This is a genomic window from Pseudomonas sp. 3B-A001-10F (genome assembly GCF_056313565.1).
Genome location: NZ_JBQYFW010000001.1, coordinates 1 through 54,456, shown reverse-complemented (window position 1 = coordinate 54,456; position 54,456 = coordinate 1). Strand labels below are relative to the sequence as shown.

Here is a 54,456-nt window from a genome sequence, read left to right as displayed (position 1 = left end):
TGAGCATTCCAAACCAACAGCACTCGTGCTTGGATGAAGGTCTCGTCGGCCCTGATCGTCTGCGGCGGGTGCCTTTCGTTATCCGAAAGCATCTTGATCTGGTCGTCGCCAATCCACTGGAGGCGCTTGATGTAGAGGTGACCTTCCCAAGAGAACATGTAGATCCCATCCCCTACGAATTCCCGGATACTGATGTCAACCAGCAGCGGGTCTCGATGCTTGATCGTCGGCGCCATCGACTGGCCCCAGCCGGTCACCATCTTCAGATGGAAATGCTCTTTGAACTCGACCCCCATCTCCCGCAGATGTTGAGGGCTTACCCTCACATCCTGCAGCATCTCTGGATAGTCGTGCGGAATCTGTCCACCACCCATGGCTGCACGGACGTCATAGTGCGCAATCCACACCTCATCACCCACAATTCCCGGCCGGTAGTAATCAATCTCGATGGCGCCCCCGGCATCATCTGCTTCAGCGGCTGCTATCAACCGTTGTCTGGCAGTGTCAGTAAGCCCCTTGCCCTGCTTATCAAGCATCTGGCGGACGATATCAGCGGCCGAAAGCGCCGACGTCGATGGCGCTTCGGCGACACTAGTTAGCCCGCTGATCTCGCGCGCAAGTCGCTTACTGAAGCGCTCGACTGGAACGCCAAGTAAGCGCGATAGAACCGCCGCAAACTTGGCGTTCAGAGGGTTCGTACCGTTCAAGTACATCGCTACTGCAGCGGCCGAGATATCAGCCTCCGCGGCAAGACTCGCCTGGGTCAATCCGAGGGCGTTCTTTTTCGATACGAAAAGCGCCTTCGCGGCGTCGCACTCAGCTTTCAGTTCTGGGGATAGCTCTTTCTTTCTGCTCATCCGTTGAATTTAACCGTTGGTTAATTTTATTGCGGCAACCGCCGGTGTTGCTGGAAAGCTAACCGGCGGTTAATATTGGATCTGGCAAAGTTTGCTGAGGCAACGAAATGAAAAAGACGCCACTGCCGGAACTGGTTGAGCGAATTGGTCAGTCTGCTGTCGCCAAGGGCCTTGGCGTTAGCGCACCAGCCATTTCCAAAGCCTTGAAGGCGGCTAGGGAGATCCTGGTCATCGAGCATGAGGACGGAAAATTGACAGCGGAGGAGGTTCGTCCTTTTCCGTGCCAGTTACCAGTTCAGAGAACACCCACCCGACACTTCCGCCCACCGATCCACTGAGCAAATGATCGCTCCTGCATTAGCAGGGCGCCACGTAAAGAATTTCGAGGTGTTACATGCAGGAATTGATGAAGGCGATCTACGACGTGGTTGACGACCATGGCACCAAGAAAATCGCCGAAGGGGCGGACTTCAAGTCACGGACGCTTCTTTCCCAGAAGGCAAACCCGGACTACGACACCCACCGCATGAACGTGGAAGAACTGCATCGGATCATGAAGTTCACCCAAGACTTCCGTCCGCTCAAAGCATGGGCGGAGGCGTTCGGTTTCGAGCTGGCTCCGAAGAAAAAGCCGGAAGGCATCAATCTCAACGCCGCACTTCTTCGACTGCATGCCGACCTTGCTGATGTTACTCGCCTTGCGTTCGACGCACAGGCTGATGAGCGCGTCTGCTCGGTCGAGAAAACGAGCCTGCTCAAGGAGGCGGAGGAAGTGATCGTCAGCCTGGAAGTGTTCAAGCAGTCCGTGAAGGCAGCCTGAATAGCAGACACAAAAAAGCCGACGGAGAAGGTCGGCTGATTCGCAAAACTAGAGAGACCTGATTATGCAGAGCCAGCCAAATTCTAGCAATACCCAGAACAATGTCGCGACACGTTTTCAGAGTTCGCAAAGCGTGTCGCAACACACGTCATCTCGTTTTGCCGAATTGAATATCGGAGCCTCGCTGTGAGCGTTCAAGCAATGTCATGGGCGCTGTCTTTGCCCACGCAAGTTCTCAAGGATGCCAGTGCCCGGCACGTTCTGCTGTGCCTGGCCAACTATGCCGGATCGAATGGTGCTGGCGCGTTCCCGTCGGCTACCACGCTGGCTCAGGACACCGGTCTTTCCGAGCGCACAGTACGTTACAAACTGAATGACTTGGAGACGTCCGGGCTGATCAAGCAGGGCAACCAGGCGATCGCTGCTGTTCACATTGATCGCCATGACCGACGCCCAGTCGTTTACGACCTTCAAATATTTCGGGGTGCAAATGCTGCACCCCGTTCGGAAAGGGGTGCAAATGACGGCACGGGGTGCAATTCACAACAGAACGGGGTGCAATCTACGACAGAACGGGGTGCAGCGACTGCACCCAATACGTCAATTAACCATCAGGTAACCGAACAGCAGCTGCAGCGCGAGTTTTCTGGCGTGGTCGATGATCAGGATCGACAAGCTCTCGATTCTCTCGAAGATCCTCGCCAGCGCTTTTCGATGTTTGTCGACTGGGAGTTCAGCGCTAAACAGTTGGAAGACCAGCTTCGCCTGATGTGCTTGCCGATCTCATCGGCTACCGATGAGTTGATTAACTCGTTCAAAGGTTTCTTCATCGCCAAACCCGATACCCGTGACAACGCCGCCGGCTGGTGCCACCGCCTTGCCAAGTGGATCAAGCGTGATCGCGCTGTGAAGTCCGGCCACATTGAGGAAGAAATGGATGCGACCGGTGACTGGACTGCCAAGGGGGTTCGGGTATGAAATCTGCACGCGATCTTATTGCCGAACGGCGAACCGACCCTATCTACAAGCCGACGTCCGACCCAGTAGTTGCCGAGGTTGATCCATCGACCAAAGCTGTCATCGACGATTTGTTCCTGCGTCTTCGCGGTGCCTGTGGCGCATGGCGCCAGTCTTGGCCGACTGAGGCCGTGATGAACGCCTCGAAGCTTGAATGGCTCGGCGAGTTCATGCGCTCCGGGATCAACCGGATGGAACAAATCGACCACGGCATGCGCGTCCTGAGTGCGAGTAAGTCGGCATTTGTTCCGGCGCCTGGCGTTTTCGTTAGCTGGTGCTTTGCCCCTGAAGGGCTGGGATTGCCGAGCGTCGAAAAGGCGTACGCCCAGGGTCTTCGCAACTGCCATCCCGCTATGCGTGATTCGGCCAAGTGGTTGCACGCTGCGGTCTACCACGCTACTGCGGCCGCTGGTTTTCATGGCCTGCCATTGCTCTCGCGTGAACTTGGTTTGGCGAGCTTCGAGCGTCACTACTTGGCCCAGTGCAGGAAGATCTGGAAGGGTGAACCCCTAGGCTCTATCCCTATTGCTGAACTTGCTGAGCCTAAGCCTGATCGCAACCCCGAAGTGGGTAACACCGCTTTGGCCAACTTGCGCGCGATGCGTGCGGGGAGGGCAGAACGTGTGTGACCGTCGCCTTGCTGTACCCGAAATCGATACCTATCGATTCGCAGTGTTCTGCTGCTCGTTCAAGGTTGATTTGAGTTCGCCACCTGATCACGCGCTGGCGCTGTTTGCCGACGAGGCCATGGCCAAGCGTTATGGCTCGTGGATGTGGCCGGGGACCTATGAAGTCATTGACGTCGTGACGGGGAAGCCTTCATGCGAGTGAGCTCGAAGAAGCTTCGCGCCTCCGCCAACGGCCAAGAATGCACCGTCCGGATGCCGGGAATCTGCAACCACAATCCAGAAACCACCGTTCTTGCGCATCTTCCGTGCGGCCAGAAGGGCATGGGCATGAAGGGCTTCGACACCGTAGCGGTATACGCCTGCGGCGCCTGCCATGACGTCATCGACGGTCGCGCTGCCGGCGACATCGACTGGCAGGATATGCCGCGAGCCATTGCCGAAACCCATGAAGGCCTGATCCGGGCCGGAATTCTCACCGTAAAGGGGGCTGCATGAGCACGGCCGCGGTGAAGATCACCGAAGCCGAACTTAAGCGGCAGGCCACCGGCACCGTTCAGGATGTGCGCGACCTCGAAAACAAAGGACTGTACCTGCGTTTCAACAAGGCTCGCACCGGCGGGTCGTGGTACCTGGTGCTGAAGGGCAAATGGAATCCCATCGGCACGTTCCCCGAGCTGTCCCACAAGCAGGTCGTCGCCGCGCTGCCGTCGGTTCGCCTGCGTCTGGCCGCTGGCGAAGGCGCGAACTTGTCGAAGTGGAACGCCGTCGGCGAACTGCTGGACTGGTTTGCTGACCGCATGTCACGCGACCGCAACCTGTCGACCAAGCGCAAGAACACTGGCGCGTCGATGATCAAGTGCCACCTGAAGCCACGCCTCGGCGAATTGCCGCTGATCGGCATCGACAAGGCGACGCTCGACACCCTGCTGATGTGGCCGCTGCAGGAGACCATTTCAATCGACTACGTGCGCTCGGTGTTCCAGTTGCTGGCCCTGGCATTCCGTCAGGCGGCCAAGCTGGGCCTGATCACGTCCAATCCGATGGCGGCGATCAAGTTCAATGACTTCTCCAAGGCGAAGGTCGGGATCAAGCCGTCTCGCCTGCGCGGCGTTCAACTGGAAGGCCTGCTGCAGCAGTTGGCCGAGGTCATGCCCGTCGCGCCGCTGGATTCGATGCTGGCTCTGATGATGTTGTGCCACGGCACTCGGATCGGCGAAACCCGCATGGCGCGTTGGTCGCACATCAGCCTGGCCGAGCGCGAGTGGTTCATCCCGGCTGAGAACACCAAGACCGGCGTCGAACACCACCTGCCCCTGACCGAGCAGGTTTGCGCGTTGTTGGTCCGGTACCGCGAAGGTCAACACGCCCGAGGCTATGACGGTCAGTGCCTATTTCCAGCACGTAACGGCAAGGCGCTCGGCGAGGCTCAAGGCTGCGCCGTGTTCCGTCGGCTGGGGCAGGGCGAGTGGACCAGTCACGACCTGCGCAAGGTGGCCCGCACCGGCTGGGCAGACCTCGGCATCGACCACCTAATTGGGGAACTGCTGATCAACCACGCGATGAGCCACAACGTGAAGGTGTACATCCAGTCGGACGTGATGAGCCGCAAGCGTAATGCCCTCGAGCAGTGGCACGCGCATCTAGATCAGAAAGGCTTTACAGCGATTCACGGATTGACCGGCTTTAGATTTGAAGATTCTGGTAATCCGCTGCAAGCCGCAGAACATAAGGCCTGCAAGGCCATTAAAGAAACAACCATAGGCGAGGTTTCAAAACATGCAGAAAAGGCCAGTGCCTAGCTTTAAGCGAGAACGGATCAATTTGGAGCCATGCTCGATTTGCAAGGGAAAAGCGGTTGTAAACGGACTGTTTTATGAGCTGGTTTGTACTGATTGCAACGGCTCAGGTTGGGTTGTTTGGGGTAGCAAATTGGTGCTTTCTTCCGACGAGTTGGTTACCCAATTAAGTTTCAAATTGCAGCAGGCTCAGCGTGAAATTTTGTCTTTGAAAAGTCCGGGCCAGTTGGACGGATTACAAAGCGGAAGCTATAAAGCGAACCGCCTGGGGGCGGGTGGCACGAACTACACAGGGGATTGAGAGCATGATGATTCGTAAGCCAGCAGGGCGCCCACTGGGGGACACCGAATATCTGCTTGAGCAATGGGGTTGGTGGCGGATGGATGAGGTCGGGATATCAAAGTGCAAATCACCTACACTCGCATTGATGCGACAGGCGACGCCGCAGGTTTCATTAAGTAAGAACTATTGCATTACTGACGATTGGGCAATTGCTATCGACAACGCCGTCGCGAAGCTCGCGCACCGTGACAAGCAGATGGGCGACATTATATGGCTGTATTTTGGTGCGAAATGGGCCATGGTGCGTGTGGGGAGGCATTACGGTATCAGTGAAGGAAAGGCGAGAGAGCTAATGCGGGGTGGCGTAGCATGGATTGACTGTTCTGTAAGTGCTATGCGCGAAGCTGCTTGAGATTGATCAGCGATGGCTGCCATTTTTCTGGCAGCCATTTTTATTTAGACTGTTTAAAATGGAAGTTTCATACAGGATGACTGTGCCGTGTCATACAATCTCCTTGCGAGATCGTAGTCGTTGTATTCCTGCGTTGTGTGGAAACGGTATTCTTTGTTTTCATTAACATTGAAATAATAAAAAGTAAATTGCCCAACTTCTAATAGCTGGTTGAAGGAGTACTGTAGGACTATCGTAAAATTGTCGTTTTTGGTTCTAACTTCTGCCATCTCGTCATCGTAAGTCCACGATAGAGATCCTCTATCTGTCTCTGCGATGAGGTTGCTGACGAAGTTTACAATTTTAGGCGGGAACATGTTCGGTGCTCCTTGAGAGGCGCGATTGCTCTAGGATGGATTTAATTGCCAGAATGTCATTGTGAATCAATGTTTTGGCGGTTTTCGTCAGCGGGGCCGCTATAGTGCTGTGGGTAGACTTCTGTAGACTGAGTTCAGTTTTATTTATACTTTTGTCGAGTTCTACACCAAATTCGCTTTTATCGTGAAGCTTCGCATAGGACTTGCGAAAATACTGAAAGCACTTTAACGAAAGAGTGTAACTTTCAGATGATAAATGGTTGTTTGTTTCATCTAGGGCGGACAGGCATTCACTTAGATATGCGGAGCTATCAATTACTCGTGCGCGCATTAATATTTTTTCAGCTTGGATCTGTATCCCTTTCGTAATTCGAATCGAATGTAGGACTTCGATGATTGTTATGATTAGTGCAATAAGTGTGGCAATGGTTCCCCAATAAGATAATGTATTGAGGGATGGGGTGTCGGTTGTTATCTTTACTTCGTTGAGTTTTGCGATACCTAATATGCATAACGCTGCAATGACATAGATTATTCGTAAATATTGATCTTTTATGAATTTCATAAGGTCTTGAGCTATGTTGGTTTTTGAGTAGTTGGATTGATTTTTTTGTTGGTTCATGCATTTATTTTAGCAGAGCTGAGCGTGAGCTGAGTATCCATTTTTGGGGCATAGGCTCGCTACCTCATAAAGCAAATACGGTAGGGCGCGTTTACGCCTCACGTCGTTTAGCACAGAAAAGAGCCTAAGCCGCTGCGAAGTAGTGCTTTTCCGCACGGAATAACTCTGCTTTGATAGCAGCGTGGACTGCTGTGAATGCAGCATGACGCCTTTCAAGAACCCGGCCATCGAGCCGGGTTCTTTATTCCTATCCCAAGCCCTGCACATTGCAGGGTTTTTTTGTTTTCGGCCCCACGCCTGTCTCCTTGCCTAAAGCGGATGCCAGCAGCGTGGAGGTCGACCTATTAGAGGACTCAAGATGAACCCCGAGCATCAGTCATTGACCGATGTACCTTTGTGGTTGTTGGTTCTGTTGAGCCTCGCCGGTTTGTCTGGAGAAATGCTGCGGGCATCAGGCAGCGACCTAGGCCTTCGCCAAATCCTTCAGAGAGTAGCGTTACGCTTTCTTGCTTCTGGCCTGCTGGGTATGGCCACTTTGCTGCTCGCAATGGCGCTCTGGAACAATCTTTACCTGGCTGCCGGATTGGGCATCGTCATTGCGGTGATTGGTGCCGATGTAGCCGGTGGTTTGTACACTCAGTTCTTGGCAAAGAAGGCAGGCGTTCAAGTCGAAGAGTAAGTTGCAGACAATCAAATATTCCAAGGAGATCGGACAATGCTGGTTCGCGTGAAAGGCGGGAGGAGGACGCTGTGGGTCAAAAGTGAGCCCCGACCTGACTTGGCGCTGACATCGCCGGGGACCCTAGGGTTATCCGAAGGATACGGGGTCGGAAACCCGCGGGAAAGCGTTAGCCACAGGGCTGGAAAGTTAGTTGACAGCGGTTGACAGGTTGACAAGAAATTCTGTGTTTTCAGCGACAGAGTTCGCATGATCCAAACAGTGTTTTTTAGTGAGGTCCCCCCGGTTCTATTGGGCTGTAGGCGTTTTCATGCCTGTTCAATTTCTTGAACAGCAGCCCCTGTGCAATGGCCAGAAGGCTTGTCAACTAAGCCGGGTTAGTTGACAGGCTTAACAAGCCACGACGATGGAGGCCGCATGGCTTTTGTAACTCGCAAGGAGTACTGCGAGCTGAAGGGGTGGTCTCGGCAGTACGTTGGCAAGCTGGTCAAGAGTCAACGACTGGTTCTGAATGCCACCGGGAAGATTGATGTGGAGGCCAGCGAGAAGCTTCTGGCCATGACGAGCGACCCGAGCAAGGCCGCCGTCGCCGCTCGACATGAGCGCAATCGCCCGAAGCGGAGTGATCAGCCGCCGCTGGAAATAGTCATCGCAGACTTTGTAGATGACCCCTCTGGTCAGGTACCCGACTTTCAAAAGTCACGCGCGCTTCGTGAGCACTACCTGTCGCTTCAGGAAAAAAACAACTTCCTTAAAGCCCAAGGCACCTTGGTAGAGCGCAAAGCGGTCGAAGATGCGGCCTATAACGCCGGTCGCTTACTGCGCGATCTTTTGCTTGGAATGGCTCCACAGCTATCGCCGGAACTGGCCTCGCTGTCTGATCCATGGCAAATCGAAAAGCGTCTGACGGCGGCTTTACGACAAACACTGGAAGATGCGGAGCGGCTGTCTACAGCAGATTTAGAACAAGCCATTACCCCGAGCTAAACCTATGTCCTTAGAAATGTCGAACGGTGCGACGGTGTACCGCGAAGCGTATTTCCGTGGGCAGCGACCAGAGCCAGATGTCTGGATTGATCAGTGGGCCGACGAGTACATGCGCATTCCGCGCGACACGGGTGCGGCCGAGCCTGGTCAATACCACACTTCGCGTACCCCTTATGCGCGTGAGCCGATGCGCTGTCTGTCACCAGCCCACCCGTGCAAGCGGGTGGTGACCATGGTGGCTTCGCAGTTGATGAAAACGCAGATCGCCTTGAACTGGATCGGCGGCCTGATCCATATGGCCCCGTCCAACATCCTGACGTTGTTGCCCAGTCTGGGGTTGGCCAAGCGGGTATCGTCGCGGATTGGTAAAACCATCAAGGCTACGCCGGTGCTGCGTGAGCGCGTGGCGTCCAACCGCTCGCGGGATGCGCGCAACACCATGGACACGAAGGAGTTCGAGGGTGGTTCGCTGTACATCACCACGGCCGGTTCTGCGGCCAACCTGGCGGAGCTTTCCGCACGCTACATCTACGGCGACGAGGTTGATCGCTGGAGTGTGGACGTGGGCGAAGAGGGCGACCCGGTCGAACTGGCCGAGACTCGCGGCAGTACTTTCGGCCGTAACGCCAAATTTTATTTTTCCAGTTCGCCGACGGTCAGGGGGGCGTCACGGATCGCTGATCTGTTTGAGGTCAGCGATCAGCGTTACTACTACGTGCCGTGCCCAACCTGTGACCACATGCAGGTTCTCGAATGGGAGCGTTTGCATTACTCGGCGGATTTTCAGGTTGTGCATTACCAGTGTGCCGGCCCCGACTGCGACGTACTGATCGAGGAGCGCTATAAGGGCGAGATGCTGGCGAAAGGGGAGTGGCGAGCACACACCCAAGGCGATGGCGAAACCATTGGTTTCAACTTGAATGCGTTGTACTCGCCGCCCGGCTGGACCGGTTGGGCCTCGTTGGCCAAGCAATTCGAGAAAGCTAAAAAGGCTCAGGCCAAAGGCGATCTGGAGCCGATGCAGGTGTTTTACAACACCCGTCTGGCCAAGGTCTGGGATAGCGCTCAGGAGCAAACCTCAGCCGGTGTGCTGATGGATCGGGCGCGACTGGAAAGCTACGGGCTTGGCTCAATGCCCGACGGCGTATTGATGCTGACCGCTTCCGTTGACACCCAAGCCAACCGCCTGGAACTGATGGTGATGGGGTGGGGCGCTGGCATGGAGCGCTGGGTGGTCGACTTTCAAGTGATCTCCGGCGACCCCGCGGATGAGCGCACCTGGGTGGCGCTGGATGAGTTACTCAAGGCCCGTTACCGACACCCTTGTGGTGCTGAGCTGATGATCATGGCTACTGCGGTCGACTCCGGTGGTAACCATACGGATGAGGTCTATCAGTTCTGTCGTATGCGCCGCTGGCGCAGCGTGTTCGCCATCAAGGGGGCGAGCAAGCGGGGCCGGCCGGTGATCGCGCAGCGACCTTCGATGGTCGACGTGACATGGAAAGGCCTGACTGAACGGCATGGCGCCGAGCTATGGATTGTCGGTACCGACACGGCGAAGGACTGGATCTACAACCGCTATGCATTCGACACCGGCCCGGGAGCACTGCACTTTGCCAACGACCTGCCGGATGACTTTTTCGCCCAGTGTGTGGCTGAGCGCAAAGTCACCCGTTACGTCAGGGGGCATAAACGCATCGAATGGACCAAGGGCAAGTCCGAGCGCAACGAAGCGCTCGACCTGTTGGTTTACAACCTGGCCATGGCCCATTACCTCGGCATCAATCGCTACCAGGATCACGATTGGGCGCGGATTCGGCAGGCGATCATCCAGTCGGCTTCTGGCGATAGTGGCCAACCCGTTCAGAGCGAGCGGCTCAGCCGGCCAGTCGAAACACCGGCAGCACAACAGGCACCGCAACCAGCCGTGAAATCACGTCCGACAACGGCCCCCCCACAACGCCGCAGCTCCACCAGTGGCTACCTGAAGAGACGCTGATATGTCATTTACGAAAAAGCACCTCGACGCGGTTGAGGCGGCTATTGCTCGCGGTGAAAAAACTGTGCGCTACACCGACCGCACCGTGGAATACCGCACGGTCGATGAGCTGCTCAAGGCACGCGAAGAAATACGCTCGTCGCTGGCCAGCGCCGCCGGGCCACGTTCGCGCGTGGTTCGCCTTTATCACGGGGGCAAGGGACTTTAATGGCCCGACATTTTCCGACGTTGACCCGTAACGGCTTTGTGCTGCCGTCCAACATCAAAGCCAGTTACGAAGGCGCTGGTGAGGGCCGCCGATCCACTGGCTGGGATGCTCCCGACAACGGGATCAACAGCATCAACACCCCGGCACTGCGCAATTTGCGTTCGCGCTCCCGGGCAGCGGTTCGCAATGACCCGTATGCCTTCAACGTCATCGACAAGCGTGTCAGCAACCTGATCGGCACCGGCATCACGCCTCGCCCAACGACCGATGATGATGCTTTGCGAAAATTGCTCCAGGAGCTGTGGGGAGATTGGGTCGATGAGTCGGATGCGGATGACCGTACCGACTTCTACGGCCAGCAGGCGCTGGTGGCGCGCACTGTGGAAACATCGGGCGAGTGCTTCGTCCGGTTGCGTCCTCGCAGTCTGGATGAAGGTTTGGCGGTTCCGCTGCAGCTGCAAATCCTGGCGCCGGAATTCGTGCCGCACGACAAATTCGAGAGCACCAAAAACGGCAACGTCATCCGCGCCGGCATCGAGTTCACGCCCGGCGGCAAGCGGGTAGCGTATTGGATGTACCTGTCGCACCCGCGTGATGCGGCCTCGTTGAACGCCGGCTACAACCAGCTAGTGCGCGTCCCGGCCGCGCAGGTGCTGCACATCTTCGAACCGGTGGAGCCTGGCCAGTTGCGCGGTGTGCCGCGATTGTCGCCGGTACTCAAACGGCTGCGCAGTTTGGACAACTACGACGACGCGGTGCTGTTCCGTCAGGAGGTGGCCAACCTGTTCGCCGGTTTCATCAAGCGCCCGTCGCCTGACTCGGGTCCGGCGCCACGCGATCCGGTCACCGGCGCGTTATTGGATCTGGACCGCGACGGCTTCACGCCCATGGTTGCGCTCGAACCCGGCACCATGCAGGAACTCGGTCCGGGCGAAGAGGTGGAATTTTCCAAACCGCCGGACGCGGGCAACAACTACCCGGACTTCATGCGTCAGCAGTTGATGGCTGCAGCGGCGGGTAGCGGTACGCCTTACGAGATCCTCACCGGCGACATGCGCGGCATCAACGATCGAGCGCTGCGGGTGGTACTCAACGAGTTTCGGCGTCGCCTGGAACAACTGCAGTTCAGCGTGTACGTGCATCAACTCTGCCGCCCGGTACGGGCTGCGTGGATGGACATGGCGGTGCTGTCGGGTGTCTTGGTGCTGGACGATTACGCACAGAAGCGCCGCCAATACCTGCGCACCCGCTGGGTGCCGCAAGGCTGGGCTTACATCCAGCCGGTGCAGGACGTGCAGGCGCGAGCGATGGAGGTTAGAGCCGGTTTTTCGTCGCGCAGCGAGATGGTTTTGCGCACTGGCTACGACGCCGAAACGGTCGATCTGGAAAACGCTGCTGATCTGGCACGCGCCACCTTATTGGGCCTCAACTACAACACCCTTGATGCCGTCGAAGACACCGACGACAAGGAGCAACCATGAGCAAGAGCGCGAAACCGCGTATTTACAACCGCGCCGGCAAACGCGTCGAGGTTAAGGACAAGACCTGGTACGCCGTTCATGCCAGCGGCGAGACCGCCGAGCGAGTGATCGAGGTCTTCGTCTATGGCGAGATCGGCGCGTGGGGTATCACTGCCAATCAGTTCGTGCAGGATCTGCGCGCCATGGACGACGGTGTGTCGCCGGTGGTCGCCGCGTTCAACAGTATCGGCGGTGACCTGTTCGACGGGCTGGCCATGCACAACGCGCTGTCGCGGCTGGGCGAGCGATGCACCGGCCGGATCGATGCACTGGCAGCGAGTGCCGCCAGTGTGGCTGTGTGCGGTGCCCACCGCGTGGTCATCGCTTCCAACGCGATGTTGATGATCCATAACCCATGGACTTACGCCGCCGGTGATGCGGAGGACTTCCGCAAGGTGGCCGACGTTCTCGACCAGACCATGGAAGCGATCATCGCGGCGTACAAGGCCAAAGCGCCCGACATTGATGAGGTGGAACTGCGGCGTTTGGTGGCGTCTGAAACTTGGCTGACCGCCAACGAAGCGGTGGCATTGGGGCTGGCCGATGAAGTGGGCGACGGCGTCAAGGTCAAAGCCTGTCTCGGTCAAGGCGCGGTTCTGCAACGATTCCAGAACGCACCGGCTGATTTGCTGGCCCAGCTCGACGAGCCACCTGAACCGGATCCGGATCTTGATTCTGTCGATCCGCCGCTGGTGCCGCCTGTAGTCGACTCGACCAAGTTGGCATTGATGGTCACTCAGCGCTGCACGGCGGCGGGCATCAGCAACCTGATCGAGCCGCTGCTCAAGTCCACCCAGCTTGAAAGTGAAGAGGTCGTTTTGGCGGGTCTGGCACGCGCCAAGGCGATTAACGACCTCTGCGTGGCCGCGCGACTGCCTGAATTCAGCGCCGAGTATGTCGCGGCAGGTCTGGATGCGCCGGCGGTGCGGGCGCGTCTGTTCGACAAGATTGTCACCAGCGGTAAGGGCTTTGAAATCGACAACAGTCTGCCGCTGGCGGACGACGTGTCACCCAAGGTTCTGGCCAAACAACCTGACCCCAACTCGATTTGGGCTGCTCGCCAAGCGGCCCAAACTGGAACCGCGCAAAGCGCGAAAGGAGCAAGAGCATGACCATCAAACAGGAACCGATGCACGCGGGTGAATTCCTGCTGTCCGAAGGCGCCGGCAATATTTCGCGTGAAGCGATCAACGTCGCGGCCGGTCCAGAGTTGTGGCCCGGACAAATCCTCGGACTGGTGACCGCCTCCGGCGAATTCGCAGCCTACGAACCGACTGCTGAGGACGGCACCGAAAACGCTGTCGCTATTCTCTACGGCCCGCTGGGCGAATCCGATGTGGTGCGTCGCGGTCGCGCCGTGGTGCGGTTGGCCGAAGTCAGCGAAGCGCATTTGACCGGCCTCGATCTGGCCGCCGAGAAAGCACTCGCCGCGCATTTCGTGATCGTCCGCTAAGTCGATCCTTTTTTTGTATGCATCCCGCCGCGTGCGGGATTTTTCGTTTCTGGAGAGTACCCATGGCCGATATCGCCATTTTTGACGACGAAGCGTTCACCGTTACCTCGCTGACCGCTGCACTCAATGATCAGCCCTACCTGCCGGGCCGCATCAGCGCCCTGGGTCTGTTCCGCGAGGAAGGCATTACCACCCTGACCGTGCAGATTGAAAAGGACGGTGACACCCTGGCACTGGTGCCGGCCGGTGAGCGCGGTGGTTCTGGCCTGGTGGTTGCTGCGAGCAAGCGCAACCTGATCCCGTTCAACACCGTGCACCTGCCGGAGCGTTTCACTATCAAGGCGGATGAGATCCAAGGCATCCGCGCCTTCGGCACTCGCACCGAGCTGCAGGCGGTGCAGGACGTGGTCAATGCGCGTCTGGCTAAGGCGCGTCGTCAGTTGGACGCCACGCATGAGTTCCAGCGCATGGGCGCACTCAACGGCCAGATCCTCGACGCTGATGGTTCGACGGTGCTGCTGGACTTGTATGAGCGCTTCGGTGTGCAGCGTCAGAAGATGTCCATGGGGCTGACTAAGGCCGATACCGAGCTGCGGGTCATGTGCGGTGAGGCGCTGGACATGCAGGAGGATGCGCTGGGCAGCGTGACCAGTACCGGTTCGCGCGCTTTCTGCGGCAAGAACTTCTGGAACAAGCTGATTGTTCACAAGTCGGTCAAAGAGACCTACCTCAACAGTCAGCAAGCGGCAGCGCTGCGTGGCGACGCCCGGGAAAGCTTCGAGTTCGGCGGCATCATCTGGGAGCGTTACCGTGGCAAGGTCGCCGGCGTGTCTTTTGTCCATGACGACAAGGCGCTGCTGGTTCCGGAAGGCGTGCCAGATCTGTACATCTCGGTGTTTGCACCGGCCGACTACATGGAAACGGTCAACACTCAAGGCATCCCGTACTACAGCATGATCGAGCCGCTGCCCTTCAACAAAGGTATGGCCGGTGAGGCTCAGTCCAACCCGTTGCACCTGTGCACTCGACCGCGCGCCCAGATCCTGCTGGAACTCTGACCATGGGCTTCCGCGAACTGATCGCCGAGGTTGACGCGGTGGTGTTCGAAACGCTCGGCGACACCGCACGGATCGAGGGTCGCGAAGAGCCAGTGCTCGGCATGTTTGCCGCGCCCTGGCTGCAACCCAAGTTCGGCAAGCTCAATACCGGGTTGCGCGAGCCTCGCTTCGAGATCCGCGTCAGCGATTCGCAAGGTCTGGAACAGGGCATGCTGGTCAGCGTTGACCTGCCTGCCTTGGATGGCGGCGGTGACTACGACCTGATCCAGCTCGAACCGAGCGGTGACGGGCTGGTCGCCCTGATTCTGAGGTTGCGGCCGTGAGCGTCGGCAGCTATTTCAAACCCTCGGCCGGGGGCGGGATGATCTCTATCCAGTCCTCGGCCGCAGATTTTCAGGCGTTCCAGGATTTTGCCAAGGTGGTGCCGAAAGCGGCCGCTGCGGCGCATCGGCGCGCGATCAACAAAACGTTGGGAAGGTTGCGCACGCACATCGCCCGAGCCGTCAGCCGGTCAGAGCGCATTGCCGTAGCGGCGGTGCGTCAGCGGTTGCGCAGCTATCCAGTTTCCGGCGCGGCCGCGAGCGGCAAACTGTGGTTCGGGTTGAACAGCATCGAATCCAGCCGGATCGGCCGGGCGCGGCAGACCGGGAGCGGTGTGTCGGTGGCGGGGCGGCGTTACCAAGGTGCCTTTCTCAAGAAGGTCTACGGCAACAAGCCCGACATCTGGATCCGCACAGCCAGCAAGCATTTCAACGGGGACGACTACCCGGACAGCACGGTGTCCCCCGGTCGCGGGCCAAGTTCGGGGTGGGTCGCCGAAAACGGTAGTCGTTTCCCGCTGGCCAAAGCCAAGGTGTCGCTGGAGCAAGCCCGGCCGCATTTCGACAGCTGGGTCAAAAAGGCAGATGAGATACTGTTGGCGATTCTCAAGCAGGAACTCAACTTTGAGCTGCAGAAACACCTTAAGAGGATCGGCAATGTCTGAAGAACCGTTCAGCCTGGACCAGCTTTATCGGGCGGTAGAACAGCATCTGCGTACCCACTTGCCTGGCGTACAGGCCGTCACAGCCTGGCCAGACATTAAGGATCGCGTGTCGCTGCCAGCGGTGTTTCTGGAGGTGGCCGAGATCGAGCCGGGTACCGATATCGGTACCGGCGAAACCTCGTTGGTCTGCAAGTTCGAGGCTCGGATCATTGTTGACCCGATCAAGGCGCACCATCATCAACAGGCCGTGCAATTGGCGACGCAGTTGGCGGTGTTGCTGCGTTCGCAGACGTGGGGGTTGGCAGTTGAGCCCGCCGAGTTTGTGCAGTCGCTGCAGGACTGGACCCAGCCGCACCTGGATGGATACACGGTGTGGCTGGTGGAGTGGACTCAGCAGGTTTATCTCGGCCTTGAGGAATGGCCGTGGCCGGACGAACCGCCGGGGACGTTGGTGTTTGAAGTCGATCCGGGTGACGGGCAATTCAGGCCGGAGGATCTGCCGTGAGTTACGCAAGCGCCCAGCATGACCGCATGATCGCGGGTGCGGTAAAGGCTTGCTACGTGGTCGCGGTGGATCTGTCCGCTTCGCCGCCGGTATGTCGCGTGTCGGATGGCAGTGAATGGATCAGCGCCTGGGTGCGGTGGCACAGCATCGCCGCCGGCAAGGCCAGGCACTGGCGGGCGCCGTCTTTGGGCGAGCAGGGCGGTTTGATCAGTCCCAGCGGTGACGTGTCACAAGGCACGTTTGTCCCGGGCTTGTATGGCAATGCCGGGCCGCCGCCAGATAATCGCGACCATGTCGAGGTCTGGCGTTTTGATGATGGTGGCTCGCTGGTCTACGACTGGCAGGCCAAGTCTTACACCATCACCCTGCCGAGTGGCACGGTGGCGATCAAGGTCGGCGGCACGGACGTCGTCGTTACGGATAACGCGGTAACGGTGAAGTCGGGAACGATTGATCTTGAAGCGACCGTGAATATCAAAGGGCCTGTCAATATTGACGGCGCGTTATCCGTAACGGGCAACATCGACGGCGCTGGCAACATCATGGCCGCCGGCAACAGCGACAACCACCACAAGCATTAACCCAAACATTCATCCAGCCCGCCAAGTGCGGGCTTTTTCATGCCTGGAGAACCACATGGCCAAGATCGATATGACCTCAACCGATGCGCAAACGTCCTCGCAACCGGCATTGTCATCCTCAACTTACTCATCGCCTGAGTCCTTGAAATTCCGCGACAAGCTCTACACGTCGCGACTGGTAATCGTGCCCGGTACCGACCGTTCCTATCCGGTGGAGAAGGCGACGGTCGTGGTGCCGGCCTCCGACATCGAGGCGGTCAAGTTCCTGAAAACCAGCGAAGAATACGAGCCGTTCAAGGAGTGACATCGATGATCGGAATGGATCGCCAGACCGGCCTACCCATATCCGGCATCGAGCACCTGCGGCAATCCATTGCCGACATCTTGAGCACGCCGCTGGGCAGTCGCCGGCACCGTATGGAATACGGCAGCAAGCTACGGCGGTTTGTCGATTTGCCCATCAACGAAGGCTGGAAAAGCGCCGTACAGGCTGAGGTTGCCCGCGCACTGGGGCGCTGGGAGCCGCGTTTGAAGTTGAATCAGGTGCGCGTCATTTCCGTCATTGGCGGGCAAATCAATTTGCAAATCGTCGGGACGTACCTGGGCGACAGCGTCACGCTGGAGGTGGCCGCATGAGTACCGTAGATCTGTCGTCGCTGCCAGCGCCGACCGTGCTGGAGCCTCTGGACTTTGAAGAGGTTTATCAGGACGGTTTAGGCGTCTTTCGTGGGTACATGGGTGGCAACTGGACGGCCGCGCTGGAAAGCGATCCCGTGGTCAAAGTGCTTGAGGTCGGGGCCTACAACAAGGTCGGCAACCGCGCCCGGGTCAATGACGCTGGCAAGGCGCTATTGCTGGCGCACGCCATTCGCGGCGACCTCGATCACTTGGGGGCGAACGTCAATCTGACGCGCCTGGTCATTCAGGCCGAGGATCTGCTGGCGGTGCCACCGGCGCCCAAGGTCATGGAAGACGACGACCCGTTTCGCGAACGCATCCAGTTGGCCTATGAAGGACTGACTACGGCCGGCCCGCGCAACAGCTACATCCTGCATGCGCGTAACGCTTCTGGTCTGGTGGCAGACGCCACGGCCGAAAGCCCGGCGCCTTGTTACGTCACAGTCACGGTGCTGGGTCTGGACGGGGAAGGCGAAGCGCCGCCGGAGCTGCTGGCGACGGTGGCCGCTGCGCTGAATGACGATGACGTGCGCCCGGTCGGTGATCGTGTGACCGTGCAGAGCGCGCAGGTGATCCGCTACGAGATTGACGCCATTTTGCACATGGCCAGCGCCGGCCCGGAAGCGGATGCCAGTTTGGCCGAAGCGAAAAGCCGATTGGCCGGTTGGATCAATCCACGCAAGCGGCTGGGCGTCGAGGTCGCACGTTCCGCTATTGACGCTCAGTTGCACGTTGCCGGCGTTGCTCGGGTTGAGTTGGTCGGTTGGCAGGACTTGGCCCCAACCAAGGCTCAAGCGGCGTTCTGCACGCGCTACAACGTGAGGTTGGCGGGCTGATATGAAAAGTCTACTACCGCTCAACAGCACGCAACTGGAACGGGCCATGGAGGCCGTGTTTTTCGAAAAGACGATTGTCCCTCTGCGGGACCTTTACAACGCTGATACCTGCCCGGTGCATTTGCTGCCGCACTTGGCATGGGCATGGTCGGTGGATCGCTGGGATTACCGGTGGACTGAGGCGACCAAGCGCGCGGCCATCAAGGCGTCGTACTACATCCACAAACACAAGGGCACCATCGGCGCTTTGCGCCGGGTAGTCGAGCCGCTGGGCTACCTGATCGAGATTGTCGAGTGGTTCCAAACCGTGCCCGAGGGCGTGCCGGGCACCTTCGCACTGAAGGTGGGCGTTCTCGATACCGGCATCACTGAAGAAATGTATCAGGAGCTTGAGCGCCTGATCGACGATGCCAAACCCGTTACCCGGCAACTAACCGGGCTGGCGATCAGCCTGGAAACTCAAGGCGATTTGAATATCGCCGTGTCCCTTTACGAAGGCGACGAAATCGACGTTTACCCGCCCGTCATGCGTGACATCGAGGTCACTGGCAGCTTTGGCGTGGTCGGTCGCGAACACACCATTGATACCCTGGACGTTTATTATGATTGATGCGAATTCGCAGTTTTTCGCGATCCTTACGAATGTGGGGATGGCCAAGCAGGCGAACGCCGACGCGCTCGGCATTCCCTGGCTGATCACGCAAATGGGCGTTGGGGATGCCAACCCGAACGGGCTGGCTGATCCGCCCAATCCGGTGCCGTCGGCCAGTCAAACCAAGCTGCTCAACGAGTGGCGCCGCAAGCCGCTCAACCAACTGAAGATTGACCCGATCAACCCGGCGGTGATCATTGCCGAGCAGATCATCCCAGCCGACGAGGGCGGTAAGTGGATCCGCGAAATCGGTCTCTACGATGCGGACGGCGACCTGGTGGCGGTGGCCAACTGCGCGCCGAGCTTCAAGCCTCTGCTGTCGCAAGGATCCGGCCGCACGCAAATCGTGCGGATGAACTTCATTGTCACTAGCACCGGCAACATTCAGCTCAAGATTGACCCGGCGATTGTGCTGGCCTCGCGTGCCTACGTCGACGCGGCCATTCTGGAAGTGCTGCCGAAGAACAAGACCCCGGGCGAGTTCACACGGGTCAAGGTCAACGATCGCGGGATTGTAGTATCGGGTGATAACCCGGAAACGCTCGCCGGCATGGGCATCAAGGACAGCTACACCAAGGCCGAAATTGAGGCAATGATTGCTCAGGCCTCGGCGTTGCCGGTGGGTTCGATGGTTTCGTTTCCATTGGACAAAGTGGCGCCCGGGTTTCTGGAACTGGACGGTAGCGTCAAGAGCATTGCCGTCTATCCCGATCTGGCGGCATTCCTTGGTACGGCCTTCAACAAAGGCGACGAGGGGGCCGGCAATTTCCGTCTGCCGGAAACGCGTGGTGAGTTCCTGCGCGGCTGGGATCACGGGCGCGGCATTGATGCGGGGCGTGCGGTTGGCAGCTATCAGGCGGGCACCAAAATCCAAGGAGATGATGGTATAGGGCCGACCGTTCAGGGCATCGCAAACGTCGCTCAGATCGATGCAGACTCTGCGCCGGGTTTTACGGGCGAAATCAATTACACCTCTGCCGGCATGTTGAGCGGCAATTATGGCGCTTCCTATTGGCGCACGACTCGCCCGCGCAACTTGGCGGTAGTGTGGTGCGTTAAGGCGTGGAATGCGCCGATCAATCAGGGAAATATCGACATTGCGGCGCTCGCAGCTTTGGCGACGCAGGCCACGGAAATCAAGCTTGGTACGGCCAAGATCGCCACGCAGGCGCAGTTTGATGCCGGCACCGATGACACGACGATCGTCACGCCGAAGAAGCTCAGGCAGGGTTTTATGGCGAATCTTTCGCCAAACGGATACCAGAAGCTCCCGTCAGGGTTAATCGAGCAATGGGGGTCTGTCGCTATTACAGATAATGCCGAGGTGACCGTTGTTCTTCCAACCGCGTTCCCTAACGCGATTTTGGGGCATACGGTTTCGGTGCCATTATCGGCCCAAGCCGGGGCAGCGGAGTTTTCTATTGCTGGGGTGAGGAAGAACGGAAGCAGCCTCAATAGCATATTGGTCAATGCGAACTCGGGGCCTACCACATCGGTTAATCCAGTAGTTTCTTGGCGTGTATGGGGGGGCTGACCGTGATTTTCTTTAGTGCAAAAAAGCTTGGCTTTTACGACTCCACAATCATCAGCGATATTCCGGTCGATTGCGTTGAGATTTCCCAGGAAAACCACCGCGCGCTCATGGATGGGCAGACTGCCGGAATGGCCATCGCGGCTGACGAATTCGGCGACCCCATCCTGATCGATCGGCCGCCGCCTAGCGCTGAGGTGCAGGTCGCTGTTGAGCGCGCGTGGCGTGATGTGCAACTAGCGTTGACGGATCCTTTGGTTTCACGTCATCGCGACGAGGTCGAGGAAGGCGGGTCGACCTCGATCACTCCTGAGCAATACACCGAGCTGCAAGGCTACCGCCGGCTGTTGCGCGACTGGCCGCAAGGGGATCAATTCCCCCTCGCCGAACACCGGCCGCCGGCGCCGACCTGGCTGGCACCACAATCTACCTAAACGCCCCTCACTGAGGGGCGTTTTTCATTCCGTTACGCCTAACACCCTCACAGCCTCGCTCATCGCGGGGCTTTTTCGTTTCTGGAGACTGACCCTTATGAGTTTTTTCCACGGCGTCACGACCACGTCGGTCGACACTGGCGCGCGCACCATCTCGCTGCCGTCGTCATCGATTATCGGTCTGTGTGACACGTTCACCCCGGGCGTGCTCGGCGGCGGCACGGCGAAAGCCGGCGAACTGAAGTTGATCACCACTGAACGCGAAGCCATCGCTGCCTTTGGCCCCGATTCGGCGATCACCAAGGCCTGTCAGGCGATCTACGTCAAAGCCAAAGCCGTGATTGTTGCCATCGGCGTGGCCAAGCTGGAAGACCCCGCGATGCAGATCTCGGCGATCATCGGCGGCGTTCTGGCCTCGGGTCAGCGCACCGGCTTACAGGCGCTGCTTGATGGCAAAAGCCTGTTCAACGCCCAACCGCGGTTGTTGATCGCGCCGGGTCATACGGCGACTCAGGCTGTGGCCACGGCGCTCGATAGCTTGGCGCAGAAGCTGCGCGCCATTGGCATCATCGATGGCCCGGGCACGACCGACGAGGCCGCTATGGCCTACGCCGAGAACTTCGGTAGTCGCAACCTGTTCATGGTCGACCCGGGCGTCAAGTATTGGGACACCATCACCAGCAAGACCGTCGACGCGCCCGGTTCGGCTTGGGCGGCGGGGCTGTTTGCCTGGACGGATGCTGAATACGGCTTCTGGGCTTCGCCATCGAACAAGGAATTGACCGGTATCACCGGCACCGGCCGCGCGGTCGAGTACCTGGACGGCGACGAGACCTGCCGGGCAAACCTGCTCAACAACGCCAATATCACCACGATCATTCGCGACGACGGTTACCGCCTGTGGGGCAACCGCACGCTGTCGAGCGATCCGAAGTGGGCGTTCGTTACCCGCGTTCGCACGTTGTTCATCCTCATGGACGCGGTGCAGGCCGGGCACAAGTGGGCGGTTGACCGCTCGATCACCAAGACCTACGTGACCGATGTCACCAACGGTCTGGATGCGTTCATGCGCGACCTGAAAGCCCAGGGCGCAATCATCAACTTTGAAGTGTTCCCCGACACCGAACTGAACACGGCCAGCCAGATCGCCCAGGGCAAGGTGTATTGGCGCATCCGTTTCACCGACGTGCCGCCGGCAGAGAACCCGAATTTCCTTTTCGAAGTCACCGATCAGTGGATGACCGAAGTGCTTGAAGCAGCCTAAGGGGGCGTAGCAAATGATTCCTCAGACTTTGTACAACACCAACCTGTTCGTCGACGGCGTGAACTTCTCCGGCGACGTGCCGAGCCTGACGCTGCCCAAGCTGACCACCAAGACTGACGAATATCGTGGCGGCGGCATGGCCGGCCCCATCGACATGGATCAGGGGCTTGAAAAAATGGAAGCCTCGTTTGTCACCAAGGGCGTGCGCCGCGAGTCGCTGAAGTACTTCGGCCTGGCTGACGGCACGGCGTTCAACGCTACGTTCCGAGGTGCCTTCAAGGGCCAAAAGGGCGCGGTGACAGCGGTCGTTGCCACTCTGCGCGGTCGCCTCAAAGAGGTCGATCTCGGTGACTGGAAAGCCGGTGATGCGGCCGAGATTAAACACGCCGTTTCGGTCACGTACTACAAGCTCGAAATCGACGGGCGCCTGATGTACGAGATCGACATGGTCGCCGGCATTCAGGTGATCGACGGCAAAGACCAACTGCTCGAAGTGCGCCAAGCACTCGGCATGTAAGGAATAGATCCAGATGAATCAAGTAATCGCTAAAAACCTGCCGGTCTGGCTGTCGCTAAGTGCGCTCGGCGCTGTTGTAACGCTGACCCGTCCCAGTCAAGCCAATAGCGTCGACGTCGAGACGTTGAACCTGCGTAACCCGACTGTGCGTGAAGTGCGCGCGGCCGACCGTGCCGCCAACGGCGACGACGAACAACGCGAACTGATGCTGTTCGCCGGTCTGGCCGAAGTCGGACTGAAGGATCTGGAAGGCCTCAAGCTGACGGATTATCGCCGCGTGCAAACGGCGTATTCGCACCTGGTACCGAAAACCGATTATTCAGATTCGATGCCGGCTTGGTTGTCGCTGACCACCGACCAGGTGCTGGTGACACTTTCGTGCCCGAGTGAAATCAACGGCGTGACCGTCGACAAGCTGGCCTTGCGTTCGCCGACCGTGGGCGACGTACGGGCGGCCAACCGTGAAGTGGGTGGCGATGATGAGCAGCGCGAGCTGATGTTGTTTGCTGCGTTGTCCGGTGCGCGTGTGGCGGATCTGGAGGGGCTGAAGCTGGTGGATTTTAACCGCTTGCAGGCCGGCTATTTTCGCATGGACAACGACGACGGGCTTTAACCCCAGCGTTATCAAGTCGGCGGCGAAACGTCTGGCGGCGGAAACCGGATTTTCCGCCGCTGAGATCCAGTCGATGCCGTTCGCGGATATGGTGTGGTGGCTCACGGATTGAGCCGCCATCGGTAGTGCTGGGCACATGAGGGCCAAGACATGGCAAACAAACTCGCCCTCGGGCTGGTGATCGGCGGTGCCGTCAGTTCTACGGTCGGCGCCGCGTTCAAGGATGTGACCGGGCGCATCAAGCGCCTTGAGGCTGAAGGCAACAAAGCGCGCGTGCTGCAGCGCACGATTGGCGACACCATCCGCCTGCGCGAAGAATGGAAAAAGGCTCACGACACCGGCGCGGCCGGTGCTTCCAAATTACTCAGCCGTTTGAACTCGAACCTCGACAGCCTGAAAAAGCAGGGGGTCGAGGTCGGCCGGCTGGAAAAAGCCTATCGTTCGATGGGGCAGATGGCCAACAAAGCCGAGCTGAAAGCCAAGGGTCATCAGCAGATCGATTCTGGCGTAAAGGGCATGAAGGGCGCCGTCGGTGCTGCGGTCGTCGGTGTCGGTGCCATGGCGGTACCGGCCAAGGTCAGCGCTGATTTTGGCGCGATTGTGCGTGACATCGCGATCAAGGCCGGCATTGCCAACAAGCCGCAAGAGCAGGAGATGTCGCGCAAGATCATCGACACTTCACGCGACACCGGCATGGCGCGCAACGATGTGGCCGACGTGGTCAATCAGTTGGTCGGCGCCGGCATGGACTTGAGCAAAGCGCTGGAATACGCGCCTGTCGCGGCCAAGTTTGTCGTGGGGCAGGGATCCAGCGGCGTCGACACGGCCAAAATGATCAACGCCCTGGGGCAGAACGCCAAGATCACCGACCCCAAGCAGATGCAGCAGGCGCTGGAGGCGATTGCTTACCAAGGGCAGGCGGGCAGCTTTGAAGCGGCCGACATGGCCAAGTGGTTCCCGGAACTGCTGGCCAACATGGCCAGCAACGGCATCACCGGCTTGGATGCGGTGACCCAACTGGGTGCCATGCTGCAGGTGCAAATGAAACAGGCCGGCAGTTCGGACGAGGCGGCCAACAACCTGAAAAACTGGATGGGCAAAATCGGTTCGACCGACACGGTCAAGGCTTACGAAAAAGCCGGGATTGATTACAAGGGATCGATGCAGACCGGTTTGCAAAACGGCATGTCGACGCTCGAAACCAGTATGGCGCTGGCTCAGAAATACATCCAGGCAACCGATCCAAAGCGCGCGGCGGCCATGGCCGAAGCGACGTCGAAAATCAGCAAGGAAGCCAATCCAGAAAAGGCCAAGGCCATGATGGCCTCGCTGGAAGAATCTCTGCGCACCGGTGATCTGTTCGCCGACATGCAGGTCAAGGCAGCGCTGTCGGCCTACATGCAGAACAAGGCGCTGTACAGCCAGCTCAAAAACGATTCGCGCGAAGCGACCGGGATCCTCGACAAGAACCTCGCCGAGCGGCGCGAGTCGTCATCGCAGAAATGGGCGGAGATGGCCCAATCGATGGATGACGCCATGCGCAGCATCGGCGATGCCTTGCGGCCGGTCACGGACACCGTGGCCGAGTCGTTGACCAAGGTTACTAAAGGCATCACGTCGCTGACGGATAGCGCGCCCGGGGTGGTTGCCGGTATCGCCACGGTCGGGGCGGGGCTGATCGCCTTAAAAGGTATCTTCAGCACGATCAAGATCAGCAAGGGGCTGCTAAACCTTGCGCGTGGGGCTCGCGGTGGCAGGAATGGAAGCGAAGCCCCAAATAAAAACCCCGGAGAACTTGATCTGGTAGCGACTGGCCTAGATGTTGTTTCGCGGGTGAAGGAAGCGGCAGCAGGCGGTGGCCTTGGTGCTGAAAGTGGTTCAGGTAACGACGGCGTCAAGAAGGTTTTCGTCGTCAATGCCGGCGCTATGGGTGGCGGTGTGGATGCGTCGGGCGAATCGCGCCGACGTGGACGTGGGTCAAGGCGCAGCGCGCGGCGCCGATCGTTGCCGAGTTCGAGAGGTCCGCGCCCATCTGTGCCTCGTCCACCTGTTCCTGTTTCGCGGCCACCTGTTTCGATCCCATCGCCATCAGTCCCTTCCGTTCCTGGCGGGGCATTGTCCAAGCTCGGCGTCGTCGCAGGAACCGTCGGTAAGGTCGGCAAGGCGGCCAAGGTCATTCCTGGCGGCACGCTGCTGGAGTCCGGCGCGATGGCGCTTGAAACCTTTCAAAACGCCAAGACCAAGGACGAAAAAGCCGAAGGTTACGGTTCGGCCGCTGGCAACTTGGCCGGCACCATGGCCGGTGCAGCAGCAGGCGCCGCCATCGGTTCGGTTGTGCCGATCATCGGCACCGCGATCGGCGGCATGATCGGTGCTTACCTGGGCAGTCAGGGCGGTGCGGCGCTGGGCGGGTCGTTGGGTAAGTCGCTGTTCGGCGGTGAGGATGAAAAGCCCGAGCAAACGGCAAAGGTGCCGGTGCCGACCACGCCGCTCATGATGGCGTCAGCGGCGCAGCAAGGCCCGCTGCTGGGGGATGTCGCGCGCTCGATGGCAGTGACGGCGCCGCTCAAGTCGGCGGCGATGGCCATCCAGCCCAAGGAGGCGGCGAAGCCGGAGCCGGCCAAGGTGGATCAAAAGTTTGAGTATTCGCTGAGCATGCCGGTCACGGTAGAGGGAGATGTCAAAGACCCTCAGCGCCTAGCGCAGGATCTCATGCCGCACATGCAGCGAATGATGGCGGATGCGGCGAGGAGTAACGCCGCCAAGCTGTACGACGAACCCCATGTCTAAGGAGGTTTCATGGCTTACATGGAGCAGATGCAATCAAGTCTGAAGTATCTGGTGGATGCAGCGGAAACCGGGCGGCGTAGCGCGGATGGCATGCTGTCGCCGGTCAATGGTGCGATCCGCGAACTGACCGGCGCCGCGTCCGAGCTGGAAAACATCCCGTTTGTTGGTCCGGCCATCGGCGCCAAACTTCAGCGAGTGATGCGCGGCGTCGACGCGGCTCAGGCCAAGGTCGGTCAGGTGGTGGCGGTGTACGGCCGCGCCACCCGGGCGGCGGCTGAAGTGCAGGATCGGCTGGGCACGTTGAAGGAACAGGCGGGCAAGGCGGCCACGGCGATCAACAACGTCGCCGGTAAGGTCAGTCCGTCTCTGGCCAACATCGTGCCCACCAGTTCCTTTGCCGTGGAGGCCACGCCGGCGCCGGAGGCGGTGAAGCCGTTCCCGCATCTGATGATCATTCAGCCGCGCGACCCGAAAATTGAGCCGTACTACTTCAACCTGGACACGGCGGCGTTTGATGAGCTGAGCCGTTCGACCGAGTTCCGCTGGGCTTCGCAGGAGCGGCTGACGCGCCGGCCGGCGAAGCAGGCCATCGGTATGGGTGATGAAAAGTTGACGCTCAAGGGCACCATCTATCCGGGCTTCAAAGGCGGTTTAAAGCAGCTCGACACGCTGCGTTCCATCGGGGCCAGGCTGCAACCGCTGACCCTGACCACGGGCTATGGCGAGGTGATCGGGACGTGGTGCCTGAAAAACATCAACGAGGAACAGTCCGCGCTGCTGCACGGCGGGATTGCTCGCAAACAGGGCTTCACTCTGGAGTTTGAGCGCTATGGCGACGACATGCAGGACGTCTGACGGCGACATGCTCGATGTCATTTGCAGCAACGTTTACGGCCATCTGAATGGCAGCGTCGAGGCCGTGCTCGATGCCAATCAGGGGCTGGCCGATGAGCCTCAGCCGTTCCGGTTGGGCGTGATCATCGTCCTGCCGGATCTGCCCAGCCCGACCAATGAAGGCGTTAGCTTGTGGGATTGACCTGGGGCAATGCCTTCGCCGGCGCCGCGTCGCGTTACGCGTAACGACACCTTGTTTTTCTGGCCCGCCTTGTGCGGGTTTTTTATTGGAAAAAAATCAATGACTCCGATGTTTCGCATTGTCGCCGATGGCGCCGACGTCACGGCCAAGATCAATGATCGGCTGTTGTTGCTGCGTACCTCTGACAAGCCGGGCATGGAGTCCGACGAGTTTGAGTTGCGTATCGACGACCGTGATGGGCAAGTGCAATTGCCACGGCGTGGCAGCTCAATCGAGATCTACCTGGGCTATGCCGAAACGACCTTGACGCGTATGGGCAGTTACACCGTCGACACGGTCGAGGTGTCAGGCCCGCCGGACTCGATCGTGATCAAGGGCAAGGCCAGCGACGTGCGTGGCAGTGGCAAAACCATCCGTAGCGGAAGCTGGGAAGGCGTGCCGTTGTCGAAGATCGTGGCTGACGTGGCCGCGCGCAATGGCTGGACGCCGGTGTGTCCGGTGTCGACCAAGGTCGCCCGGGTCGACCAGCTCAACGAGTCCGATTTTAATTTCATCACCCGTCTGGCCAAGCAATACGACTGCACGGCCAAGGTGGCCGACGGCAAGCTGTTGGTGATGCCGCGCCAAGGTGGCCAGACGGCCAGCGGCAAAGCATTTGGCGCTATCACGCTGACCCGCAGTGACCTTAGCCGCTGGCAATTCAGTCTCGGCGATCGCAATTCGCACAAGGCGGTGGCCACCAAGCATCAGGACAAAAAGAACGGCAAGCTCGCGGTGGTTACCATCGACAACGATGACGCTCCGGACGGATTACCGGCAGTGCATACCGACCGCCATATCTACCCAGACAAGGGCGCTGCTGAAGCGGCGGCCAAGGCACGTCTGTCGGCGTTCAACCGCTCGACCGCCGATGTGCGGCTTGAGATGCCCGGCCGCACAGACATCTTCGCCGAGCGTCCCATCATCGCTCAGGGTTTCAAGGTCGGGCTTGATGGCGAATACCTGGCGGATTCGGTCGAGCAGGTGTTCACCCAGTCCGGCTGGTCGACCACGGTCGAATGCAATGCCGGCAAAACCGGTAAATCCAAGGGCAAGAAAAAGAAAGGGCCGAAACCACCCCTCAAGGTGGTGAACATCGAGAAGCAGTAACCGCATCCCATCGCCGCCTGAGTGCGGTTTTTTTATGTCTGGAGTTTGTATGTCCATCACTGAACAACAGCTGCAAAGCATCATGCCCAACGCCCGCCGCCAAGCGCGCGTTTTTGTTTCCGCCCTGAGCACCGCCATGCAGCATTACCAGATCGTCGGCCCCAAGCGCGCGGCCGCGTTCATGGCGCAGATTGGCCATGAGTCTGGCCAGCTGCGCTATGTCCGTGAGATCTGGGGGGCTACCGCTGCGCAGCGCGGATACGAGGGACGCGAAGACCTAGGCAATACCTTGCCCGGCGATGGCCGCAAGTATTGCGGTCGCGGCCTGATCCAAATCACCGGCCGGGCGAACTACGCCAAGTGCGGCGAGGCGCTGGGGCTCGATCTGATCAGCCATCCCGAACTGCTCGAGCTGCCGCAGCATGCCGCGATGTCGGCGGCGTGGTTCTGGAAACAGAAGGGACTGAATGATTTGGCCGATCGGGAAGAGTTCAACACCATCACTCGGCGAATCAACGGCGGACTGAACGGCTTGGCGGATCGCCTAGCCCTCTGGAAGAAGGCGCGGGAGGTGCTGGCGTGACCGTGCCGTGGCGGCTGATCGGCTTGCTGGCGCTGGCGCTCGCCGGCTTCGGTAGCGCCTGGCAGTTTCAGGACTTGCGCTATGGCCGGCAGTTGGCCGAGCAAGCCAAGGCGCACGGCGAGGTGTTGAATCAACTAGCGCGGGCCGGCGCCGAGGCGCAGCAGTCCGAGCAGGACAAGCGGCTGGCGCTCGAGCAGAGGCTGGCGGCCAGTGAGCAAACCCATTACAGGAAATTGAGCTATGCCCAACGTGACCAAGATCGCCTGCGTGATCGCCTTGCCACTGCTGATCTGCGGCTGTCAGTCCTCATCGACGCGGATTCAGCCAGTGGCTGTGACGTGCCAAAAGCCACCGGCGCCGGCGGCGTGGATCATGCAACAGTACGCGCCCGACTTGACCCCGCGCATGCTCAACGAATTATCGCGATCACCGACACAGGTGACCGCGGATTGATCGCGTTGCAGGCGTGCCAATCGTACATCAAGGCTCTAACCCATTAGTGCTCCGCGGATCTAACAGCGGGTTAACATCGCATAAAGTTTATGCTGTCATTTTGTCGTGCAGAAAAAATTAGGGCACTCTAACGGTCACTCATCACAGGGGGCGAATCGTGAAGATAGGCACGTGCAAGCTGACATTGAAGCCTGGAAAGTTTGTGAAGTCACACATGATCCCGCTAGCGTTCTCAGCTCCAAGCGAGGGGTGCTACTTCATCGATGGAGCACCAGGAGGTCGTCCGACTAGAAGGCCGACTAGTTGGTATGACCGTGAACTGGTCACCCGCTCAGGGGAGGATATTCTCGCTGATTTGGACAGCTTTGCTGCTACTGAACTGCGCAAGGCACGCTTAGTTTGGAGTGGCTGGGAAAAAGAAACGGTACTCAAGGATAATATATTCCAATATCCGGACAGTGATCAGTTAGTTCGTTTGGTTCCGGATTTGGATGCCCTTAAGCTGCGAGTTTTTTTTCTTAGCTTGCTTTGGAGAGCTGCGGCATCTGAGATGCCTCAATATGCGAATATTAAGTTGCAAGAGTGTGAGCTGGAAAAACTTAGGCTTATGGTTTTAAATAGAAACCCATATCCATTAAGTCTTTTTCCGGTACATCTGACTCAGATGATCACTCGCGGCGCGCGTCACAACCTTGGCCCGCTAGAAATGAATACCCCTATGGATTTCGGATCTGGAAATGGGGCGTTGATGTTGAATAGCTACCGGTTCTACTTCGATGGATTGATAGCGAATATACATACGAATGTCTCGGAAAGGTTTCACGCAGAGGCCTCTGCCATTTATGTAGGTGGCGATTCGATCGTAATAGCAAACTGCATTAAGTTTGAAGACTCTTTTCAAGCTTCCAATATGATCCAGCATGGGTGTGAGGCTTTCATGAATCACCAATCCACTATGCTGAAGCTTCTCAAGTAATCTTTTATTTTTTTTTCGCCATTCTTGAGCTATCGAGTGGCGTTTAGGGTGACAATCTGGATCCCACTATTCACCTCCGAACCACGGTGATTATTGAATCGGATAAGCGGGCTGAGTTCGGATCCGTGCTCTGACACCGCCAGGGCCGGCGTGAGGCCTTATGGCAAGCCGGTGCAGGAAAGCAGGGGTGAATTTCTGTCTAAAACTAACCCAAGCTACCGCGTGTTCACTGACCGAAAACGCGCCTAAATGACAGTAGCGTTTTAGACAGGAAAATGCCGAGAGCCACGTAGTGCGTAGCCTATGCACTGTTCCAGCCCATACTGCTGCATCAGTGGCGTGTTGGTGGGATTGCAGTTCGGCAGGGCGCCCTAGGGCGCTGCGGGAAACTCAACTAGATGGCGCCATGTACCCCGACGGCATCATTCTTCGCTTCAGTTGAGTTGCGGTGTTCCATTACTCCATCCACAAACTGTAGGATCAGGAGCTATCAACATCACAAGGGACGGTCCATGAAACACCTCAGCACCACCAAAGCAGCCTCTATTGTTCGCCTTGCTGCGGCAAGCCATGACGAATACCGTCAGCGTCATCCTGGGAACCGCATTTTAGGAGCGGGGGAGTTGAAAGCTCTGATTCTTGAGCCTGATAGCCAGGAGGAAATTGCTTTCGTCGAGGCGATGCGTGCGCTTTCTGATGATGAACTCCTCGACCTGGTTGCCTTGATGTGCGTAGGCCGCGGCGAGCACGTTGAGAATCCTGAGGATCCAGAGTCGATTCGCGGCGCATTCGAAGGCCATGCCCACTCATTCTCAAAAGACTCGCATAAAGAATTGCTGGATTATATTTCCGGCAAGGGGGCGGTTATTCACCGGTACCTCGCGCGAGGCCTTGATCGGGTGAGATTCGCGTACAAGTAGGGCTGTTAATAAATTTAATCATCGCCGGGACGGGGTAACCACTGTAGGAATATACAACGCTAAGTTATTGATTCTTATAGGGTGATGTTCCGGTTTTTCACCCACTGAAAATCTAGCATTTTTCCTTTTGAATCATATGCTTGCGTAGGTTTCGTGGTCACCTTGACATGGTGGTGCTTCACCCTCACCTCAAAGCCCCGCGGTGGCCGCGGGGCTGTCACGCCTTTACTTGCCGAGCTTCTTGCGGACGTCGGTCACCATAGGACCGACTGCTTTCACAGCTGCTTTTAGCTGGTCCGCTGTCACGCCGAATTTGGTCGACCAGTATTTCAACTCCCAATCCTCGGAAGTGTTTACCCGGTCTCTGTCTTTGGGGCCGCGGTTTTTCAGATCATCAGCCATCTTCAATTTCCTTTTTGGTAGCCTGGGGCAGTCCAGGCCAATCCAGCATAGACCATCAATCCCGGTCGTCTGGGTGACTACCTTTCTGCGCAAAACCTCCGCTACAGCCCACGGTGTACCGTTTGCATAAGCACAAAAAAACGGATGTTTTGCTACCCTGAAAACAGGCTGTTATCTTTTTAAAACAATAACTTAGGCCACTACAGTACCCAGCATGGGGTGCTAGGGACGAGTGCGACGGTCTTGACAGACTTCTGTCATTCGGGGGCCATAAGTACCGCGAGCGTCATTTTGATGAATTCTTCGTTCTTGCCGATTGCCCAAAGGGCACCGCGGACGTTCTCGGCGACGTCGGCAGATCCGCGCCGCTCGACCCAGTTTGACAATTCCATGATGGCGGCTTCGAGGGCGAGTTGGTTTTCATTGATTTTGTAAAGCAGGGAAGGGATCAGGTCTGAATTTGGCATTAGGCGTTTCTCTGTGAAAAAGCCAAGCGTAGCACCGTGTTACATGAAGAATTTTTTGCGTTTGGCAGGACGCCGGAGAAGGGAGAAAAAGCAGAAAGTTTTGTAACGCGGGCCAAAAAGTTTTGTAACGCTTCAGCTAGTGGGGCGGAAATCCCAAACCCCAGAAACTACAAAGCCCTGAATAATCAGGGCTTTGTCGTACATAAGATGGCGGAGGCGATGGGATTCGAACTCATGGACCTGTTACAGTCGACGGTTTTCAAGACCGTTGCCTTAAACCACTCGGCCACACCTCCGTTGCGTTGCGGGCGCCATAATACCTGAATGAAACACACTGTCAAACTCTCTGCATGGCTTGTTACAGAGCGTCTGTTATGATCTTTGCGACTGAACGTTTCAAACCAACAGGAGTGTCGCCATGCGCGAACAGGATTACGCAGTTAATAACAGCGTGCAGGCTGAGCAGCTAGAGGTTAGCCGCGTCCTGCGCAACACTTACGGCCTACTGGCTCTGACCCTCGCATTCAGCGGCGTCATGGCTTTCGTTGCTCAGCAGATGCGCGTTGGCTACCCGAACATTTTCGTGGTGCTGATCGGCTTCTACGGGCTGTTCTTCCTCACCAACAAACTCCGTGACTCCGCTTGGGGCCTGGTGTCCGCTTTTGCGCTGACCGGTTTCATGGGTTTCCTGCTCGGCCCGATCCTCAACCGTTACCTGGGTATGCAGGGCGGCGCTGAAGTGGTCAGCTCGGCGTTCGCGATGACCGCGCTGGTGTTCGGTGGTCTGTCGGCCTACGTGCTGATCACCCGCAAGGACATGAGCTTCCTCGGTGGTTTCATCACCGCTGGTTTCTTCGTGTTGCTGGGTGCGACGCTGGCGAGCTTCTTCTTCCAGGTCAGCGGCCTGCAACTGGCGATCAGCGCAGGTTTCGTGCTGTTCTCGTCGGTGTGCATCCTGTTCCAGACCAGCGCCATCATCCACGGCGGTGAGCGTAACTACATCATGGCGACCATCAGCCTGTATGTATCGATCTACAACCTGTTCATCAGCTTGTTGCAGATATTCGGCATCATGAGCCGCGACGACTGATCGTTAGTCGTTTCAACAAAAAACCCGCTTCGGCGGGTTTTTTGTTGCTCGCCGAAAAGCGTAGTGGCCTTTTACTTACAAAATGATCTGAAAATAGTGGCGTCTTTTTGGAAATCACCTACACCTAATTACCAAGGAAGAGCAGTAGCCTGATCGACAGGAGTCGGTAACCAGCACCCCTTGTGTAATTCCTGCGTCTCTCGCATTCACTTCCCTTGCTGTTGATCGCCAGGCCTTTCGGTCGAGAGCGACTGTATTCGTTCGTCCTGTGAAAACCGGGAGGTGAACCACGCCAAATGCCATGCACCGTGACCGTATCCCGGCGAACGACCGGGGCCCTGATACCAGAAAAAAATAATGGAGGCCCTGCCATTGCAGGCGTTGTCCCAATCAAGGAGATCATCGATGAACCAGCCCCAAGGAAAACTGGCTGTACTGGCCGTCACCACCGCGCTGTTCAGCGCGTCAACCCTCGCCGGCGTCTATCCTGACTTCGGCTATCAGCCACCTTCCAGCCAATACTCTGGCCCACTGTTCGAGTTGAGCCAGAATTACCCGGCAACAGCGCCGAAAGTACCGCTACCCGGTTTTTTCAAGAATCTACCGACCAAGCCAGATAACAATTTTGAGACTTGGCGTGCGTACATGGAGGAAGTCAAAACCTATTGCCTCGAAGGCAACGTCGAGGCTGATTGGTACGTGCAGAACAATAAAAAACGCCAGTGGTATCACATGCCGTGGCAGCACTACGGCCCGCTGGGACGCGAAGGGATTCACGGCCTGACCAAAGAGGCGCAGATCCAGGTCAAGCAACTCGCCCCCACGCAGACCGCTACTGGCCAGACATACGCGGTGGGCATCTATAACGACATCGGTGCCTATACCATCGGAGAGGTCTGGAAAGACCCGAACAACCCTGATCCCAAATACACATCGGCACCCAACAGCTTCCCCGACGGCACCGTAGTCTGCAAAGCCCTGTTCGCCGATATCGATCGCAACACCGTGCCGTTCCTGGTGAACCCGGTGTTGTGGAAGGGCTACGTCACCGAGACGTTCACCTCGGCCAATCGCAAGGTCAAGGATGTCGCATTGATCCAGATGGACATCGCCGTGCGCGATCAGCGCATGAGCGCCACCGGCTGGATCTTCGGCACCTTTCAGTACAACGGCGCGAAAACCGGCAAGCCTGGCTGGGACAACCTCGTCCCGGTAGGGATCATGTGGGGTAACGATCCGGAAGAAACCGGCAACGACTTCACCAACCCGCAACCGACGCAGACCAAGATCAACCCCGCGTTGCAACAGACCGCGATCAACGCCAAGACCCAAGAGTTGCCGCCCACCCATCTGGGCTGGAACGGTCGCCTCAATGGTCCGGTGGACAACCCCAACAGTTCCTGCCTGAGCTGCCATGCGACCGCCGAAACGCCGCAAGTGGCGATCATGAATCCAACGTTCCAGGCCAATGCGCCGAAGCCGGGTTCGCCTGAATGGATGAAGTGGTTCCAGAACATTCCGGCCGGCCATGCTTTCACGCCGGGCACTCAAAGCACTGACTACAGCCTGCAGTTGTCCGGCGGTCTGGTGAATTACTTCGAGTGGAAATGCGACATGAGCGGCATCTACGCCGACGGCAAGAACGCGTGCAGCAAAGCGTCGGACATGAAACTGAAAATGCTCAATTCCACCAACAACGCCACGCCGCAGCCGTTGCAGAAAGTCATTCGTGACCCGAGCCTGCAGCAACTGCTGGAGTAAGAAGCGCAAAGCCTGCGCACGTTTCGGCGTGCGCAGGCTTTTTTCAGTTGATCAGGATGCTGCCATCAGTCTGCTGTTTGTAAATGGTGTAAGGCAACAACAACGTGTCGAGCACCCCGGACGCCACAGCATCAATCGCCCAGCCGGGCAGGGCGGCGTTGTATTTGTTACCCTCGTCTATCGGCGCATGCAGACTGCAGAAGTCATACATCACGCCGCTGTAGATTCTCGGCACCGCCCCGCAATAGGATTTGTTCGATCTCAAATCGTCCACGGCGACCTGGTCGTCGCGCATGACCGTTTGCACTGTCCCGCAACCACTCAACACTAATGCGCTCAGCATCATTGCCTGAACTTTCATACCGCCAATCCTTCGCCGGAAAAACCTCAATCTACGCCGAACATGCGGAAAAAGCACTTAGGCCATCGGCGGCAATCGACGCTTGACCGGGGTTTTCTTGACGATTGCGGTGTTGGTTTCGGCCAAGGTATTGAGGCGGTCGAGCAGGGTGTCGAGCTGTTCCATCGAGCGCACATGCAGGCGAGCGATGAAGCAGTCCTCGCCGGTGACCTTGTCGCACTCGGTGAACTCGGGAATCGCCAGAATCTGCCGCTCCACCTCCTGCAGTTGTCCCGGCAGCGGCCGAACCCGGACGATCGCCTGCAACTGATAGCCGAAACACTTCGGATCGATCTCCACGGTGTAGCCCCTGAGCACACCGCGTTCCTCCAGTCGGCGCAAGCGTTCGGCCACACTCGGCGACGACAAGCCGCTGATCTGCGCCAGCGCCTTGAGCGAACGCCGCGAATCCTCCATCAATGCGCCAATGAGGATCTGATCAATGTCATCAGTCATAAAAACTCCAGTATTAGGCGATTGATGAAAACCACCCGCGATAAAAAAGGCAGATTACGAGTTTAGCCTGCTTTTTGCTCTGGAGCGCCGCCGGGGCGCCTTGGCATACTTTGTTCAATTGTTGAGGAGATTGATGATGGACAAGACCCTGCGGCGCGGCTCATTCGAAATGACTGCCGCCATGTTGATTTCCGGGACGATCGGCTGGTTTGTGCTGGTCTCCGGGCAACCGGTGCTCGACGTGGTGTTCTGGCGCTGCGTGTTCGGCGCTGGCACCTTGTTGTTGATCTGCGCGGTATTCGGCTTCCTGCGCCCGGGCATTCTGACCCGAACCACCTTCCTGCTTGCAGTGCTCAGCGGGATGGCGATTGTCGGTAACTGGGTGTTGTTGTTTGCCTCCTATTCAAGGGCTTCGATTGCCATCGGCACGGCGGTGTACAATGTGCAGCCGTTCATGCTGGTCGGTTTGGCGGCGCTGTTTCTTGGCGAGAAAATCACCTTGCAAAAGCTATTCTGGCTGGCGATTTCGTTCATGGGCATGTTGGCGATTGTCAGCGCCCATGGCACCCAGAGTGAAAGCGGCAATGACTATCTGATGGGCATTGCGCTGGCCTTGGGTGCGGCGTTTCTCTATGCGGTTGCCGCGTTGATCATCAAGCGCCTGACCGGCACGCCACCGCATTTGATCGCGTTGATTCAAGTCTGCACCGGGGGTCTGTTGCTGGCGCCATTTGCGCATTTCAGCGCATTGCCGCATGAGCCGAGTGCCTGGGCCAGCCTGGTCACATTGGGCATCGTCCACACCGGTCTGATGTATGTGTTGCTGTACGGCGCCATCCAGAAATTGCCGACCGCATTGACCGGTGCACTGTCGTTCATCTACCCGATCGCGGCGATCTTCGTCGATTGGTTTGCGTTCGGCCATCGTCTGGAAATCCTGCAATGGCTCGGCGTGGCCGCGATTCTGTTGGCCGCCGCCGGTATGCAACAAGGCTGGGGCCTGAAGTCCCGGCGGCTGGCTGCGCAGTAACCTTCAAATGTTCCAGCGCGGCGCGGTTTTCGCCAGGCGCTGGCGCATCTCGCCGATGTTCGCTGCCAGTTGCCGGGTCAACAGTCGATAGCCATCCAGCGTGCTGTAAACCGGCGCATCGAGGTTGGCTTCCGGCAACTCGAGCGGCTTGTCCAGGCGTTGCGAAGCGCCGGTTTTCAGCGCCCGGGCCATGCCGATCAGTTGCACGCGAATCTGCCGGTACTCGGCCTTCAGCGCTGATTGCAGATGCGCCATGGCTTCTGGGTCGTTGGCATCCGGTCGTGTGTTGCCAAGGATCTCCAGCGTGCTGATGCACATGCGCAGGTTGCGCTGGATCGCATCGAGTTCGGTCATGGAAATCTTCACTTCCTTGGACACCGAAGGCATCAGCGAGCGCAATTGCACCATCACCGCGCCGAGTCGCCCCATTAGCTTCAAATGCTCATCGGCGCTGACCGGCTGGCCGCCGATGATTCGCCCATACACCGTGGCGCAATCGCGCAGGGCATCGGCGAGGTTGTAGCGCCACGAGTACACCGCGTAGAGCGGCAGGGCGAACGAGAAGGCCAGCGCCAGCGCAATACCAATCAAGATATCGACCCCGCGCCACAAGCCATCGGTGATCGGGTTGTCGCCATGCCCGGCGACAATGAACACGGTGATCGCTGAGAGCAGGGCGGTATAACCCCCCTTGCCAATCGCGTGATAAGAGAAGAACCCACAGACCACCGCCATCGCAAAATACGTCAGCCACGGCATGCCGAGCCACGCCTGTTGCGCCACCAGCAGCAAACCGACACCGGCGCCGATCAAGGTGCCGGTGGCGCGCTCGGCGGCTTTTTTGCCGATGTTGCCGTGGTGCTGTAAACCGCCGATCACCACCAGCATGGTCACCGAGGCCCATTCACCGTGGGGCAGATTGATGCCGGTGGTCAGCAGGATTGTCGCCAGCAAGCCGAGGGCAACGCGCACCGCATGGATCAGCCGCGCGTGCCGGTAACGTCGATAAGGATCAAGCAACGGACGCAGGACACGGCGCAGCAAGGGCGGAAGTCGATGGGTGCTGTAAGTACTCAGTGCGGGCCTCTCGTGATTGGACTTCAGGTCAATGGAAAGGAAAAATGTAATTCATCCATGCTGCCATACGCAGGAGGATTTTGCGCATCGTGCCAATGTGATGGAAGTGTTGACTGTACAACGCGGCCTGCCCGTAAGCACCGCCCGGCATCAGCTTGCTGTACTGGGCGAAGGCCGGATCGGTGATTTCGATGATCACCGGCACACGCCCGGCCGGCGGCGAGCCGGTGTAGCCGATCAGGGTGCCGGAAGGTTGTACCTGACCTTCGGCAATCACCCCGATGACGTTTTTTACCCGGCCGGCGAACACCTTGCCGGGAATGCCGTCGAACGCGACTTCTGCTTCATCGCCGACGGTCAGGCGCAGCAGGCTGTTCTGGCGCATCCACGCGGCAAAGTATTGGCCCTCTTCTGGAATGAACACCATCGACGGGCGCAATGGCAACTTGCTCGCCATCATTCCCGGCCGTAGCGAAACATGGGTGACGAAGCCTTTGCTTGGCGCGCGAACGGTGGTGTTGTCCAGCTCGAACTGGGCGTTGTCGAGCTGCGCTTGCAGGTCGTCGGTGCGGGCGATGGCGGCGTCCAGTTCACGCTGGGTACCGAAATTGCGCCGGATCAATTCGGTGATGCGGTAGCGATCGCCTTTGGCTGCGATCAATTGCGCCTTGAGGGATTTCACCCGGTTGGCAAACGGCGTGGGGTCGATGCGAAACAGCACGTCGCCTTTTTCCAGCGGCTCGTTAACCTTCACCGGCACGTCGATCACCTGGCCGCTGACGATGGGGATGACCGGCACAGAAACGAAGTAAGTGCGCGCCACCTCAGAGTAGGGATGGTTGTAGTTCATGGTGAAAATCAAGGCGCCGATCATCAGGATGCCGCCCAGTACGGCGGTGGGCACCGTCCATTTGTTCAGCGGGATACGGAAGATCTTGAACACTGCGACGCAGATCGCGGCGTAAGTCAGGATAAGGAGCAGATCCATGGCGTTCAGGCCTCCCCGTTGTGGGGAGCAGTGGCATTCAGCGCTTCGAGTCGTTCGAGGCGTCCTTGCAGTTCGACCACCTGTTGCTCCAGGCGAACGACATGGTTTTGCACGGATTTACCGTCACCGAAGCCCCAGCCGCGATCTTCTCGATAGGCCATCGCCCAGATCCACAGGAAGGGCCAGAGCGCATGCAGGGTGAACAGACTGACCCAGCCAGTGGCATGGATCGCATCCTGATGCGGGTGGTTACGATGAACGGCAATCTCATAGGGGATGTCGTGCAACACGATGATCCCGTAAAACAGTACGAGCCCGGCAAACACCAAAACCCCTAGCGCAAAGTAATCCAGCATGGTCAAGCTCCCGGCATCCAGCACAGTGCTGGCATCAGTGTAGCCACTGATTTGCCGGGCGCTTGGCGACTTTGGGTCAGAAGCGGTTGCCGTCGCCTTTTTGCTTATTCACGATCCGCGTGACAGTTGATCAGAAGATGTAGTCGGTGGTCAGGAAGCTCGAATCACGGCCGCGAATGATCTCGCTGATCAGGTCCTTGTTGCTGTCCTGGAACTTGGTTGCCACCAGCGTACGGATCGAGAACACGCGCAACGCATCGTGCACCGAGAGCGTACCTTCGGCCGAATTCTTGCGGCCATTGAACGGGTAAGTGTCCGGGCCGCGCTGGCACTGCGCGTTGAGGTTGATCCGCCCGACCTGGTTGGCGAAGGTGTCAACCAGACGACCGACCGCCACCGGGTTGGTGCCGAAGATGCTCAACTGCTGACCGAAGTCCGACTCCAGCACGTAGTCGATCACGGTATCGAGATGGCGGTACGGCACAATCGGCACCACCGGGCCGAATTGCTCTTCCTGGTAGACGCGCATCTGCGGATTTACCGGGTACAGCACCGCCGGATAGAAGAACGATTCGCGGGATTCGCCACCATTGGGGTTGACCACTTCGGCGCCCTTGCTGCGCGCATCCGCCACTAGCCCGTGCAGATAATCGACCTTGCCCGACTCCGGCAGCGGCGTCAGCGACACGCCGCTGTCCCATGGCATCCCCGGTTTCAGCGTGGCCAGTTTGGCGTTGAATTTTTCGATGAAGCTATCGACCACATCCTCGTGCACGAAGAGGATTTTCAGCGCGGTGCAGCGCTGACCGTTGAACGACAGTGAACCGGTGACCGCTTCGCTGACGGCGTTGTCGAGATCGACTTCCGGCAAGACGATGCCGGGGTTCTTCGCATCCAGACCCAGCGCGGCGCGCAAACGGTGAGGTTTGGGGTGGAGTTTCTTCAGGTCGCTGGCGGCTTTGTTGGTGCCGATGAAGGCGAAGATGTCGATCTTGCCGCTGGCCATCAGTGCGCTGACGGTTTCGCGGCCACTGCCGTAAATCACGTTGATCACGCCGGTGGGAAAGCTGTCGCGGAAGGCTTCGAGCAGCGGACGGATCAGCAGCACGCCGAGCTTGGCCGGTTTGAACACCACGGTGTTGCCCATGATCAGCGCCGGAATCAGCGTGGTGAAGGTTTCGTTCAGCGGATAGTTGTAAGGGCCCATGCACAGGGCGACGCCGAGCGGTACGCGGCGGATCTGCCCGAGGGTGTCCTGTTCCAGCTCGAAACGGCTGGAACGGCGATCCAGTTCCTTGAGCGCATTAATGGTGTCGACGATGTAGTCGCAGGTGCGGTCGAACTCTTTTTCCGAGTCCTTGAGGTTCTTGCCGATTTCCCACATCAGCAGCTTCACCACCGCATCGCGCTGTTGGCGCATGCGGCCGAGGAAGGCTTCGACGTGCTGGATGCGTTCGGCCACGCGCATGGTCGGCCACAGGCCCTGGCCCCGGTCGTAGGCGCGCACGGCAGCGTCGAGGGCGGTGAGCGCGGTGTCGGCGTCGAGCAATGGCGTGCTGCCGAGGATGACCTGTTCGTCGCCGTTATCGCCCTTGAGATAAACCGGGCTGCGCACCGTGGCGAGCGGGCCGTCCCAGCGGCGCAACTGGCCGTCGACCAGGTATTCGCGTTGCTCGACCTGAGCGTCGAGGCGATATTTTTCCGGGATGTCGCTGACAGAAGGGAACAGGTTGCCAAGGATGTTTGCTGTGGTCATGTCGCTACCCCGTGTTGATGTCCGTATGCAGATCAAAAAGCCTTCACAGGTTATACGCCTGAATGCGCCGGAATTTAAACCTGCAAATGTCACCCGAATGTCACGCAAAGGCGCAGAGCAGAGCTGACAGGCTTGATGATCGTTCCCACGCTGCGGGTGGGAACGCAGCCCGGGACGCTCTGCGTCCCATTGGAACGCGGAGCGTCCCCTGAGGCATTCCCACGCAGAGCGTGGGAACGATCATCGGGGGGAGAGCTGGCCCCGTTTGCCCCCTTCGCTGTCCCGCAATGCCCTCAACCCGTTGCCGCCGCTGCCGTAAGGTGTGTTCACAACAATAAGCGAGGCCGTTATGCGGGCAATCCGACTCACTCTACTGCTGGCGTTGGCCGTGGCGCTGCCTGGTTGCGGCGAAGACTCCAAACCCCCGACCAGCGTCAATAGCAACGCCACGCCCAAAGACCCGGCACTGGCGCAGATCTACGCCAACAGCTGCCAACTCTGCCACGCCAATCCCGCCGCCAATGCGCCGCTAACCGGTGATCGCAAAGCCTGGGAGCCGCGCATCCAGCAAGGCACCGACACGCTGCTCGACCATGCCATCAACGGCTATAACGGCATGCCGCCGATGGGCCAGTGCGTCGAGTGCTCGGAAGAACAATTCCTGCAATTGATCGGCTTCATGGCCGACCAGCCGCTCCCACAATAAGGTGCCCGGCATGACGATGGATCTGACACGGCGTCAGTTGTTGCAACGGGCAAGTATCGTTGGCGCGTTCAGTGCGCTGGCGACGAACCCGGCATTGGGCCAGTTGCTGCGCGCGCCACGCTTGATTCCGTGGCGCAACTGGTCGGGCGGGCAGAGTTGTTTGCCGGCGGCACGCTTGGCGCCGAAGAATCTCGATGAGCTGGTGGCCGTGATCCAGCAGGTACAAGGCAAGATTCGCCCGGTCGGCTCGGCGCATTCCTTCAGCGCGCTGGTGCCCACCGACGGCACGCTGTTGTCGTTGAGCTATTTCAGCGGTCTGCTCGATCACGATGCGAAAACCCTGCAAGCCGAATTCGCCGCCGGCACCCCCATGTCGCGCATGGGCCAGCCACTGAAAGACATCGGCCAGGCCCTGCAGAACATGGCCGATATCGATTACCAGACCCTGGCCGGGGCCATTGCCACCTCCACCCACGGCACCGGCAAAAACTTCCAGTCCTACTCGGCCCACGTCTGCGGACTGCAATTGGTCACGGCCAATGGTGAGGTGCTCGACTGCGACAGCCAGCGCCACCCCGAAGTATTCAACGCCGCCCGCGTCTCCCTCGGTGCGCTCGGTGTCGCCACTAAAATCCGTCTGCAAAACCGCCAGGCATACCGCCTACGCGAACGCCAGTGGATCGCCAAGACCGAGGAACTGCTCGAAGACCTCGACAACAACACCCGTGAAAACCAGCACTGGGAAATGCTCGTCGTCACGCATTCCGACTACGCCTTGTCCATCGCCCTCAACGAAACCGACGACCCGGCGACGCCGCCGATCAGCCCGGAAGAAGAGGGCGGCAACGAGTTCGTCACCCTGATCGAGAAGATCGACAAATACGCCAGCGACTTCCCCGACCTGCGCCGCACGCTGCTCAACAGCCTGCGCCATCTGGCCCGTTTCGATGATCGCGTCGGCGACTCCTTCGACATCTACGCCAATGTGCGCACGGTGCGGTTCAACGAAATGGAGTATTCAGTGCCGGCCGAACATGGCCCTGCTTGCCTGCGCGAAATCCTCAAGCTGATTCAGGACAAGGACCTGCGCACCTGGTTTCCCATCGAGTACCGCTACGTCAAGGCTGACGACATTCCGCTGAGCATGTTCGAGGGCCGCGACAGCTGTTCGATCTCGGTACACCAGCATTACCAGATGGATCATCACAACTTCTTCGCCGCGGTCGAGCCGATCTTCTGGAAGTACAACGGCCGGCCGCATTGGGGCAAGTTGCACTCGCTCAACGCGAAGAACCTGCAACCGCTGTATCCGCGCTGGCGTGAATTTGTCGACGTGCGTCAGGCGCTGGATCCGAGTGGACGGTTTCTCAATGCGCATCTGGCGTCGATATTGGGGGTGAGCTGATGGCGGTCAATCGGCGCAATTTTCTGCTCGGCACGTTGGGTGTCGGTGCTTTGTTGGTCGGCGTTGGCGCGTGGCTGCGGCCGGGCGATCGCGGCGCGCCGTACAGCGAATACTTCCGGGCGCTGAACAAGGAATTGAAGGAAAAGGGGCCTATGCGCCCGGTGCTGCTGATCGATCTGGATCGCCTCGATCACAACATTGATGTGGTGATGCAGTCGATCAAACGCGGCGGCAAACACCTGCGGCTGGTGGAAAAGTCGCTGCCGTCACCGGGACTGTTGAGCTACATCGGGCGACGGGCCGGTACACGAAAGCTGATGTCGTTCCATCAGCCGTTTCTCAATCACGATGCGCAGGTTTTTCCACAGTCCGACATCCTGCTCGGCAAGCCATTGCCGGTGCGTTCGGCAGAGCTGTTCTACCAAACCCACAAAGGTCCGTTCGATCCCGCAAAGCAACTGCAATGGCTACTCGACGGGCCGGAGCGTTTGCAGCAATACCTTGCGCTGGCGCAGGGTTTGGGCACACGGATGCGCATCAACATCGAACTGGACGTCGGTCTGCATCGTGGCGGGGTCAGTGATGTGAATGTCCTTGGGCAGATGCTCACGCTGATTAGCGCTAACCCCCAGCATCTGGAGTTCGCCGGGTTCATGGGTTATGACCCGTTCGTAGGCATGGGCGTGCCGGGGATTCTCGGTTCACCGGAAGAATTGTTCGCCAAGGTCATGGTGATTTATCAGCGTTGTGTCGACTTCACACGGCAGCATTTTCCCGCGTTGTGGCACGACGGTTTGTGCCTGAACACTGCTGGCAGTCCGAGTTATCGCATTCACGAAAACGAGAAACTGAGTACCGAAGTTTCCGTGGGCACGGCGATGCTCAAACCGACGCACTACGATTTGCCGTCGCTGACCGAGCATGTGCCCGCGACTTACATCGCCACGCCAGTCTTGAAAAGCACAGGCGCGGTGAATATTCCGGCACTGGATGACAAGTCGAAATTGTTTTCGTGGTGGGACCAAAATCAGCGCCAGACCTATTTCATCTACGGCGGTAACTGGATGGCCGAGTTCGAATCGCCAGCCGGTTTGCAGAGTAATGGGGTGTACGGCCGCAGCTCGAATCAGGAAATGGTCAATGGCTCGAATGCCGTGGGATTGGTTGTGGAAGATCAAGTCTTCCTGCGTCCGACGCAGACTGAAGCAGTGCTGTTGCAGTTTGGGGATTTGTTAGCCGTGCGGGGTGGAAAGATCGTTGAAGTGTGGCCAGTTTACGCCTGATCCCAATTTTTTTGAGTTTGTCTACTGTCAAGTCTGACAGTAGACATCTTTTCCGCGATGGATGTACTTATGGTAGGTGACACAGTCTATGCAGCATGCATTGAAAGTTCAGGCTGTGCCGCTCTTTCAATAGACAAATAGCCTATCAGGATGACAAAAATGAAGACGGACACTGAAGTGGTCGTAGCCAATGCAATTGGCCTGTTTGAAGTGGAAACCGACCAGCTCGGAAGCATGCGGGCAGATATTGTTACCCTTGACGACACAACCTACGGTTTCAGCGTATTTGGACGTCAGGGTGTGGGCGGAAATATGGAGCCAAAAAAACAATTGCTATTAACGTTTCCCAAAAGAGAGTCGTTTCTAATATATGACGCGAAGGATCTGTTGGATGTGAAGTATATCGACTACAGCGATTCGTACCATTACGAATATGGTGTTGAGTCTGGTTCATTTGCTGTCTCGTATACAGAGTCACCCAAGACAGCCACTGGGTTGTTCAGTATGGATATGAAGTTGAAAGGCTCTCCGGTTCCACCAGGACCGGAGAGGCTGAAAGTAAAAGGATTCTTTCATTTGAAGAACGACTAGCCATACTTGAATGGGGGACTGAATTACCGTGTGGCGCCTGCGCGATATTTCGTTAAGTCACCTATTCGATATGTGCTGGCCCCTGACTCGAGTCCATCCCGGGCCGACTTAAAGCCAAATACAAATAAAACGGTAAACCTGTGGGAGCGAGCTTGCTCGCGAAGGCGTCCTGTCAGTCACCTTCTAATTGACTGGCACACCGCTTTCGCGAGCAAGCTCGCTCCCACAGGGTTTTGTGTTGTCTGTTAAATCCCTATCAATCCTGTAATGAAGCTTTTATGACAAAAGTTCGGTAGCACATCGCCAGTCCGGTCATGCCTATGTAACGCGCTTGAGGGGCCCAACGGGGCGCTTTTCACAAGCCGAGGCGGGACGCCGGGAGTGAGGCAATGGGGACTATGGAACGCTACTCGAAAGTGGGCATGCAGGAACTCGATCAACGCCTGTCGAAGATCGTCGAGGCCGCGCGCAAGAAGCCGGTTTCGGTGTATCGCTACGGCGCGCCGTGGGTCTGGATCGTCTCGCAGGATGACTGGCAGGGCGCCTTGAAAGAGGTCTCCAGCTACATTCCGCCGGGCCATTCGCTGGTGTTGCTGCGCCCGCAGATCGACGACTTGTTCGACGCCCACCGCGAACTCCTGCACGACCTCAATGCCGAGCCGGGCATGTTGATACCCGCGCAAACGGTGATGCACATCCTGCTTCTGCAGCTGCTGTATTCGGTGCCCAGCGAACAGCAACTGTATGAACAGCTCAATTACAACCTGCTGTTCCGCTGGTTCGTTGGCCTGGGCCTGAACCAGAAAGTCTGGAGCTTCAACGCCCTCAGTCGCGACATCGCCACGTTGCTCAACGAGCCGCGCGCGGTGCTGCTCATTCAAAAAATCATCGGCGAAGTGTTCTGCGGCGCCTTGCTGCAAATGCCCGAGTTCTCGTTGAACTTCGCGCTTTTGCACACGTGGCTGGGCAAACACGCCTGCGCCTCGACAGCCAGCAATTGACGCCATACACGCGGCGTTCGAAACGCCAACAGGTCATCGCGAATTCAGGGGGTAGTGTGGAACCGATTTTCAAGTCACGGCTGGCGCTGTGGGGCTGGCTGCTGGTGACGGCGGGCGCGCAGCCGGCATTGGCCGAAGAGGCTGCCGAAAGCGCGGCAGCGCAGCGTCTGGTCGACGTCAACGAGTACTTTGTGCGCGGCAACACCGTACTCGACGCACGCGCGATTGAAGAGGCGGTGTACCCGTTTCTCGGCCCGCAAAAAGCCCTCACGGATATCGAAGGTGCTCGGGACGCATTGCAGAAGGCTTATCAGGAGCGCGGTTATCAATCGGTGTTCGTCGAGTTGCCGGAACAAGCCGTCGCCGACGGCATCGTCTACCTGCAAGTCAGCGAAACCAAGGTCGGCCGGGTACGTGTGGTCGGCGCCAAACACTATTCGCCGCTCGATATCCGCGACGACGTGCCGGCGTTGAAGGAGGGCGAGGTACCGGACTTCGCCAAGGTCCAGGGCGAACTGGCGCAGCTCAACAAGACGCCGGGTCGCCAGGTGATGCCGCTGGTGCGCGAAGGCCAGCGCCCCGGCACCATGGACGTCGATTTGCAGGTTGAAGACCAGAACCCGTGGACCGCCAGCGTCGGCCTCAACAACGACTACAGCGCCGACACCGAAAAGCTGCGCACCTTCACCAGCCTCGGTTACAACAACCTCTGGCAACTCGGCCACAGCATCAACCTGACTTACTTCACCGCGCCGCAGGACACTGACAACGCCAAGGTCTGGTCGGGTTCGTATACCGCGCCGCTGACGGATCGCTGGAGCGTGCAGTTCTCCGGTTACCAGTCCGACAGCAACGTCGCCACCATCGGCGGCAGCAACGTGTTGGGCAAGGGCCATTCCTATGGCGTCTCGGCGATTTACACGTTGCCATCGAGCGGCAACTGGTCGAACTCGCTGTCGGCCGGCATCGACTTCAAGGACTTCGACGAACGCCTGACCCTGTCCGGTGAGAGCGACAAAGTCCCGCTGCAATACGCCCCGTTCACCTTCGCCTACAACGGCTATCGCTACACCGAGAAGAGCCAGCTCGGCCTCGGTCTGAGCCTGGTAGCCGCCACTCGTAGCATTTTCGGCTACGGCAGTTCCGACGAAGATTTCGACTACAAGCGCTACCGCGCCAAGCCGAGTTTCGCCGTGCTCAAGGGCGACACGAACTACACCTGGACCTTCGACAGCGACTGGCAGAGCGCGAGCAAAGCCGCTTTCCAGTTGGCCTCGGGGCCACTGGTTTCCAACGAACAATTCTCCGCCGGCGGCGCGACTTCGGTGCGCGGCTATCTGGCCGCCGAGCGTACCGGCGATGACGGCTTACTGCTCAGCCAGGAACTGCGCACGCCATCGCTGGCCAAGTACGCCGGCACGTGGATGCAGGACTGGCGCTTCTACGCCTTTGCCGAAGGCGCGCAACTGTACCTGCGCGACGAACTGCCGGACCAGGACGCCAATTACGCCCTGGCCAGTGTCGGCCTCGGCACTCGCGCCAGTCTGAGCAAATGGCTGTCCGGCAGCCTCGACTGGGGCTATCCGCTACTCGAAGGGCCGAACACCTCGAAGCAGGAATCGCGCCTGCACTTCAACCTTCAAGCCACTTTCTGACAAGGAGCACGTTCATGCAGCGCCTCTTCCTTTCGTTGTTGATCTGCCTGGGCTTCGTGCTCCCGGCCACGGCTCAGGCCTGGTGGCAGGACGACTGGCACTACCGCAAACAGATCGCCGTCGACACCACGCCGCAAGGTGCGGCGATCAATCAGGCCCTCGGCCGCACCGCGTTACTGGTGCGCCTGCACACCGGCAACTTCACCTTCGATGGGGTGAAAGAGGACGGCGCGGACCTGCGCTTTGTCGCCGCCGATGACAAAACCGTGCTCAACCACCAGATCGAAAGTTTTGATGCGCTGATGGGCATGGCGCTGATCTGGGTCGATGTGCCGAATGTCGAGGGCGCTCAGCGCCAGGACATCTGGATGTATTACGGCAATCAGAAGGCGCCGGCCACCGGCAACGGCCAGTTGACCTTCGACCCTAATTACACCGCGCTCTATCACTTTGACGGCGCCACTGGCACCCCGGCCAAAGACACCACCGCCTACGGTAATACCGCGCAAAGCGCGACCGGCGCGGCGATTGACGGCGTCGTCGGGCGCGCCTTGCAGTTCAGCGGTCAGCCGCTGTTGCTGCCGGCCAGTCCATCGCTGCAGCACAACGCTGGCAGTGCGTTCACCTTCAGTGCCTGGCTGCGTCTGGATCAGGCCAATGGCGAGCAACTGATTCTCGCCCGTCGCGAAGGCGCCAACAGCTTGCTGATCGGTGCGAACCAAGGCGTGCCGTTTGTGGAGATCGATGGCCAACGCGCCGTCGCTACGCAAGCGCTGAATCCGGGGCAATGGCAGCACGTTGCGCTGACTGCTGAAGGTTCCAAAGTGACCCTGTTCATCAATGGTCGCGAAGCCGCCACGCTTGCCCAGGCGATGCCGGCCTTCAATTCGGTCATGGCCATCGGCGCTGACGTGCACGAAGGCCCGTTCCAGCCGTTCGTGGGCGCCATCGACGAATTGCGCCTGTCGAAAGTGTCACGTCCGGCAGCACTGCTGCTGGCCGATGCCAGCTCGCAAGGCGCCGAGTCGAAACTGGTCGCTTACGGTGTCGACGAAGAACAGTCCGGTTTCGGTTTCGGCAGCCTCGGCTTCCTGCTCAACGCCGTGCCAATCGATGCCTGGGTGATCATCGCCGTGCTGGTGCTGATGATGTTCCAGTCGTGGATCATCATGCTGCGCAAGAACCGTAGCCTCAGCCGTGTCACTGCCGCCAACGAAGACTTCCGCGTGCAGTTCGCCAAGGTCGGCACGCGTCTGGAGATGTTCGCCGACGACGCGCAACTCGCCCAGCGTTTGCAGCACTCGTCGCTGTGGCGTCTGTATCTGGTAGCGGTGAAAGAGATCCGCACCCGTCGCGAGCAGGGCGCCGATACCTCGTCGGTGTCAGCGGCCACCATCGAAGCGATCCGCTGCTCCATGGACGGCGTACGTACCCGGGAAAACCAGCAACTGAGCTCGAAACTCTCGACCCTGTCCAACGCCATCGCCGGCGGCCCGTACATCGGCCTGCTCGGCACCGTGCTGGGGATCATGGTGGTGTTCCTCGGCACCGCGATGGCCGGCGACGTCAACATCAACGCCATCGCTCCCGGTATGGCTGCTGCTTTGCTCGCCACCGCCATGGGCCTGTTCGTCGCGATCCCGGCGTTGTTTGGCTACAACCGCCTGATCACCCGCAACAAGGAAGTCAGCGCCGACATGCGCGTGTTCGTCGACGAGTTCATCACCCGTCTGGCGGAGATGCACGGCGAGAGCCAGTTCAGTGAAGCGTCGCATCGCGGCCATCACGCCAACCACTCCGTACCGGCCTGAGGAGCACTGACATGGCGTCTGTAAATGCCTCCCACGACGATGATGACGATGCCGCGGTGGACAGCATCAACATCACGCCCCTGGTCGACGTGCTGATGGTGGTGCTGGTGATGTTCATCCTCACCGCCACCGCGCAGGTTTCCGGGATCCAGATCAACCTGCCCAAGGCCAGCGCCTCCGTGTCGCTGTCCGAGGCCAAGACCAAGGCGATCTCGGTTAACGACGGCGGCCAGGTGTTCCTCGACGCCTATCCGGTGACATTGGCCGAGCTGGAAGAGCGCTTGCGCATCGAGAAGGCGCAGAGCCCGGATTTCCCGGTGATCGTGCGCGGCGATGCGACCGTGCAATACCAGAAAGTCATCGAAGTGCTGGATCTGTTGCGCCGGCTCGAACTGTCCCAGGTCGGTCTCGTCACCGGCAAACCGAGTCAGGGCTGAGTCATGACCGCACAACTCCCGATTGAGCCGCTGCCGGTAAAAAAGCCAGCGCTGCGTTATGCGAAGTGGGGCGCCGGCTTGCTCATCGGCGCGCTCGCTGCGTGGTTCCTCTGGCAGTGGGCCAACGACATGAGTGGCATCCGCCGCGAAGCGCCGAAGGTGCCGACGATCATTCCGTTGCCACCACCGCCACCTCCGCCGCCGGAAAAACCGCCGGAACCGGAAACCCCGGTGGAAGAGAAAGTCGTCGAGCCCGAGCCAACGCCCGAGCCAGAAGAGGTCAAGCCCGAGGAAGAAGCACCGCCATCACCGGCGGACGATCTGGCCAACCCAATGCAAATGGACGGCGATGCTCAAAGCGGCAACGACGCCTTCAACATCGGCGCGGGCAAGGGCGGCGGCATGGCCGGGACCGGCGGCGGGCGTCTGGGCACGGGGACGTACAGCCAGTTTCTGGCGTTCACCTTCCAGCGTTTGCTCCGTGAGAACCCTGAGCTGCGCAACCTCGCGTTCTCGCTGCAGGCCGATGTCTGGCTGAGCAGCGTTGGCGAGATCACCCGGGTCGAGCTGATCAAGTCCAGCGGCAATCCCGAAATCGATACCCAGGTGCTGGCGGCGCTGCGCGGTGCCCCGGCGCTGAGCGAACGGCCACCGGCCTCCATCACGTTGCCTGTGCGCCTGTCCCTGCAAGGGCGGCGTCCGGGCTAATTCACTTATTTACGCTTTGCCAAAAGGAGTTGTGTGCAGATGATTTCCAATGTGAATCGATTGTCCCTGGCGGTCGGCATGGTCATTGCGACCCTGGTCGGTCAGGCCGTGGCAGCGCCTGCGCCCTCGGAGAACGCCACGATCAATCTGATCCGCTTGCTGGTCGAGCAGGGCATTCTGAAACAGGACAAGGCTGATGCGCTGATCGCTCAGGCGCAGAACGAAGCGGCCCAGGCCAAACAGGCCGCCGCATCCACCGCAGTCGCGGCCGGGCCGGTCGCTGCGCCGGGTGACGTGCGTGTGCAATACGTGCCGGCAGCGGTGCGCGACCAGATCCGCGACCAGGTCAAAGCCGAAGTCATGGCCACCGCCAAACAGGAAAACTGGGCCGCGCCCAACAGCTTCCCGGAATGGGCAGCGCGCATCAGTTTCGACGGCGACATTCGCCTGCGTGATGAATCGCGCTACTACTCGGACAGCAACAGCAACGAGATCGTCGACTTCGCCAAGCTCAACAACAACGGCCCGTACGACGTTAACCCGAACAGCAGCACCAATCTGCCGCCGCTGCTCAACACCCGCGAAGACCGCACCAACCAGTTCCGCATCCGCGCACGGCTGGGCATGAAAGCCGAGATCTCGCCGCAATGGACTGCCGGCATTCGCATCGGCACCGGCTCGGACAACAACCCGGTATCGACCACGCAAAGCCTTGGCGGCGGCTTCGCCAAAAAGGACATCTGGCTCGATCAGGGTTACCTGAACTGGAAGCCTACGGATGAGTTGACCCTGACCGGCGGGCGCTTCGCCAATCCGTTCATGTCCACTGACATGCTCTATTCCAACGACTTGAATTTCGACGGCGTCGCGGCGATTTTCGACCACAAGCTCAACCGCGATTGGGGCGTGTTCGGCACCGTCGGTGCGTTCCCGGTGGACTACACCAACGACACCGCCAGCAGCAACGGCTTCGACAAGGAAGAGAGCGACAACAAGTGGCTGTACGGCGCGCAGATCGGCGCCAAGTGGGCAATCAACAGCAACAACCGTTTGAAAGGCGCACTGGCTTACTACCGCTTCGACGACATTCAAGGCCAGCGTTCCAGCCCTTGCGAACCGTGGGCCGGCGCGCCAGGTTGCGACAGCGATGGCAGCCGCGCAGCGTTCATGCAGAAGGGCAACAGCGTGTTCCTGTTGCGTGACATCACGCCGAACCCGCTCAACCCGACCACCACGCCGCAGCCGCAGTTTGTTGGCCTCGCTTCCGAATTCAATCTGCTGGACCTGAACGTGGTGTGGGACGCCGACCTGCCAGAAGATTTCAAACTGCGCAGCCAGGGCAACTACATCCACAACCTCGCGTACGACGAGGGCGACATGCGCAAGCGTTCGGCCGGGCAGATCGTCAACAACCTCGACAGCAACGGCGAAATCGAAAGCGGCGCCAATGCGTGGATGGTGCAGTTCACCCTCGGCAGTGCGCTGGACCTGAAAAAGCAGGGCGACTGGAACATGTTCGCCGGTTACAAGTACATCCAGCCTGACGCCTTGCCGGATGGCTTCAACGACTCGTCGTTCCACCTCGGCGGCACCAACGCCAAGGGTTATTTCATCGGCGGCAACTATGGTCTGGCGAAGAACGTTTACGCGACCGGTCGCTGGATGAGTACCGAAGCGGTGTACGGCGCGCCGTTCGACATCGACGTCTTGCAGCTTGAGATCAACACGCGCTTCTAAGGCGCCGGGAGAGGGTTATGAAAACGCGATTTGTGTTGCTCGGGCTCGGGCTGTTGATTGCCACCGGGGTGAATGCCGAAGGCATGGAAGAGCGCCTGCGCACGCAATTGCGCAGCACCACGCAACAGTTGCAGGCCCTGCAAAGTCAGCAGGCCCAGGCCAGCGCCGCGCAACTGGCGGCGCAAAACGAAGCCAAGGCTGCGCAGGCGCAAATCAAGCAATTGAGCGCTGAACTGGCCAAGGCCAAAGGCGTCGCTGAGCAACTGGTCGGGCAGCAACAGAGCCTGCACAGCCAGGCGCAGGCACAAGTGGCGGCCAGCGCCGAGCAGACCGGCAAGTTCAAAAAGGCCTATGACGAGTTGCTGGTGCTGGCCCGTGCCAAAGAAGCAGAACGGTCTAAGCTTCAAGCGCAATTGGCTGAACGTGACACACAAGTGCAGCAATGTTCAGTCAAGAATCAGCAGATGTACGGCGTCGCCAAGCAGATCCTCACTGCCTACGAAAACATCGACGTGGCCGAGGTGATGAAGATCCGCCAGCCCTTCGCGGGCAGTGCCCGGGTCAAGTTCGATGAACTGGCTCAGGGGTTTGGCGACGACCTCTACAAGACTCAATTCGACGCGCCGCAAGCCGCGCTCACGCACTGACAAACAAGGAAGAAACAATGACTCAATTGATCAGCCACGTATCGCCAAAATCCCTGACCGAAGTCCTGCAAGCTGCAGGTTATCGCGTCAACGAAACCGAGCAGAACGGCATCGTCCAGTTGCTCAGCGCTAGCCAGGGCATTGGTTACGCCGTGCGTTTTGGTAATCCGGCGGTGGAGCAGGGCAGCTACGTCGATTTCACTTTCAGCTGTGCGCTGCGGGTGCAGGGTGAGTTGCCACAGGGTGTGGCCGAGCAGTGGAACGCGAGCCGTCGTTTTGCGCGGTTGTCGTTGCAGGGCGAGTTTCTGGTGATGGAAATGGATGTGGTGGTGGCGGCGGGCGTGAGCAACGATCACCTGCGCGGCAACCTGGAATTGTGGGATCGCCTGTTGCAGGAATTTATCGTTTATCTGCGTGATTTCACTCAGGCAGCGCAAGCATCCACTTCTAAAGCGGCTGTCGCCGAGCAAGAGGAAGTCGCGCTGTGAAGAAGCCAGCCATGGTGATCAGCGCTGCGGCAGTGGCGCTGCTGGTGGTGGCCGTGGCGCTGGTGGTGCGGCCGGGCAGTGACCCGGTCGCCGCCCAGCAATCGTCGTCCGTAGCGGCGGTTGCAACGGGGCCGGCGGTGGCGCGGTTGGGTAATCAGCAGGTAACCCCTGCAGAACTTCAGGCGTTGCTGGCTACAGTTCCGCCGGAAACCCGCGAACAATTGCGCGGCAATCGTGAGGCGCTGGAACGCTGGATTCGCACGCGTCTGGCCGAGAAAGCGGTGCTCGAGCAGGCCGATGCGCAGGGCTGGGCGCAGCGTCCCGAGGTTGCGCGGCAGACTCGGGCAGCGACTGAGCAGATCGTGTTCCGTGATTACTTGCGTTCGGTCAGCCAGGTGCCGGCAGACTACCCGAGTGCGGCTGAGTTGCAGCAGGCTTATGACGCGGGCAAAGCCAATTGGCAGACGCCTGCGTTGTATCGGGTCAGCCAGATTTTCCTTGGGGTGAATGATCCGCAAGGTCTTGAGGCTGTGCGCAAGCAGGCCACTGAGCTGAGCAAGAAAGCGCAGGCGACACCGGCGGAATTTGCTGCACTGGCGACACAATATTCGCAGGATCGCGTCTCCGCTGAACGCGGCGGCGATACGGGCCTGCAACCGTTGCAGCAACTGGTGCCGGAAGTGCGTGGTGCAGTGGCGCGGCTCAAGGTTGGCGCGGTTTCTGATCCCGTCCAAAGCGCCGCCGGGTTCCACGTGATCAAACTCACCGAGCAACAACCGGCGCGTCTGGCGACCCTCGACGAACTGCGCGATCAACTGACCCAGGCCCTGCGTGCGCAACGCCAGGAACAAATCGCCCAAGCCTACCTGGACGGCATGCTCAATACCGCGACGCTGAGCATCGACGGCGCTGAACTCAACAAAGTCCTGGAGGAAAAACACTGATTTCACCTTCACCACTAACCCCCTGTAGGAGTGAGCCTGCTCGCGATAGCGGTGTGTCAGG

The 54,456-nt window shown here is 58.9% G+C and carries 63 protein-coding genes and 1 tRNA gene (1 of these 64 only partly in view); 53 read left to right on the top strand and 11 right to left on the bottom strand.

The features are described from left to right. A protein-coding gene (locus tag AC0ZWN_RS00320; RefSeq protein ID WP_476333576.1) for a S24 family peptidase crosses the window boundary here: on the bottom strand, window positions 1–857 show its 5' portion. Its footprint begins 10 nt before the window's first position; only the first 857 of its 867 coding nucleotides appear in the window; its start codon is at window positions 855–857; the stop codon falls past the left edge of the window. A gap of 107 nt (window positions 858–964) precedes the next feature. Between AC0ZWN_RS00320 and AC0ZWN_RS00315 the strand changes: the two genes are divergently transcribed. The 8 genes from AC0ZWN_RS00315 (at window position 965) to AC0ZWN_RS00280 (ending at window position 5,814) form a co-directional block, all read left to right on the top strand. After that, a complete protein-coding gene (locus AC0ZWN_RS00315) occupies window positions 965–1,195 on the top strand; it encodes a Cro/CI family transcriptional regulator (RefSeq protein ID WP_476333574.1) in 231 nt (76 codons plus the stop codon). Window positions 1,196–1,251: 56 nt separating this feature from the next. Then, window positions 1,252–1,677 carry a phage regulatory CII family protein gene (locus tag AC0ZWN_RS00310; RefSeq protein ID WP_476333572.1) on the top strand — a complete coding sequence of 142 codons (426 nt, stop codon included), beginning with the start codon at window positions 1,252–1,254 and terminating at the stop codon, window positions 1,675–1,677. A gap of 201 nt (window positions 1,678–1,878) precedes the next feature. After that, the gene (locus AC0ZWN_RS00305; protein ID WP_476333919.1) at window positions 1,879–2,655 is read left to right on the top strand and encodes a helix-turn-helix domain-containing protein; all 777 of its coding nucleotides are present in this window, start codon (window positions 1,879–1,881) and stop codon (window positions 2,653–2,655) included. Then, entirely contained in the window at window positions 2,652–3,323 is a 672-nt protein-coding gene (locus tag AC0ZWN_RS00300; RefSeq protein ID WP_476333570.1) for a replication protein P, read from the top strand. The genes AC0ZWN_RS00305 and AC0ZWN_RS00300 overlap by 4 nt, the downstream gene beginning before the upstream one ends. After that, on the top strand, window positions 3,316–3,525 hold the full coding sequence (locus tag AC0ZWN_RS00295) for a hypothetical protein (RefSeq protein ID WP_476333569.1): 210 nt from the start codon (window positions 3,316–3,318) through the stop codon (window positions 3,523–3,525). The genes AC0ZWN_RS00300 and AC0ZWN_RS00295 overlap by 8 nt, the downstream gene beginning before the upstream one ends. Continuing rightward, window positions 3,516–3,818, top strand: coding sequence for a nuclease domain-containing protein (locus AC0ZWN_RS00290; protein WP_476333568.1), 303 nt, complete (start codon window positions 3,516–3,518; stop codon window positions 3,816–3,818). Before AC0ZWN_RS00295 ends, AC0ZWN_RS00290 begins: the two co-directional genes overlap by 10 nt. Then, window positions 3,815–5,122, top strand: coding sequence for a tyrosine-type recombinase/integrase (locus AC0ZWN_RS00285; protein ID WP_476333566.1), 1,308 nt, complete (start codon window positions 3,815–3,817; stop codon window positions 5,120–5,122). The genes AC0ZWN_RS00290 and AC0ZWN_RS00285 overlap by 4 nt, the downstream gene beginning before the upstream one ends. A gap of 302 nt (window positions 5,123–5,424) precedes the next feature. Further along, entirely contained in the window at window positions 5,425–5,814 is a 390-nt protein-coding gene (locus tag AC0ZWN_RS00280) for an antiterminator Q family protein (RefSeq protein ID WP_476333564.1), read from the top strand. A 342-nt stretch (window positions 5,815–6,156) separates the two neighbouring features. Here AC0ZWN_RS00280 and AC0ZWN_RS00275 read toward each other — a convergent pair whose 3' ends face one another. Next, window positions 6,157–6,792 (bottom strand): hypothetical protein, encoded by a 636-nt coding sequence (locus tag AC0ZWN_RS00275; RefSeq protein ID WP_476333562.1) that lies wholly within the window; start codon window positions 6,790–6,792, stop codon window positions 6,157–6,159. 358 nt (window positions 6,793–7,150) lie between these two features. Here AC0ZWN_RS00275 and AC0ZWN_RS00270 point away from each other — a divergent pair, with 358 nt between their 5' ends. The 29 genes from AC0ZWN_RS00270 (at window position 7,151) to AC0ZWN_RS00130 (ending at window position 31,199) form a co-directional block, all read left to right on the top strand. Next, window positions 7,151–7,471 (top strand): phage holin family protein, encoded by a 321-nt coding sequence (locus tag AC0ZWN_RS00270; RefSeq protein WP_476333560.1) that lies wholly within the window; start codon window positions 7,151–7,153, stop codon window positions 7,469–7,471. A gap of 417 nt (window positions 7,472–7,888) precedes the next feature. Continuing rightward, window positions 7,889–8,458, top strand: coding sequence for a terminase small subunit (locus tag AC0ZWN_RS00265; protein WP_476333558.1), 570 nt, complete (start codon window positions 7,889–7,891; stop codon window positions 8,456–8,458). Window positions 8,459–8,462: 4 nt separating this feature from the next. Continuing rightward, window positions 8,463–10,457, top strand: coding sequence for a phage terminase large subunit family protein (locus AC0ZWN_RS00260; RefSeq protein ID WP_476333556.1), 1,995 nt, complete (start codon window positions 8,463–8,465; stop codon window positions 10,455–10,457). A 1-nt stretch (window position 10,458) separates the two neighbouring features. Further along, on the top strand, window positions 10,459–10,665 hold the full coding sequence (locus AC0ZWN_RS00255; RefSeq protein ID WP_041481045.1) for a phage head-tail joining protein: 207 nt from the start codon (window positions 10,459–10,461) through the stop codon (window positions 10,663–10,665). Further along, window positions 10,665–12,146, top strand: a complete 1,482-nt coding sequence (locus AC0ZWN_RS00250; RefSeq protein WP_123595061.1) for a phage portal protein — start codon at window positions 10,665–10,667, stop codon at window positions 12,144–12,146. The genes AC0ZWN_RS00255 and AC0ZWN_RS00250 overlap by 1 nt, the downstream gene beginning before the upstream one ends. After that, the gene (locus AC0ZWN_RS00245) at window positions 12,143–13,297 is read left to right on the top strand and encodes a head maturation protease, ClpP-related (RefSeq protein ID WP_476333553.1); all 1,155 of its coding nucleotides are present in this window, start codon (window positions 12,143–12,145) and stop codon (window positions 13,295–13,297) included. The genes AC0ZWN_RS00250 and AC0ZWN_RS00245 overlap by 4 nt, the downstream gene beginning before the upstream one ends. Continuing rightward, window positions 13,294–13,638: a head decoration protein gene (locus tag AC0ZWN_RS00240; protein ID WP_476333551.1), complete on the top strand. Its 345-nt coding sequence runs from the start codon at window positions 13,294–13,296 to the stop codon at window positions 13,636–13,638. Before AC0ZWN_RS00245 ends, AC0ZWN_RS00240 begins: the two co-directional genes overlap by 4 nt. Window positions 13,639–13,700: 62 nt before the next feature. Next, entirely contained in the window at window positions 13,701–14,696 is a 996-nt protein-coding gene (locus AC0ZWN_RS00235; protein WP_150730192.1) for a major capsid protein, read from the top strand. A 2-nt stretch (window positions 14,697–14,698) separates the two neighbouring features. Beyond that, window positions 14,699–15,019, top strand: a complete 321-nt coding sequence (locus AC0ZWN_RS00230; protein ID WP_100847402.1) for a head-tail joining protein — start codon at window positions 14,699–14,701, stop codon at window positions 15,017–15,019. Continuing rightward, window positions 15,016–15,681 carry a hypothetical protein gene (locus tag AC0ZWN_RS00225; RefSeq protein WP_476333548.1) on the top strand — a complete coding sequence of 222 codons (666 nt, stop codon included), beginning with the start codon at window positions 15,016–15,018 and terminating at the stop codon, window positions 15,679–15,681. The genes AC0ZWN_RS00230 and AC0ZWN_RS00225 overlap by 4 nt, the downstream gene beginning before the upstream one ends. Then, a complete protein-coding gene (locus tag AC0ZWN_RS00220; protein ID WP_476333546.1) occupies window positions 15,674–16,186 on the top strand; it encodes a hypothetical protein in 513 nt (170 codons plus the stop codon). The genes AC0ZWN_RS00225 and AC0ZWN_RS00220 overlap by 8 nt, the downstream gene beginning before the upstream one ends. Then, complete coding sequence (locus AC0ZWN_RS00215) at window positions 16,183–16,767, top strand: phage baseplate assembly protein V (protein WP_476333544.1); 585 nt, start codon at window positions 16,183–16,185, stop codon at window positions 16,765–16,767. The genes AC0ZWN_RS00220 and AC0ZWN_RS00215 overlap by 4 nt, the downstream gene beginning before the upstream one ends. Before the next feature lie 55 nt (window positions 16,768–16,822). Next, window positions 16,823–17,071, top strand: a complete 249-nt coding sequence (locus AC0ZWN_RS00210; RefSeq protein WP_476333542.1) for a hypothetical protein — start codon at window positions 16,823–16,825, stop codon at window positions 17,069–17,071. Between the two features lie 5 nt (window positions 17,072–17,076). Beyond that, on the top strand, window positions 17,077–17,403 hold the full coding sequence (locus AC0ZWN_RS00205) for a GPW/gp25 family protein (RefSeq protein WP_476333540.1): 327 nt from the start codon (window positions 17,077–17,079) through the stop codon (window positions 17,401–17,403). Beyond that, window positions 17,400–18,281 carry a baseplate assembly protein gene (locus tag AC0ZWN_RS00200; protein ID WP_476333538.1) on the top strand — a complete coding sequence of 294 codons (882 nt, stop codon included), beginning with the start codon at window positions 17,400–17,402 and terminating at the stop codon, window positions 18,279–18,281. Before AC0ZWN_RS00205 ends, AC0ZWN_RS00200 begins: the two co-directional genes overlap by 4 nt. Before the next feature lies 1 nt (window position 18,282). Continuing rightward, window positions 18,283–18,891 carry a phage tail protein I gene (locus tag AC0ZWN_RS00195; protein WP_476333536.1) on the top strand — a complete coding sequence of 203 codons (609 nt, stop codon included), beginning with the start codon at window positions 18,283–18,285 and terminating at the stop codon, window positions 18,889–18,891. Continuing rightward, window positions 18,884–20,467: a phage tail protein gene (locus AC0ZWN_RS00190; RefSeq protein WP_476333534.1), complete on the top strand. Its 1,584-nt coding sequence runs from the start codon at window positions 18,884–18,886 to the stop codon at window positions 20,465–20,467. Before AC0ZWN_RS00195 ends, AC0ZWN_RS00190 begins: the two co-directional genes overlap by 8 nt. 2 nt (window positions 20,468–20,469) lie before the next feature. Next, window positions 20,470–20,898 carry a phage tail protein gene (locus tag AC0ZWN_RS00185; protein WP_476333533.1) on the top strand — a complete coding sequence of 143 codons (429 nt, stop codon included), beginning with the start codon at window positions 20,470–20,472 and terminating at the stop codon, window positions 20,896–20,898. Between the two features lie 97 nt (window positions 20,899–20,995). Continuing rightward, window positions 20,996–22,162, top strand: coding sequence for a phage tail sheath subtilisin-like domain-containing protein (locus AC0ZWN_RS00180; protein ID WP_127926439.1), 1,167 nt, complete (start codon window positions 20,996–20,998; stop codon window positions 22,160–22,162). Between the two features lie 13 nt (window positions 22,163–22,175). After that, entirely contained in the window at window positions 22,176–22,679 is a 504-nt protein-coding gene (locus AC0ZWN_RS00175; RefSeq protein ID WP_102902301.1) for a phage major tail tube protein, read from the top strand. 13 nt (window positions 22,680–22,692) lie between these two features. Continuing rightward, window positions 22,693–23,292, top strand: coding sequence for a phage tail assembly protein (locus AC0ZWN_RS00170; RefSeq protein ID WP_127926440.1), 600 nt, complete (start codon window positions 22,693–22,695; stop codon window positions 23,290–23,292). 150 nt (window positions 23,293–23,442) lie between these two features. Continuing rightward, a complete protein-coding gene (locus tag AC0ZWN_RS00165) occupies window positions 23,443–26,082 on the top strand; it encodes a phage tail tape measure protein (protein ID WP_476333530.1) in 2,640 nt (879 codons plus the stop codon). Window positions 26,083–26,091: 9 nt separating this feature from the next. After that, window positions 26,092–26,937, top strand: coding sequence for a phage tail protein (locus tag AC0ZWN_RS00160; RefSeq protein WP_212621914.1), 846 nt, complete (start codon window positions 26,092–26,094; stop codon window positions 26,935–26,937). Next, on the top strand, window positions 26,912–27,118 hold the full coding sequence (locus tag AC0ZWN_RS00155) for a tail protein X (RefSeq protein WP_127926442.1): 207 nt from the start codon (window positions 26,912–26,914) through the stop codon (window positions 27,116–27,118). Before AC0ZWN_RS00160 ends, AC0ZWN_RS00155 begins: the two co-directional genes overlap by 26 nt. Window positions 27,119–27,217: 99 nt before the next feature. Further along, window positions 27,218–28,267, top strand: coding sequence for a phage late control D family protein (locus AC0ZWN_RS00150; protein WP_476333527.1), 1,050 nt, complete (start codon window positions 27,218–27,220; stop codon window positions 28,265–28,267). Between the two features lie 49 nt (window positions 28,268–28,316). Continuing rightward, window positions 28,317–28,850 (top strand): glycoside hydrolase family 19 protein, encoded by a 534-nt coding sequence (locus tag AC0ZWN_RS00145; RefSeq protein WP_476333526.1) that lies wholly within the window; start codon window positions 28,317–28,319, stop codon window positions 28,848–28,850. Then, the gene (locus AC0ZWN_RS00140) at window positions 28,847–29,350 is read left to right on the top strand and encodes a lysis system i-spanin subunit Rz (RefSeq protein ID WP_476333524.1); all 504 of its coding nucleotides are present in this window, start codon (window positions 28,847–28,849) and stop codon (window positions 29,348–29,350) included. The genes AC0ZWN_RS00145 and AC0ZWN_RS00140 overlap by 4 nt, the downstream gene beginning before the upstream one ends. A 167-nt stretch (window positions 29,351–29,517) precedes the next feature. After that, on the top strand, window positions 29,518–30,279 hold the full coding sequence (locus AC0ZWN_RS00135) for a hypothetical protein (protein ID WP_056785717.1): 762 nt from the start codon (window positions 29,518–29,520) through the stop codon (window positions 30,277–30,279). A 512-nt stretch (window positions 30,280–30,791) separates the two neighbouring features. After that, a complete protein-coding gene (locus AC0ZWN_RS00130; RefSeq protein WP_056785721.1) occupies window positions 30,792–31,199 on the top strand; it encodes a DUF3775 domain-containing protein in 408 nt (135 codons plus the stop codon). Between the two features lie 225 nt (window positions 31,200–31,424). Here the strand turns inward: AC0ZWN_RS00130 and AC0ZWN_RS00125 are convergent, their stop codons facing one another. The 3 genes from AC0ZWN_RS00125 to AC0ZWN_RS00115 all read right to left on the bottom strand — a co-directional run bounded on the left by AC0ZWN_RS00125 (window position 31,425) and on the right by AC0ZWN_RS00115 (window position 32,364). Next, a complete protein-coding gene (locus AC0ZWN_RS00125; RefSeq protein ID WP_008076910.1) occupies window positions 31,425–31,601 on the bottom strand; it encodes a DUF3606 domain-containing protein in 177 nt (58 codons plus the stop codon). 257 nt (window positions 31,602–31,858) lie between these two features. Further along, on the bottom strand, window positions 31,859–32,068 hold the full coding sequence (locus AC0ZWN_RS00120) for a hypothetical protein (protein ID WP_476333522.1): 210 nt from the start codon (window positions 32,066–32,068) through the stop codon (window positions 31,859–31,861). A gap of 208 nt (window positions 32,069–32,276) precedes the next feature. Further along, window positions 32,277–32,364: transfer RNA gene (locus tag AC0ZWN_RS00115), tRNA-Ser, on the bottom strand. Window positions 32,365–32,486: 122 nt separating this feature from the next. Here AC0ZWN_RS00115 and AC0ZWN_RS00110 point away from each other — a divergent pair. Then, window positions 32,487–33,158 carry a Bax inhibitor-1/YccA family protein gene (locus tag AC0ZWN_RS00110; RefSeq protein WP_007915443.1) on the top strand — a complete coding sequence of 224 codons (672 nt, stop codon included), beginning with the start codon at window positions 32,487–32,489 and terminating at the stop codon, window positions 33,156–33,158. A 405-nt stretch (window positions 33,159–33,563) separates the two neighbouring features. Continuing rightward, the gene (locus AC0ZWN_RS00105; RefSeq protein WP_476333520.1) at window positions 33,564–34,919 is read left to right on the top strand and encodes a hypothetical protein; all 1,356 of its coding nucleotides are present in this window, start codon (window positions 33,564–33,566) and stop codon (window positions 34,917–34,919) included. A gap of 43 nt (window positions 34,920–34,962) precedes the next feature. Here the strand turns inward: AC0ZWN_RS00105 and AC0ZWN_RS00100 are convergent, their stop codons facing one another. Both AC0ZWN_RS00100 and AC0ZWN_RS00095 read right to left on the bottom strand, forming a co-directional pair. Further along, window positions 34,963–35,280 carry a YceK/YidQ family lipoprotein gene (locus AC0ZWN_RS00100; protein WP_186624294.1) on the bottom strand — a complete coding sequence of 106 codons (318 nt, stop codon included), beginning with the start codon at window positions 35,278–35,280 and terminating at the stop codon, window positions 34,963–34,965. Window positions 35,281–35,337: 57 nt separating this feature from the next. Continuing rightward, the gene (locus tag AC0ZWN_RS00095) at window positions 35,338–35,775 is read right to left on the bottom strand and encodes an Lrp/AsnC family transcriptional regulator (protein WP_095126569.1); all 438 of its coding nucleotides are present in this window, start codon (window positions 35,773–35,775) and stop codon (window positions 35,338–35,340) included. 136 nt (window positions 35,776–35,911) lie between these two features. On the opposite strand from AC0ZWN_RS00095, the gene AC0ZWN_RS00090 reads away from it, so the two are divergent. Then, window positions 35,912–36,805, top strand: coding sequence for a DMT family transporter (locus AC0ZWN_RS00090; protein WP_476333518.1), 894 nt, complete (start codon window positions 35,912–35,914; stop codon window positions 36,803–36,805). A 3-nt stretch (window positions 36,806–36,808) separates the two neighbouring features. Here the strand turns inward: AC0ZWN_RS00090 and AC0ZWN_RS00085 are convergent, their stop codons facing one another. The 4 genes from AC0ZWN_RS00085 to AC0ZWN_RS00070 form a co-directional block, all read right to left on the bottom strand. Next, entirely contained in the window at window positions 36,809–37,849 is a 1,041-nt protein-coding gene (locus AC0ZWN_RS00085) for an FUSC family protein (RefSeq protein ID WP_476333517.1), read from the bottom strand. A gap of 61 nt (window positions 37,850–37,910) precedes the next feature. Continuing rightward, window positions 37,911–38,870: an HlyD family secretion protein gene (locus AC0ZWN_RS00080; RefSeq protein WP_093433070.1), complete on the bottom strand. Its 960-nt coding sequence runs from the start codon at window positions 38,868–38,870 to the stop codon at window positions 37,911–37,913. Between the two features lie 5 nt (window positions 38,871–38,875). Then, on the bottom strand, window positions 38,876–39,226 hold the full coding sequence (locus tag AC0ZWN_RS00075; protein WP_093433068.1) for a DUF3302 domain-containing protein: 351 nt from the start codon (window positions 39,224–39,226) through the stop codon (window positions 38,876–38,878). A 130-nt stretch (window positions 39,227–39,356) separates the two neighbouring features. Then, a complete protein-coding gene (locus AC0ZWN_RS00070) occupies window positions 39,357–40,982 on the bottom strand; it encodes an NADP-dependent glyceraldehyde-3-phosphate dehydrogenase (RefSeq protein WP_007915458.1) in 1,626 nt (541 codons plus the stop codon). Between the two features lie 349 nt (window positions 40,983–41,331). Between AC0ZWN_RS00070 and AC0ZWN_RS00065 the strand changes: the two genes are divergently transcribed. From AC0ZWN_RS00065 to AC0ZWN_RS00005, 13 genes are all read left to right on the top strand, one after another. After that, window positions 41,332–41,688 carry a c-type cytochrome gene (locus AC0ZWN_RS00065; protein ID WP_257354878.1) on the top strand — a complete coding sequence of 119 codons (357 nt, stop codon included), beginning with the start codon at window positions 41,332–41,334 and terminating at the stop codon, window positions 41,686–41,688. Window positions 41,689–41,764: 76 nt separating this feature from the next. Continuing rightward, window positions 41,765–43,093: a D-arabinono-1,4-lactone oxidase gene (locus tag AC0ZWN_RS00060; protein ID WP_476333918.1), complete on the top strand. Its 1,329-nt coding sequence runs from the start codon at window positions 41,765–41,767 to the stop codon at window positions 43,091–43,093. Window positions 43,094–43,167: 74 nt separating this feature from the next. Next, entirely contained in the window at window positions 43,168–44,376 is a 1,209-nt protein-coding gene (locus AC0ZWN_RS00055) for a DSD1 family PLP-dependent enzyme (RefSeq protein WP_476333917.1), read from the top strand. 159 nt (window positions 44,377–44,535) lie between these two features. After that, the gene (locus AC0ZWN_RS00050; protein WP_093433058.1) at window positions 44,536–44,967 is read left to right on the top strand and encodes a hypothetical protein; all 432 of its coding nucleotides are present in this window, start codon (window positions 44,536–44,538) and stop codon (window positions 44,965–44,967) included. A 389-nt stretch (window positions 44,968–45,356) separates the two neighbouring features. Beyond that, entirely contained in the window at window positions 45,357–45,968 is a 612-nt protein-coding gene (locus tag AC0ZWN_RS00045) for a transposase (protein WP_093433056.1), read from the top strand. A 56-nt stretch (window positions 45,969–46,024) separates the two neighbouring features. Further along, the gene (locus AC0ZWN_RS00040) at window positions 46,025–47,623 is read left to right on the top strand and encodes a ShlB/FhaC/HecB family hemolysin secretion/activation protein (protein ID WP_476333516.1); all 1,599 of its coding nucleotides are present in this window, start codon (window positions 46,025–46,027) and stop codon (window positions 47,621–47,623) included. A 14-nt stretch (window positions 47,624–47,637) separates the two neighbouring features. Continuing rightward, the gene (locus tag AC0ZWN_RS00035; RefSeq protein ID WP_476333515.1) at window positions 47,638–49,434 is read left to right on the top strand and encodes a DUF2341 domain-containing protein; all 1,797 of its coding nucleotides are present in this window, start codon (window positions 47,638–47,640) and stop codon (window positions 49,432–49,434) included. Between the two features lie 11 nt (window positions 49,435–49,445). Continuing rightward, window positions 49,446–49,871, top strand: coding sequence for an ExbD/TolR family protein (locus AC0ZWN_RS00030; protein ID WP_003201710.1), 426 nt, complete (start codon window positions 49,446–49,448; stop codon window positions 49,869–49,871). Window positions 49,872–49,874: 3 nt separating this feature from the next. Continuing rightward, entirely contained in the window at window positions 49,875–50,579 is a 705-nt protein-coding gene (locus AC0ZWN_RS00025) for an energy transducer TonB family protein (RefSeq protein WP_007915486.1), read from the top strand. A gap of 39 nt (window positions 50,580–50,618) precedes the next feature. Next, the gene (locus AC0ZWN_RS00020; protein ID WP_476333513.1) at window positions 50,619–52,316 is read left to right on the top strand and encodes a putative porin; all 1,698 of its coding nucleotides are present in this window, start codon (window positions 50,619–50,621) and stop codon (window positions 52,314–52,316) included. A gap of 17 nt (window positions 52,317–52,333) precedes the next feature. Continuing rightward, window positions 52,334–52,963: a DNA repair protein gene (locus AC0ZWN_RS00015; protein WP_476333511.1), complete on the top strand. Its 630-nt coding sequence runs from the start codon at window positions 52,334–52,336 to the stop codon at window positions 52,961–52,963. Window positions 52,964–52,980: 17 nt separating this feature from the next. Next, window positions 52,981–53,451 carry a YbjN domain-containing protein gene (locus AC0ZWN_RS00010; RefSeq protein WP_116254711.1) on the top strand — a complete coding sequence of 157 codons (471 nt, stop codon included), beginning with the start codon at window positions 52,981–52,983 and terminating at the stop codon, window positions 53,449–53,451. Beyond that, the gene (locus AC0ZWN_RS00005) at window positions 53,448–54,395 is read left to right on the top strand and encodes a peptidylprolyl isomerase (protein ID WP_476333509.1); all 948 of its coding nucleotides are present in this window, start codon (window positions 53,448–53,450) and stop codon (window positions 54,393–54,395) included. The genes AC0ZWN_RS00010 and AC0ZWN_RS00005 overlap by 4 nt, the downstream gene beginning before the upstream one ends. The last annotated feature ends 61 nt before the right edge of the window (window positions 54,396–54,456 follow it).

Coding starts and splice junctions, on each gene's coding strand:
- AC0ZWN_RS00290 (WP_476333568.1), top strand. CDS start 3,516: ATGCGAGTGAGCTCGAAGAAGCTTCGCGCCTCCGCCAACGGCCAAGAA.
- AC0ZWN_RS00300 (WP_476333570.1), top strand. CDS start 2,652: ATGAAATCTGCACGCGATCTTATTGCCGAACGGCGAACCGACCCTATC.
- AC0ZWN_RS00210 (WP_476333542.1), top strand. CDS start 16,823: ATGGCCAAGATCGATATGACCTCAACCGATGCGCAAACGTCCTCGCAA.
- AC0ZWN_RS00250 (WP_123595061.1), top strand. CDS start 10,665: ATGGCCCGACATTTTCCGACGTTGACCCGTAACGGCTTTGTGCTGCCG.
- AC0ZWN_RS00020 (WP_476333513.1), top strand. CDS start 50,619: ATGATTTCCAATGTGAATCGATTGTCCCTGGCGGTCGGCATGGTCATT.
- AC0ZWN_RS00180 (WP_127926439.1), top strand. CDS start 20,996: ATGAGTTTTTTCCACGGCGTCACGACCACGTCGGTCGACACTGGCGCG.
- AC0ZWN_RS00305 (WP_476333919.1), top strand. CDS start 1,879: ATGTCATGGGCGCTGTCTTTGCCCACGCAAGTTCTCAAGGATGCCAGT.
- AC0ZWN_RS00235 (WP_150730192.1), top strand. CDS start 13,701: ATGGCCGATATCGCCATTTTTGACGACGAAGCGTTCACCGTTACCTCG.
- AC0ZWN_RS00265 (WP_476333558.1), top strand. CDS start 7,889: ATGGCTTTTGTAACTCGCAAGGAGTACTGCGAGCTGAAGGGGTGGTCT.
- AC0ZWN_RS00080 (WP_093433070.1), bottom strand. CDS start 38,870: ATGGATCTGCTCCTTATCCTGACTTACGCCGCGATCTGCGTCGCAGTG.
- AC0ZWN_RS00125 (WP_008076910.1), bottom strand. CDS start 31,601: ATGGCTGATGATCTGAAAAACCGCGGCCCCAAAGACAGAGACCGGGTA.
- AC0ZWN_RS00030 (WP_003201710.1), top strand. CDS start 49,446: ATGGCGTCTGTAAATGCCTCCCACGACGATGATGACGATGCCGCGGTG.
- AC0ZWN_RS00070 (WP_007915458.1), bottom strand. CDS start 40,982: ATGACCACAGCAAACATCCTTGGCAACCTGTTCCCTTCTGTCAGCGAC.
- AC0ZWN_RS00120 (WP_476333522.1), bottom strand. CDS start 32,068: ATGCCAAATTCAGACCTGATCCCTTCCCTGCTTTACAAAATCAATGAA.
- AC0ZWN_RS00270 (WP_476333560.1), top strand. CDS start 7,151: ATGAACCCCGAGCATCAGTCATTGACCGATGTACCTTTGTGGTTGTTG.
- AC0ZWN_RS00105 (WP_476333520.1), top strand. CDS start 33,564: ATGAACCAGCCCCAAGGAAAACTGGCTGTACTGGCCGTCACCACCGCG.
- AC0ZWN_RS00155 (WP_127926442.1), top strand. CDS start 26,912: ATGGCGACGACATGCAGGACGTCTGACGGCGACATGCTCGATGTCATT.
- AC0ZWN_RS00095 (WP_095126569.1), bottom strand. CDS start 35,775: ATGACTGATGACATTGATCAGATCCTCATTGGCGCATTGATGGAGGAT.
- AC0ZWN_RS00015 (WP_476333511.1), top strand. CDS start 52,334: ATGAAAACGCGATTTGTGTTGCTCGGGCTCGGGCTGTTGATTGCCACC.
- AC0ZWN_RS00010 (WP_116254711.1), top strand. CDS start 52,981: ATGACTCAATTGATCAGCCACGTATCGCCAAAATCCCTGACCGAAGTC.
- AC0ZWN_RS00170 (WP_127926440.1), top strand. CDS start 22,693: ATGAATCAAGTAATCGCTAAAAACCTGCCGGTCTGGCTGTCGCTAAGT.
- AC0ZWN_RS00195 (WP_476333536.1), top strand. CDS start 18,283: ATGAAAAGTCTACTACCGCTCAACAGCACGCAACTGGAACGGGCCATG.
- AC0ZWN_RS00135 (WP_056785717.1), top strand. CDS start 29,518: ATGATCCCGCTAGCGTTCTCAGCTCCAAGCGAGGGGTGCTACTTCATC.
- AC0ZWN_RS00110 (WP_007915443.1), top strand. CDS start 32,487: ATGCGCGAACAGGATTACGCAGTTAATAACAGCGTGCAGGCTGAGCAG.
- AC0ZWN_RS00255 (WP_041481045.1), top strand. CDS start 10,459: ATGTCATTTACGAAAAAGCACCTCGACGCGGTTGAGGCGGCTATTGCT.
- AC0ZWN_RS00310 (WP_476333572.1), top strand. CDS start 1,252: ATGCAGGAATTGATGAAGGCGATCTACGACGTGGTTGACGACCATGGC.
- AC0ZWN_RS00315 (WP_476333574.1), top strand. CDS start 965: ATGAAAAAGACGCCACTGCCGGAACTGGTTGAGCGAATTGGTCAGTCT.
- AC0ZWN_RS00190 (WP_476333534.1), top strand. CDS start 18,884: ATGATTGATGCGAATTCGCAGTTTTTCGCGATCCTTACGAATGTGGGG.
- AC0ZWN_RS00230 (WP_100847402.1), top strand. CDS start 14,699: ATGGGCTTCCGCGAACTGATCGCCGAGGTTGACGCGGTGGTGTTCGAA.
- AC0ZWN_RS00065 (WP_257354878.1), top strand. CDS start 41,332: ATGCGGGCAATCCGACTCACTCTACTGCTGGCGTTGGCCGTGGCGCTG.
- AC0ZWN_RS00160 (WP_212621914.1), top strand. CDS start 26,092: ATGGCTTACATGGAGCAGATGCAATCAAGTCTGAAGTATCTGGTGGAT.
- AC0ZWN_RS00050 (WP_093433058.1), top strand. CDS start 44,536: ATGAAGACGGACACTGAAGTGGTCGTAGCCAATGCAATTGGCCTGTTT.
- AC0ZWN_RS00175 (WP_102902301.1), top strand. CDS start 22,176: ATGATTCCTCAGACTTTGTACAACACCAACCTGTTCGTCGACGGCGTG.
- AC0ZWN_RS00205 (WP_476333540.1), top strand. CDS start 17,077: ATGATCGGAATGGATCGCCAGACCGGCCTACCCATATCCGGCATCGAG.
- AC0ZWN_RS00275 (WP_476333562.1), bottom strand. CDS start 6,792: ATGAACCAACAAAAAAATCAATCCAACTACTCAAAAACCAACATAGCT.
- AC0ZWN_RS00145 (WP_476333526.1), top strand. CDS start 28,317: ATGTCCATCACTGAACAACAGCTGCAAAGCATCATGCCCAACGCCCGC.
- AC0ZWN_RS00200 (WP_476333538.1), top strand. CDS start 17,400: ATGAGTACCGTAGATCTGTCGTCGCTGCCAGCGCCGACCGTGCTGGAG.
- AC0ZWN_RS00240 (WP_476333551.1), top strand. CDS start 13,294: ATGACCATCAAACAGGAACCGATGCACGCGGGTGAATTCCTGCTGTCC.
- AC0ZWN_RS00165 (WP_476333530.1), top strand. CDS start 23,443: ATGGCAAACAAACTCGCCCTCGGGCTGGTGATCGGCGGTGCCGTCAGT.
- AC0ZWN_RS00220 (WP_476333546.1), top strand. CDS start 15,674: ATGTCTGAAGAACCGTTCAGCCTGGACCAGCTTTATCGGGCGGTAGAA.
- AC0ZWN_RS00075 (WP_093433068.1), bottom strand. CDS start 39,226: ATGCTGGATTACTTTGCGCTAGGGGTTTTGGTGTTTGCCGGGCTCGTA.
- AC0ZWN_RS00045 (WP_093433056.1), top strand. CDS start 45,357: ATGGGGACTATGGAACGCTACTCGAAAGTGGGCATGCAGGAACTCGAT.
- AC0ZWN_RS00130 (WP_056785721.1), top strand. CDS start 30,792: ATGAAACACCTCAGCACCACCAAAGCAGCCTCTATTGTTCGCCTTGCT.
- AC0ZWN_RS00260 (WP_476333556.1), top strand. CDS start 8,463: ATGTCCTTAGAAATGTCGAACGGTGCGACGGTGTACCGCGAAGCGTAT.
- AC0ZWN_RS00025 (WP_007915486.1), top strand. CDS start 49,875: ATGACCGCACAACTCCCGATTGAGCCGCTGCCGGTAAAAAAGCCAGCG.
- AC0ZWN_RS00245 (WP_476333553.1), top strand. CDS start 12,143: ATGAGCAAGAGCGCGAAACCGCGTATTTACAACCGCGCCGGCAAACGC.
- AC0ZWN_RS00090 (WP_476333518.1), top strand. CDS start 35,912: ATGGACAAGACCCTGCGGCGCGGCTCATTCGAAATGACTGCCGCCATG.
- AC0ZWN_RS00150 (WP_476333527.1), top strand. CDS start 27,218: ATGACTCCGATGTTTCGCATTGTCGCCGATGGCGCCGACGTCACGGCC.
- AC0ZWN_RS00280 (WP_476333564.1), top strand. CDS start 5,425: ATGATGATTCGTAAGCCAGCAGGGCGCCCACTGGGGGACACCGAATAT.
- AC0ZWN_RS00285 (WP_476333566.1), top strand. CDS start 3,815: ATGAGCACGGCCGCGGTGAAGATCACCGAAGCCGAACTTAAGCGGCAG.
- AC0ZWN_RS00035 (WP_476333515.1), top strand. CDS start 47,638: ATGCAGCGCCTCTTCCTTTCGTTGTTGATCTGCCTGGGCTTCGTGCTC.
- AC0ZWN_RS00100 (WP_186624294.1), bottom strand. CDS start 35,280: ATGAAAGTTCAGGCAATGATGCTGAGCGCATTAGTGTTGAGTGGTTGC.